This is a genomic window from Kitasatospora albolonga (genome assembly GCA_002082585.1).
Classification (GTDB): domain Bacteria; phylum Actinomycetota; class Actinomycetes; order Streptomycetales; family Streptomycetaceae; genus Streptomyces; species Streptomyces stephensoniae.
The window spans coordinates 6368135-6425805 of the sequence record CP020563.1; the positions used below are offsets into that span (position 1 = coordinate 6368135).

General features: G+C 72.3%; 45 protein-coding genes and 1 pseudogene (2 of these 46 running past the window's edge). 27 read left to right on the forward strand and 19 right to left on the reverse strand.

The annotated features are described in order from the left end of the window. The 3 genes from B7C62_28310 to B7C62_28320 form a co-directional block, all read right to left on the reverse strand. Positions 1-885 carry the 5' portion of a short-chain dehydrogenase gene (locus B7C62_28310; GenBank protein ARF75726.1) on the reverse strand. 57 nt of this gene lie to the left of the window's left edge, so 885 of the gene's 942 nt are visible here — the first part of the coding sequence; it begins with the start codon at positions 883-885; the stop codon falls past the left edge of the window. Between the two features lie 132 nt (positions 886-1017). Continuing rightward, positions 1018-3852: a LuxR family transcriptional regulator gene (locus tag B7C62_28315; GenBank protein ARF77408.1), complete on the reverse strand. Its 2835-nt coding sequence runs from the start codon at positions 3850-3852 to the stop codon at positions 1018-1020. A gap of 546 nt (positions 3853-4398) precedes the next feature. Further along, the gene (locus tag B7C62_28320) at positions 4399-5991 is read right to left on the reverse strand and encodes a serine protease (GenBank protein ID ARF75727.1); all 1593 of its coding nucleotides are present in this window, start codon (positions 5989-5991) and stop codon (positions 4399-4401) included. Between the two features lie 459 nt (positions 5992-6450). Here B7C62_28320 and B7C62_28325 point away from each other — a divergent pair, with 459 nt between their 5' ends. Both B7C62_28325 and B7C62_28330 read left to right on the forward strand, forming a co-directional pair. Beyond that, a complete protein-coding gene (locus B7C62_28325; protein ID ARF75728.1) occupies positions 6451-7581 on the forward strand; it encodes a recombinase RecA in 1131 nt (376 codons plus the stop codon). 3 nt (positions 7582-7584) lie between these two features. Then, positions 7585-8349 carry a recombination regulator RecX gene (locus tag B7C62_28330; protein ARF75729.1) on the forward strand — a complete coding sequence of 255 codons (765 nt, stop codon included), beginning with the start codon at positions 7585-7587 and terminating at the stop codon, positions 8347-8349. 90 nt (positions 8350-8439) lie between these two features. On the opposite strand, the gene B7C62_28335 is transcribed toward B7C62_28330, so the two are convergent. The 8 genes from B7C62_28335 to B7C62_28370 all read right to left on the reverse strand — a co-directional run bounded on the left by B7C62_28335 (position 8440) and on the right by B7C62_28370 (position 16198). Beyond that, positions 8440-9090, reverse strand: coding sequence for a hypothetical protein (locus B7C62_28335; GenBank protein ID ARF75730.1), 651 nt, complete (start codon positions 9088-9090; stop codon positions 8440-8442). Between the two features lie 201 nt (positions 9091-9291). Beyond that, positions 9292-9720, reverse strand: a complete 429-nt coding sequence (locus tag B7C62_28340) for a sulfurtransferase (protein ID ARF75731.1) — start codon at positions 9718-9720, stop codon at positions 9292-9294. Continuing rightward, positions 9717-10409 (reverse strand): cysteine dioxygenase, encoded by a 693-nt coding sequence (locus tag B7C62_28345; protein ARF75732.1) that lies wholly within the window; start codon positions 10407-10409, stop codon positions 9717-9719. The genes B7C62_28340 and B7C62_28345 overlap by 4 nt, the downstream gene beginning before the upstream one ends. Before the next feature lie 192 nt (positions 10410-10601). Then, positions 10602-12470, reverse strand: coding sequence for a monooxygenase (locus B7C62_28350; protein ARF75733.1), 1869 nt, complete (start codon positions 12468-12470; stop codon positions 10602-10604). 166 nt (positions 12471-12636) lie between these two features. Then, entirely contained in the window at positions 12637-13590 is a 954-nt protein-coding gene (locus B7C62_28355; protein ARF75734.1) for an amino acid ABC transporter permease, read from the reverse strand. Beyond that, positions 13587-14234, reverse strand: a complete 648-nt coding sequence (locus tag B7C62_28360; protein ID ARF75735.1) for an amino acid ABC transporter permease — start codon at positions 14232-14234, stop codon at positions 13587-13589. Before B7C62_28360 ends, B7C62_28355 begins: the two co-directional genes overlap by 4 nt. Positions 14235-14386: 152 nt before the next feature. Then, positions 14387-15307 (reverse strand): ABC transporter substrate-binding protein, encoded by a 921-nt coding sequence (locus B7C62_28365; protein ID ARF75736.1) that lies wholly within the window; start codon positions 15305-15307, stop codon positions 14387-14389. Positions 15308-15412: 105 nt separating this feature from the next. Beyond that, entirely contained in the window at positions 15413-16198 is a 786-nt protein-coding gene (locus B7C62_28370) for a glutamate ABC transporter ATP-binding protein (GenBank protein ARF75737.1), read from the reverse strand. A 407-nt stretch (positions 16199-16605) separates the two neighbouring features. On the opposite strand from B7C62_28370, the gene B7C62_28375 reads away from it, so the two are divergent. Together B7C62_28375 and B7C62_28380 are read left to right on the forward strand one after the other, a co-directional pair. Continuing rightward, positions 16606-17298 carry a DNA-binding response regulator gene (locus B7C62_28375; protein ARF75738.1) on the forward strand — a complete coding sequence of 231 codons (693 nt, stop codon included), beginning with the start codon at positions 16606-16608 and terminating at the stop codon, positions 17296-17298. Positions 17299-17316: 18 nt separating this feature from the next. Next, entirely contained in the window at positions 17317-18714 is a 1398-nt protein-coding gene (locus B7C62_28380; protein ID ARF75739.1) for a histidine kinase, read from the forward strand. Between the two features lie 68 nt (positions 18715-18782). Here B7C62_28380 and B7C62_28385 read toward each other — a convergent pair whose 3' ends face one another. Then, a complete protein-coding gene (locus B7C62_28385; protein ARF75740.1) occupies positions 18783-19781 on the reverse strand; it encodes a hypothetical protein in 999 nt (332 codons plus the stop codon). A gap of 101 nt (positions 19782-19882) precedes the next feature. Between B7C62_28385 and B7C62_28390 the strand changes: the two genes are divergently transcribed. Beyond that, complete coding sequence (locus tag B7C62_28390; protein ID ARF75741.1) at positions 19883-21403, forward strand: tRNA (N6-isopentenyl adenosine(37)-C2)-methylthiotransferase MiaB; 1521 nt, start codon at positions 19883-19885, stop codon at positions 21401-21403. A 266-nt stretch (positions 21404-21669) separates the two neighbouring features. Then, positions 21670-22395, forward strand: coding sequence for a hypothetical protein (locus B7C62_28395; protein ID ARF75742.1), 726 nt, complete (start codon positions 21670-21672; stop codon positions 22393-22395). Positions 22396-22464: 69 nt separating this feature from the next. Here the strand turns inward: B7C62_28395 and B7C62_28400 are convergent, their stop codons facing one another. Beyond that, positions 22465-22731: a hypothetical protein gene (locus tag B7C62_28400; GenBank protein ID ARF75743.1), complete on the reverse strand. Its 267-nt coding sequence runs from the start codon at positions 22729-22731 to the stop codon at positions 22465-22467. Positions 22732-22869: 138 nt separating this feature from the next. Between B7C62_28400 and B7C62_28405 the strand changes: the two genes are divergently transcribed. The 6 genes from B7C62_28405 to B7C62_28430 all read left to right on the forward strand — a co-directional run bounded on the left by B7C62_28405 (position 22870) and on the right by B7C62_28430 (position 30942). Continuing rightward, positions 22870-23808 (forward strand): tRNA (adenosine(37)-N6)-dimethylallyltransferase MiaA, encoded by a 939-nt coding sequence (locus B7C62_28405; protein ID ARF75744.1) that lies wholly within the window; start codon positions 22870-22872, stop codon positions 23806-23808. A gap of 107 nt (positions 23809-23915) precedes the next feature. Further along, a complete protein-coding gene (locus B7C62_28410; GenBank protein ID ARF75745.1) occupies positions 23916-24356 on the forward strand; it encodes a hypothetical protein in 441 nt (146 codons plus the stop codon). A gap of 68 nt (positions 24357-24424) precedes the next feature. After that, positions 24425-25297, forward strand: a complete 873-nt coding sequence (locus tag B7C62_28415) for a diaminopimelate epimerase (GenBank protein ID ARF75746.1) — start codon at positions 24425-24427, stop codon at positions 25295-25297. 251 nt (positions 25298-25548) lie between these two features. Next, positions 25549-27702, forward strand: coding sequence for a bifunctional (p)ppGpp synthetase/guanosine-3',5'-bis(diphosphate) 3'-pyrophosphohydrolase (locus B7C62_28420; protein ID ARF75747.1), 2154 nt, complete (start codon positions 25549-25551; stop codon positions 27700-27702). Between the two features lie 92 nt (positions 27703-27794). After that, the gene (locus tag B7C62_28425) at positions 27795-29252 is read left to right on the forward strand and encodes a zinc metalloprotease (protein ARF75748.1); all 1458 of its coding nucleotides are present in this window, start codon (positions 27795-27797) and stop codon (positions 29250-29252) included. A 169-nt stretch (positions 29253-29421) separates the two neighbouring features. Further along, positions 29422-30942, forward strand: a complete 1521-nt coding sequence (locus B7C62_28430; GenBank protein ARF75749.1) for a GTPase HflX — start codon at positions 29422-29424, stop codon at positions 30940-30942. A gap of 69 nt (positions 30943-31011) precedes the next feature. Here the strand turns inward: B7C62_28430 and B7C62_28435 are convergent, their stop codons facing one another. After that, complete coding sequence (locus B7C62_28435; GenBank protein ID ARF75750.1) at positions 31012-31551, reverse strand: ATP-binding protein; 540 nt, start codon at positions 31549-31551, stop codon at positions 31012-31014. A 165-nt stretch (positions 31552-31716) separates the two neighbouring features. Between B7C62_28435 and B7C62_28440 the strand changes: the two genes are divergently transcribed. Then, a complete protein-coding gene (locus B7C62_28440) occupies positions 31717-32070 on the forward strand; it encodes a hypothetical protein (GenBank protein ARF75751.1) in 354 nt (117 codons plus the stop codon). A gap of 180 nt (positions 32071-32250) precedes the next feature. Here B7C62_28440 and B7C62_28445 read toward each other — a convergent pair whose 3' ends face one another. Further along, positions 32251-33423, reverse strand: coding sequence for a hypothetical protein (locus B7C62_28445; GenBank protein ID ARF77409.1), 1173 nt, complete (start codon positions 33421-33423; stop codon positions 32251-32253). 357 nt (positions 33424-33780) lie between these two features. Here B7C62_28445 and B7C62_28450 point away from each other — a divergent pair, with 357 nt between their 5' ends. From B7C62_28450 to B7C62_28470, 5 genes and pseudogenes are all read left to right on the forward strand, one after another. Beyond that, positions 33781-35184 carry an aspartate aminotransferase family protein gene (locus B7C62_28450; protein ID ARF75752.1) on the forward strand — a complete coding sequence of 468 codons (1404 nt, stop codon included), beginning with the start codon at positions 33781-33783 and terminating at the stop codon, positions 35182-35184. Positions 35185-35212: 28 nt separating this feature from the next. After that, entirely contained in the window at positions 35213-37198 is a 1986-nt protein-coding gene (locus tag B7C62_28455; GenBank protein ID ARF75753.1) for an iron transporter, read from the forward strand. Between the two features lie 110 nt (positions 37199-37308). After that, positions 37309-38076 (forward strand): N-acetyltransferase, encoded by a 768-nt coding sequence (locus B7C62_28460; protein ARF77410.1) that lies wholly within the window; start codon positions 37309-37311, stop codon positions 38074-38076. Positions 38077-38688: 612 nt separating this feature from the next. Continuing rightward, positions 38689-40242: pseudogene (locus B7C62_28465) on the forward strand (IucA/IucC family protein). A gap of 38 nt (positions 40243-40280) precedes the next feature. Continuing rightward, positions 40281-42251, forward strand: coding sequence for an ATP-dependent helicase (locus B7C62_28470; protein ID ARF75754.1), 1971 nt, complete (start codon positions 40281-40283; stop codon positions 42249-42251). 96 nt (positions 42252-42347) lie between these two features. Here the strand turns inward: B7C62_28470 and B7C62_28475 are convergent, their stop codons facing one another. Beyond that, positions 42348-43145 carry a repressor LexA gene (locus B7C62_28475; protein ARF75755.1) on the reverse strand — a complete coding sequence of 266 codons (798 nt, stop codon included), beginning with the start codon at positions 43143-43145 and terminating at the stop codon, positions 42348-42350. Positions 43146-43670: 525 nt separating this feature from the next. Between B7C62_28475 and B7C62_28480 the strand changes: the two genes are divergently transcribed. The 3 genes from B7C62_28480 (at position 43671) to B7C62_28490 (ending at position 47960) form a co-directional block, all read left to right on the forward strand. Continuing rightward, complete coding sequence (locus B7C62_28480; GenBank protein ID ARF75756.1) at positions 43671-44183, forward strand: transcriptional regulator NrdR; 513 nt, start codon at positions 43671-43673, stop codon at positions 44181-44183. Positions 44184-44347: 164 nt separating this feature from the next. Further along, positions 44348-47239, forward strand: coding sequence for a ribonucleoside-diphosphate reductase, adenosylcobalamin-dependent (locus B7C62_28485; GenBank protein ID ARF77411.1), 2892 nt, complete (start codon positions 44348-44350; stop codon positions 47237-47239). Between the two features lie 139 nt (positions 47240-47378). Continuing rightward, the gene (locus B7C62_28490; protein ID ARF75757.1) at positions 47379-47960 is read left to right on the forward strand and encodes a hypothetical protein; all 582 of its coding nucleotides are present in this window, start codon (positions 47379-47381) and stop codon (positions 47958-47960) included. 133 nt (positions 47961-48093) lie between these two features. Here the strand turns inward: B7C62_28490 and B7C62_28495 are convergent, their stop codons facing one another. Next, positions 48094-48630, reverse strand: coding sequence for a TerD-family protein (locus tag B7C62_28495; GenBank protein ID ARF75758.1), 537 nt, complete (start codon positions 48628-48630; stop codon positions 48094-48096). A 280-nt stretch (positions 48631-48910) separates the two neighbouring features. Here B7C62_28495 and B7C62_28500 point away from each other — a divergent pair, with 280 nt between their 5' ends. The 6 genes from B7C62_28500 to B7C62_28525 all read left to right on the forward strand — a co-directional run bounded on the left by B7C62_28500 (position 48911) and on the right by B7C62_28525 (position 55043). After that, a complete protein-coding gene (locus B7C62_28500) occupies positions 48911-49516 on the forward strand; it encodes a DUF4937 domain-containing protein (GenBank protein ARF75759.1) in 606 nt (201 codons plus the stop codon). Positions 49517-49572: 56 nt separating this feature from the next. Next, the gene (locus B7C62_28505; protein ARF75760.1) at positions 49573-50232 is read left to right on the forward strand and encodes a histidine phosphatase family protein; all 660 of its coding nucleotides are present in this window, start codon (positions 49573-49575) and stop codon (positions 50230-50232) included. Positions 50233-50244: 12 nt separating this feature from the next. Continuing rightward, the gene (locus B7C62_28510) at positions 50245-51153 is read left to right on the forward strand and encodes a hypothetical protein (GenBank protein ARF75761.1); all 909 of its coding nucleotides are present in this window, start codon (positions 50245-50247) and stop codon (positions 51151-51153) included. 367 nt (positions 51154-51520) lie between these two features. Then, complete coding sequence (locus tag B7C62_28515; GenBank protein ID ARF75762.1) at positions 51521-53425, forward strand: hypothetical protein; 1905 nt, start codon at positions 51521-51523, stop codon at positions 53423-53425. A 205-nt stretch (positions 53426-53630) separates the two neighbouring features. Continuing rightward, entirely contained in the window at positions 53631-54341 is a 711-nt protein-coding gene (locus tag B7C62_28520; protein ID ARF75763.1) for a ribonuclease HII, read from the forward strand. A gap of 90 nt (positions 54342-54431) precedes the next feature. Further along, positions 54432-55043 carry a hypothetical protein gene (locus tag B7C62_28525; GenBank protein ID ARF75764.1) on the forward strand — a complete coding sequence of 204 codons (612 nt, stop codon included), beginning with the start codon at positions 54432-54434 and terminating at the stop codon, positions 55041-55043. A gap of 240 nt (positions 55044-55283) precedes the next feature. Here B7C62_28525 and B7C62_28530 read toward each other — a convergent pair whose 3' ends face one another. Together B7C62_28530 and B7C62_28535 are read right to left on the reverse strand one after the other, a co-directional pair. After that, on the reverse strand, positions 55284-55934 hold the full coding sequence (locus tag B7C62_28530) for a hypothetical protein (GenBank protein ARF75765.1): 651 nt from the start codon (positions 55932-55934) through the stop codon (positions 55284-55286). 216 nt (positions 55935-56150) lie between these two features. After that, positions 56151-57671, reverse strand: the 3' portion of a protein-coding gene (locus B7C62_28535; protein ID ARF75766.1) for a recombinase RecQ. Its footprint extends 651 nt past the window's final position; only the last 1521 of its 2172 coding nucleotides appear in the window; its start codon lies off the right edge, out of view; its stop codon occupies positions 56151-56153.

A 57671-nucleotide genomic window follows, 5' to 3' on the forward strand; every position in this document is an offset into this window, starting at 1 on the left:
CCGCCAGGCATCGGGCCTGCTTCCGTCCACATCGGTGAAGCCGTACACCCGGGCGAGCTGCCCGCTGGAGAGCGACTGCCCGTTCCAGCGCGCCACCTCCGGGTCACGGGCGAGAGCGGCGACCGCCCGGCCCACATAGGCGGGGGACTCCGAGATCGCGAAGTGGGGCGCGTGCGCGATCGCGTCACGCCAGGTTGCCTCGGTGACACCGTGGGCCTGGAGCATCGCCTCGGAGCGCAGCCAGCCGGGGGTGAGCGCCACGGCGGTCGCGTCGTGCGGCGCGAGCTCATGGGCGAGCGCGAAAGCCATCCGGTTCACGGCGGCCTTCGCCAGGTCGTAAAAGAAGGACACGCGGTAGTTGGCCGCGTTGTACTCGTCGGTCCCGTCGGTCATCTCGACGACCAGCCCGCCGGGGGTCTCGATCAGCAGCGGCAGCGCGAAGTGGCTGGTGATGGCATGGGTGTCGACGGCCAGCCGCAGCGTGCGCAGCCCGGTGTCGAGCGAGGACTCCCACACCGTCCTGTTCCACTCGATCTCGGCGCCCCAGATGTCGTTCACCAGGATGTGCAGGGCTCCCTGCTCACCCGAGATACGGGCCACGAGCGCGCTGACCTGGTCGGGGACCAGATGGTCGACCCGCACGGCGATCCCCCGGCCGCCCGCCGCGTCGACCAGGGCCGCCGTCTCCCCGATCGTCTCGGGCCGGTCCATCTCGGAGCGCTCGGAGCCGCTCGTACGGCCCGTGACGTACACGGTCGCCCCGGCGGCGCCGAGCTGGACGGCGATCCCGCGCCCTGCCCCACGGGTGCCTCCCGCGACGAGCGCCACCCGCCCGGCGAGGTCGGAGCCCGCACCGGGCTCACTGCCGGGCGCTTCCGGTGTCATAGAGGGTCCCATATCGCCAAATGTAGGACGGTACTTCCGCGTGCGCAGACCGTCGCTCCGCTGTGACCGCGAAGCTGTCGTCTTCTTGTAGCCGTCTTCTTCTTGTGACAGGGCACAGGAGCACGCGTTCCGTCAGAGTCCGTGCTGCGAGCCGATCTCGGTACGGGACGACACCCCCAGCTTCCGCAGCGCCCGCGCCACATGGTGCTCGACCGTCCGGTGCGAGAGGACCAGCTCGCGGGCTATCTCACGGTTCGACAGGCCGAGCGCGGCCAGCCGGGCCACCGCCCGCTCCCGGGGCGAGAGATGGTCGCCGTACCCCAGCGCCCCGGGCCTGCGGGCGGTGACCAGGCCGTGTTCCCGCAGCCCGCGCTGACACCGCAGCACATCCCATACGGCGTCGATGTCCTGGTAGGCCGCGATCGCCTCGTGCAGTACGGCGCGGCCGTCCGCCGCTCCGGCGGCCAGCAGCCGGAAACCCCGCGCTTCTTTTACGTACGCGGCTTCATAGGGCCGCTCCAGGGCCGACCAGGCGTCCGTCGCGGCCGCGTACAGCGGATCGGTGCCCTCGGCCCCGGACTCCGGCGCGGCCACGGGGGTGAGCAGCGCCCGGCAGGTCAGCAGGGCGGCCCGGGCGGCCGGTGCGTCCCGGGCGGTGGTGCCCTCGTCCAGCTCCGTGACGAGGCGGTGGGCCTCCTCGGGGCGGCCGTACCGGAGCAGCGCCTCCACGGCCGGTGGCGCGAGGGCCGTCGCCCACACCCACGCCCCGGTACGGCGGAGGTGGCGCAGGGCCCCCTCCATCGCCTGGACGGCCTGTGCGGGCCGGTCGGCGGCCAGGTGGACCCGTACGGCGGCGGCCGCCGCGGAGGTCAGCACGATGCCAGTGTCCAGGGCGGTCGTACGGACGGCCTGCTCCAGGAGGCGGCGCGCCACATCCGTCTGCCCCTTGGCGTGCAGGCGCAGCAGCCCGCAGATCAGGAGGGCCTCCGCGTGGAAGTCGGGGACGTCCCGGTACTGCTCCTCGGCGCGCTCGGCCCGCTCCAGCAGCCCCGCCCACCGGCCGGCCGTGAAGGCCGCGAGCATGTCTGTGGTCTCGACGAACGCCTCCAGGTACGGGGCGTGGTTCGTCCGGACCGCCCGCCACGCACGGTCCTGGAAGGCGCGGGCCCGCTCCGGGTGGCCCAGGGCGGTCGCGGCACCCGCCAGATTGGCGTGCACCCGTGCCGCCGCCTCGACGGTGAGGGCGTCGGGCAGATCGTCCACCGCTTCCCGGGCCGAGGGGTCGCCCATCAGGGCCAGGGCGGTGGCGCGGTTGGCCAGCACGGCCGAACGCAGGTCCGCCTCGTCCACCCGGGGCAGCAGCCGCTCCGCCTCGGCCAGCAGACGCCGGTGCTCGCCGACCGGCCAGCCCTTGAGGGAGGGGATCGCGATGATCGCCAGCGCCCGGGCGGCCTGCCCCGTCGACACGGCGAGGAGATCGGGCACGGCACGCGCTATCTCCTCCAGCGCCTCCAGCCCGGAACCCGACTGGTTGCGCAGCAGCAGGCCCAGGAGCAGGCGGATCTCGCCGCTCGGCCCGGGGCCCAGGGAGCGCTGGTCGAGCACCTGCCGCAGGGCCGCGGGCACCTGCGGTCCGGGCCGGGCGTTCAGCGCGACACGGGCCAGCTTCAGCGCGATCCGGTCGCGGACGACGGCCGGGGGGCCGCCGCGCAGGGCGTCCAGGTAGTGGGCGGTGGCCGTACCGGCGTCCCCGCCCCCGGCCGCCCGGTCCGCGGCCGCCTCCAGATACCGCACCGCCTGCGTACGGCGCCCGGCGCGCCGGTAGTGCTCGGCGATCCGCACCAGGGGCAGGGGGCTGGTCCGCCGGGCCATGACCCGCGCCGCACGCAGGTGCAGTACGGGCCGTTCCGGTTCGGCGACCGCCTCGTACGCCGCCCGGAGCGCCAAGCCGTAAGGGAAGACGTAGGTGCCGTCCGCCGCCCGGACGACGCCTTCTTTCAGCGCCGCGGTGAGCGCACGACGGGCCTCCCGCTCGTCCAGCCCCGCGACGGCCCCCAGCAGGGGTACGGAGGCGGGGCCGTCGAGAACCGCTGCGGCGGCCACCACGCGCCGCGCGTCCGAAGGAAGGCGACGCAGCCGCTCCATGACCCCCCGGCGCACGGCCGCGGGCAGAGGCGGCTCCGGCATTCCCGCCGCCCCCGCCCCGGAGCCGGGCCACTCGCGCAGCACCTCCTCGACCACGTACGGCAGGCCGCCCGTCCACCGGTGCAGCCGGTCGGCGAACTCCTCCGGTACCGCCTCCGTGCCCAGCAGGTGGGCCGCCAGCGTGCCGGTCTCCGTCACCGACAGCGGTACGAGGTGCCGCTCGGCCCACGACACATGGGTTGGTGGGCACAGCGCGAAGGGGAGACCGCCGCCGCCCTCCACGTCGGTATGGGGCGCTGTGGGGCTGCGCGCGGTGAGCACGAGCCCGAGGTGCGGCGGCGGGTCGGCGATGACGGTACGGAGGAAGGCGCAGGTGGACGCGTCGGCCCACTGAAGGTCCTCCACGGCCAGAACGACCCTCCCCAGGGCGGCCGTCAACGCGCACAGGGCCCGCAGGACACGGTGGTGTTCGGCGCGCGGATCGTCCAAAGAAGGCGGTGCGGGCGGGAGAAGGTCCGCGAGTTCCGGCAGCAGCCCGCGCAGGGCCCCGGTGACCGGCGTCAGGTCCGCCGGGAGGGGGCGGCAGCGGCTCAGTGCCTCGACGATCGGTGCGAACGGGGCCGGGTCGTCCGACTCCCGGCAGCGGGCGAGCAGGGTGACGGTGCGTGTGGAATCCACGGCGGCCCCGGAATCCACGGCCGCTGCGGAAGCCGGTGGGCCGGTGGAGGCAAAGGGCCCCGGAGCGGCCAGTGGTCCCGGTGGAGCGAGGGGCCCCGGAGCAGCCGGTGGTCCTGGTGGAGCGGGAGGTCCCGAGGCGGCCAGTGGCCCTGGGGAAGCCAGTGTCCCTGGGGCGTCCGGTGACGGTGTCCGGCGGAGGAGTTCACGTACCAGACGGCTCTTCCCCACCCCCGCCTCCCCGGTGATCACCACGACGGCGGGCCGGTGGTCGAGCTTCGGGCGCAGGTCGTCCAGGAGCGCGGAGCGTCCGATCAGGACGCCCGGGGTCGAGGTCGGCGGGTCGGCGATCACGGCTTCCTTCCGCACCCGTGGGCAGCGTCGGCAGCACGGGCGGGCCGCTCGGCCGGACCGCCCGGCGGCCTCATGATGGCTCCTCGCGACGGCCGTGGAAAGAGGAGTGACGCCTGCGGCGCGTGTGCGGGCGCCGCAGACGCCCCCCGTCCGGCCGGTGAGGTTCGCGGAGAGGTCCCACCGGCCGGTTGTGCCGGTGATCCACCAGGGTTCGTCCGGGACGTGGATCACCGGCAGTTCGGTGGGGTGTTCCGGGAGTCCGGAGGGGCGCTCCCAGGGGTTCCCAGGAGCAAGCCGGTACTTCCCGGCACTTCGGGAGCGCTCCCGGCCCGGCCCCCGTCAGAACTTCAGCGACCAGGAGTTCAGCGTGCCGGTGTCGTTGACCCAGTTGTCGCTCACCCGCAGCTTCCAGGTGCCGTTGGCGGGTTTGGCGGAGGCGTTCACGGTGAAGGTCCCGCGCACGTCGTCGGCGCTGTCGTTGGCGTTGTAGTCCTTGAGCCGGAAGACACCGCCGTCGGGGGCGACGAGGTCGACCCGCAGGTCACCGCGGAAGGTGTGCCGGATGTCGACCGTGACGGAGAGCGTCGCGGGCGCGTTGCCCGTGATGCCGCTCACGGCGATGGGCGACTCGACGGTCGCGTTGTCGCGGATCGGGTAGCCGGTGGTGTTCTCGAAGGTCCTGCCCGAGGGCGGCGGCGTGGTGTCGCCGTCGTTCGGGACGTACAGCAGGCGGTTGGGCGAACCGGTCCTCGCGTCCGTCACCTTGTTCGGGGTGGCGTCGGCGATCAGCCGGTCGTGGACCTGCTTGGGCGTCCAGGACGGGTTGGCGGAGAGCAGCAGGGCCGCGGCGCCCGCCACGTGCGGGGCGGCCATCGAGGTGCCGCCGTCGGAGCGGGAGCCGGTGTCGTTGAGGTGGGAGGCGGAGACGACGTCGGAGCCGGGGCCGAACAGGTCCAGGCAGGTGCCGTGGTTGGAGGACTTGCCGCTCGGCCAGATCGACCGGGCGTCACGGCTGTCGGTGGCGCCGACCGTCACCGCGCTCGGCACGGCCGCCGGAGAGGTGTTGCAGGCGTTGGCCCCGTCGTTCCCGGCGGCGACGACGTAAGTGACGCCGGAGGCGATCGACTTGGCCAGCGCGTCGTCCACCGAGGACGTCCGTCCGCCGCCGATGCTCATGTTCGCGACCGCGGGCTTCACCGCGTTCTTCGTCACCCAGTCGATACCGGCCAGCACCGGGGCCCAGGTGGAGCCGGAGGTGCCCTGGCAGTTCAGGACCCGTACGCCCACCAGCTTCACGGCCTTGGCCACGCCGTAGGTCGCGCCGCCGACCGTGCCCGCCACATGTGTGCCGTGCCCGTTGCAGTCCTGGGCGACGGAATCGTTGTCTATGAAGTCGTAGCCGCTGACCGCCCGGCCGCCGAAGTCCCGGTGCGAGGTGCGTATCCCGGTGTCGAGCACATAGGCCGTCACATCGGAGGCCGTGTTGGGGTACGTGAACTTCCGGTCGCCCGGCAGGTCGCGCTGGTCGATGCGGTCCAGGCCCCAGGTCGGGTCGTTCTGGGTGCCCAGGGCGTACGCGACCCCGTCGGCCTCCACGCGGGCTATGGATGGGTCGGCGGCCAGCCGCCTGGCCTGCTCCTCGTCCAGCTTCACGGAGAACCCGCGCAGCGCGGCGGTGTAGGTGTGGCCGATCTTCCCGCCGTGCCGTCCGGCCAGGGACTTCGCCACCTTGCCGACATCCGCCCGCGCCACCGAGTCCTTGAAGGTGACGATGTACGAGCCCGCCACCGCGCCCGCGCGGTCGGCGCCCAGGATGCGGCCTTCGGCGGGCGGGGGCGTGGGCGCCGCCCCGGCCGTACCGGCACCGGCGATCAGTGCGCCGACGGCACACGCGGCAGCGGCGACACGCCACACCGCAGCTTGAGACACCATGCGATTCCTCCTGAGGGGTTGGCCGGACCGGCTCGGGTCCGGCGGGGCCCGCGCACGGCGGACACCAGGCGCGGGCGAAGGAAGGAGCACGGCGGAGGCTCCGGACGATGGGGTGTCGACCTCGTACGGCGGATGCCGATCGTTGGGGGGCCGGCAGATGCACGAGGGCGGAGCCACCGCCGCCTCAGGAAGAATCGAGGCAGGGGGTCGGGTCGAACAATGCGTAGGTGTACCCAACCGTTCCGGCCCGGCCGGACCCAGGGTCGTCCGACCGCTCCGCCCCGCGTGGTGCGCTTGACACCAAAATCGAACATCCATTCTCATGGATTTCGGCCGGGTTTTTCCGGGCCCGACCGTGGAGTTGTCCACAGGCCGGGAGGACGTCGAGGCCCATTGTCAGTGGCAGGGGTTAGCGTCTTTGACGTGAAGCGATCGACTCAAGCAAATCGGGTGGAACCCATGGCAGGAACCGACCGCGAGAAGGCGTTGGACGCCGCACTCGCACAGATTGAACGACAGTTCGGCAAGGGCGCGGTGATGCGCCTCGGCGAGCGGCCCAACGAGCCCGTCGAGGTCATCCCCACGGGATCGACCGCCCTCGATGTCGCCCTCGGCGTCGGCGGCCTGCCGCGCGGCCGTGTGGTGGAGGTGTACGGGCCGGAGTCCTCCGGCAAGACGACGCTGACGCTGCACGCCGTGGCGAACGCGCAGAAGGCCGGCGGCTCGGTGGCGTTCATCGACGCCGAGCACGCCCTCGACCCCGAGTACGCCAAGAAGCTCGGCGTCGACATCGAGAACCTCATCCTGTCCCAGCCGGACAACGGTGAGCAGGCGCTCGAGATCACCGACATGCTGGTCCGCTCCGGCGCCCTGGACCTGATCGTCATCGACTCCGTCGCGGCCTTGGTGCCCCGTGCGGAGATCGAGGGCGAGATGGGCGACTCGCACGTGGGTCTCCAGGCCCGTCTGATGAGCCAGGCCCTCCGCAAGATCACCAGCGCGCTCAACCAGTCCAAGACCACGGCCATCTTCATCAACCAGCTCCGCGAGAAGATCGGCGTGATGTTCGGCTCCCCGGAGACCACGACCGGTGGCCGGGCGCTGAAGTTCTACGCCTCGGTGCGCCTGGACATCCGCCGGATCGAGACGCTCAAGGACGGCACCGACGCCGTCGGCAACCGCACCCGCGTCAAGGTCGTCAAGAACAAGGTCGCCCCGCCCTTCAAGCAGGCCGAGTTCGACATCCTCTACGGCCAGGGCATCAGCCGCGAGGGCGGGCTGATCGACATGGGCGTGGAGCACGGCTTCGTCCGCAAGGCCGGCGCCTGGTACACGTACGAGGGCGACCAGCTCGGCCAGGGCAAGGAGAACGCCCGCAACTTCCTCAAGGACAACCCCGATCTCGCCAACGAGATCGAGAAGAAGATCCTGGAGAAGCTGGGTGTCGGCGTCCGGCCGGACGCCGAGTCCGCCGAGCCGGGCGCGGAAGGAGCGGCGGCCGCCGGAGCGACGGCGGACGGTGCGGCGAAGCCGGTGACCGCCACGGCCACCAAGGCGAAGTCGGCCAAGACCGCGGCGGCCAAGAGCTAGGCCGTGACGCGTCGTACGGAGTGGCCGGACGGCCCCATGGAGCCCGGCGCCGGCCCCGAATCCGACGGCGGGCCCCCCGAAGGGTCCGCCTCCGGGCCGGGGGCCGGTCGCGGGGCACGGCCCGGACGCCGCTCGTACGGGGGCACGGGCGCCGGGTTCGGCGAAGGGGCGGGCCGCCGTGCCCGCTCCGGCACCAGGAGCAGCGGTTCCCCCTCCTCGTCGAGGGCCGAGCGGGGGGAGCCGCGTGACCAGCGGGACCAGGGGGAGTCCCGCGACCCGGTCGAGCAGGCGCGCAACATCTGTCTGCGCCTGCTCACCGGGACACCGAGAACGCGCAAGCAGCTCGCGGACGCCCTGCGCAAGCGGGAGATCCCGGACGAGGCCGCCGAGGAAGTCCTCGCGCGCTTCGAGGATGTCGGACTGATCGATGACGCGGCCTTCGCCGGGGCATGGGTGGAGTCCCGGCACCACGGCCGGGGGCTCGCCCGCCGCGCCCTCGCCCGTGAGCTGCGTACGAAGGGCGTCGACCCGTCCGTGATCGACGACGCGGTCGGCCGGCTCGACGCCGACCGGGAGGAGGAGACGGCCCGGGAGCTGGTGGCCCGCAAGCTCCGCTCCACCCGGGGCCTGGACCGCGACAAGCGGCTGCGCCGTCTGGCCGGGATGCTCGCCCGCAAGGGGTACGGGGAGGGCATGGCCCTGCGGGTGGTGCGCCAGGCGCTGGAGGAGGAGGGCGAGGACACGGAGGGTCTGGACGAGCCGTTCTGAGGGGGCGTTCCAGGGGGCTTCTCCTGGGGGGAGCCTTTCCGAGGAGGAAGGCGGTGCGGTGCGGCGGGGGAGCGGCCGGGGCTCCGCCGGTCAGTGTCCGGCCAGGGCGGCGCGGCGGGCGGCGCGGTCGACGAGGGCCAGCGCGTCCGCGGCGGTGCGGCCCGGGAGGCGGTTCCAGGGGCCGATCAATCCTGGCCACCCCTGGGCGCGGAGCTCGGTGATCAGCCAGGCACCGGCCCGGTCCACGGTGGCGGGGGAGCCGTAGCCGAGCCGGTGCGCCGTGAGCAGGGCGCCACAGACGCAGCGGGCGCCACGGGCGTTGCGCAGCCGGTACGGGGTGTTCTGCCAGCCCCACTCCACCAGAATCCGCCGTGCGTAGCCTAGGTGGACGGAGGGCCTCACATCGGCCTGTCCGACCCGCCGCCAGGCATGGACACGGTCGGGCAGTACGGCCCCCAGCCGGCCGGGGAGCGGGCGCTCGGCCGGAGGAGCCGCAGGCAGCGCCCGCAGCGAGTCGTCGATGAGCCGGTCGACCGGGACGGACAGCAGGCTCCGCCAGTCGGCAGGGCCGTCCGGTGCCGACGCCGGGAGCTGCGCGGGAGCCGCCTCCGTGCGTACCGCCGCGGAGGGTTCGGGGGCGCTGCTTTCCCACCCCGAGACGATCTGCTGCCACGCCTGTGTGTCGTGCAGCCGGGACGCCTGGGCGTCGAGCTGGTCGGGGGTGAGGGCAGTGATCGCCATAAGTGCGTCATCTCCGTACATTTCGACCTCGGTATGAGGCGAATGTCGGTCGCGCACGGCGATGGCTCTACTGGAATGCGGCGTTCGGGTGTGTCTCGCTCAGAAATGGACCTGAGGAAGGAACTTCAGAGGTGAGCGGGGAGTGAGGGAGGGGGCGGCCACGTCACGCCCGTGGCCGCCCCCTCCCTCGCCAGCCGGGCATCAGCTGTCGGCCTCGGCGGCCGGGAGTACCGGGAGTCCCGCCGAGCGCCAAGCCTGGAAGCCGCCGATCAGATCGGTGGACCGGTGCAGTCCGAGTTGGCGCAGCGATGCCACCGCGAGGCTGGAGGCGTACCCCTCGTTGCAGATGACGACCACCGGCAGATCGTGGCTCACCGCCTCGGCGGCACGGTGGCTGCCCTGCGGATCGAGCCGCCACTCCAGTTCGTTGCGCTCCACGACGAGCGCGCCGGGGATGAGCCCGTCCCGGTCCCGGAGGGCCGCGTAGCGGATGTCCACCAGCAGCGCCCCCTCCGTCGCGGCCTCGGCGGCCTCGTGCGGGCCGATCCGGTCGTAACCGGCCCGGACCCGCTCCAGCAGCTCGTCGATCCCCACGCGTTCGCCCCCGCCCTCGCCCCTGTGACCGCTCACTGCCAGTCCTCCGGGCGTTCGGTCTGCTCCAGGCGGAGCACCGCACCGGTACGGCTGAACCTGCGGATCAGCGGCAGCGGCGGGTAGTACGCGTGGACGGAGACGGCGTGCACGCTGTCGGACTCGTTCAGGACCTCGTGCACGTGGTTCTGCCCGAAGGCCCGCCCCTGACCGGCCGCCAGCTCCCGTGACCGGTCCACCCCGTCGTTCAGCTCCAGGGTCTTCCAGCCGTCGGTGGGCAGCCGCACCGCCAGTGAGTGCTCCTTGAGGGTGCCCGCCGCAGTGGTGAAGGCGCCGACCGAGTCGGCGTGGTCGTGCCAGCCCGTCCCGGACCCCGGAGGCCAGCCGATCAGCCATGCCTCGCTGCCGCCGGGCCCCTCGAGCCGGACCCAGGTGCGGCCCTCCGGATCGAGGGGGAGGGAGGCGATGAGGTCGAGGTCCTCCGCGGTGCGGCGTACGAAGTCGAGCAGCTCCGCGACCGTCGGACCGGAGGCGGCGGCACGGGCGGAGCCGACCCGCGCGGAAACAACGGGACCGGACACAGCCGAAGCACCGGACGCGGCTGAAGTAGCTGAAGTACCGGACGCAGCCGGAACGCCACCGGGCGCAACCGGGGCGCCCGCCCCGGCCGGAGCAGTGGGCGAGGGTACGGGGGCAGCCGTGGGTACGGCGGGGGAGGGGGAAGACACAGGGACCGTCCTGAGGGTTCGCGCGAGATCCCGGCCGTGCGGAGAACAGCACGGACCGGCAGAAGAGGGCGATTCAGCAGGACGGACGACACACGCAGCCCGCGTAACGGACGAGGTCCATATGGACCCTCCGCCACAGGCGCACATCGGTGTCGGTCATGATCTGGAGTACACCATGTGCGCCCGTGACGGTCAATTGATCCCGGCGGTCCGGTCGGCGTGAACCCGGTCGCGCGGCTCCTGTGCGCGCGCCGCCCCCCGCCCGCCTCCGCGCCCCTTCCCGTCGCCGCGCTTCTTCCCGGACCCGCTCCCCGCCCCGCTCCCCGCGCCGTCCGGAGCCGTACCCTTCGGATCGGCGGCCCCCGGAGCCGTACCGTCCGGAGCCGTGTCCTCCGCCGTCGCCCCCCGGTGGCCCCCGCCCAGGGCCGCCCGCGCCGCCGTGAGCAGCTCCGCGGGCCGTACGCCCGCGAAGGCGGCCACCAGGTGCCCGTCGGGCCGTACCAGCAGGACGGTGTGGGCCGACGCGCCCGGGTAGCTCTCCGTGACCAGCAGTTCCGCCGTGACCGGCAGCGCCTCCACGGCGTCCACCAGGCGCGGCATGATGCCGGCGGTCAGCCAGTGCCGCCGGTCCCACACCCCGGTCCCGGGCGCCACCAGGATCACCAGCGGATGCCCCTGCCCGAGCCGCTCCCGGAGCCGTACCGCCGTGCCGTCCGGTGCCGTCACCCGTACATCGGCGACCGGCGCACCGGGGGGCGTACCCACCGTCGTGTGCGCCTCGGTGTGCGGTGGTGCGAGGGGGGAGTGCGAGTACGAAGGGGGCGCACCCAGGGCGCCGCGGCCCAGGTGGCCGTCGGCGAGCAGGGTGTCATGGCCCCGGACGGCGCCCGGGACCAGCGTCCGCAGCCCTCCGCCGCCCCGCAGTATCGGCAGGGACTGGTCGGCGGCGCGCAGCCGGGCGGCCACCGCTGCCCGGCGTTCGGCCTGGTAGCTGTCGAGCAGCAGGTCGGCGCCGCCGTGGTGCCAGGCGTGGGCGAGCTTCCAGGCCAGGTTCTCGGCGTCCCGGATGCCCTCGTCCAGGCCCTGGGTGCCGAGCGCCCCCAGCAGATGCGCCGCGTCGCCCGCCAGGAAGGCCCGCCGCACCCGCCAGCGCCGGGCGAGGCGGTGGTGCAGCGTGTGGACGCCGGTGTCGAGGAGCTCGTACGGCGGGGTCTCGCCGCACCAGCCGGCCAGGGTGTCCCGGACCCGGGTGATCAGGGCGTCCGGGGTGACCAGCTCACCGCGCGGCGGGAGCAGCCAGTCCAGCCGCCAGACCCCGTCCGGCAGCGGCCGGGCCCCGACCTCGGCGCCCCCGGTGCGCCACGGCGGCTGCCGGTGCAGCACGGCCTCGCCCGGCCAGGGCAGTTCGGCCCGCAGCGCGGCGACGGCGTGCCGCTCCACCGCCGTACGGCCGGGGAACCTGATGTCCAGCAGCTTGCGCACGGTCGACCGGGCACCGTCGCAGCCGACCAGGTAGCTGCCCCGCCACCAGGTCGAACGGGGCTCCTTGGTGTGGACCGTGACGCCGTCGGGGTCCTGCTCCAGGGTGTCGACGCGGCTGAGCGGGACCAGCTTCACCAGCGGCGCCGCCGCGACCGCCGCGCGCAGGGCCTCCGCCAGCGAGTGCTGCGGGATGTGGAGGGGCGCCGGGAGGAGCGGGGCGTCGTCGTCACCGAAACCGCCGGAGTCACTGAACCCACGGGAGCCACCGAAGCCACCGGCGTCCCCGGAACCGTCACCGAAGCCCCCGGACCCCGTCCCCAGCGGCACGTCACGGACCAGCTGCTTCCGGCGCATCGAGCGCCAGCCGCTCCACCGCAGCCCGTCCTTCTCCAGGGGGGCGGCGCCGAGGCGCGCCACGAGGTCGGCGGTGTCCTCACGCAGCACGACCGTGCGGGCGAGACGTGCTTCCTCCGTCCCGGGCCCCTCGTCGAGGAGCACGCTCGGGACGCCCTGGGCGGCCAGGGCCAGCGACAGCGTCAGACCGACGGGTCCGGCGCCGACGACGATCACCGGGTCCACGGCGCGTCTCCTCCGGCCCGTACGGTCAAGCGGAACGTGGCAGTCGAAGCCGGGTGCGTGATCACAGAACGTATGCAACCCATTGGGGGTGCTTGCGTCAAGTGACCGAGGCAGCGACGCGTGCGCCGCTGCCTCGAATGCTTCCGCCGGGAGAGACCGGTGAGGGTCAGTCCTTCGCCACTCCGGCCCCACCGGCACCGTCGGTCGCGGCGCCTGCGCCCCCTGCGCCCCCCGCACCGTCGGCGTTCGTGCCGAACGTGCCGGCCGTCGCGTCGATGGTCCCGGGGGCCTGGACGGCCGGCGCTACCGCGATGCCGGTCTTGGCGCGGCGGCCGCGCTTCTCGATCCAGGTGGCCAGCGACGAGAGCAGCAGACAGAGCACGATGTAGATCGTGCCGATGACGGCGATCGTCGAGACGTACGGGTACTGGCCGTTCACCTGCGTGTTGGAGGCGATCAGCCGCGCGGTCTGGAGCAGCTCCGGGTACAGGATGATGAAGCCGAGCGAGGTGTCCTTGAGGGTCACCACGAGCTGGCTGATGATCGTCGGCAGCATCGACCGGATGGCCTGCGGCATCAGGACGGTGACCATGACCTGCGTCTTGCTCATGCCGAGCGCGTACGCGGCCTCGCTCTGGCCCCGGGGAACGGCGTTGACGCCGGCGCGCAGCACCTCGGCCTGGACACAGCCGTTGTAGACGGAGAGACCCGCGGCCAGCGCCCACATCGAGTGGTCGGTGAGGAAGCCGACCCAGATCGCGTAGATCGTGATGAGCAGCGGGAGCGAGCGGAACAGCTCGATGAAGGTGGTCGCCGCCCAGCGGACCGGCTTGTGGTCGGAGAGGCGGCCCACCGCGAGCACCACACCGAGGACGAGCGAGCCGATCGCGGCCAGACCGAACGCCTTGAGGGTGGCGACGAGGGCGTCGGCGATGTTCTGCCGGATGCCCGCGTAGTTGAAGATGTCCCACATCTCGGGGGCCAGATGGCCCTTGTCGGCCAGCCGCAGCACGCTGACGCCGATCAGGGCCGCGATGACGAGGGTGCCGACGACGGCGTAGATCCGGTTGCGGACGACGGCCTTGGGACCCGGGGCGTCGTAGAGAACGCTGGCGCTCATCGGGCGACCTCCATGCGACGCTCCAGCAGCCGGAAGAGGCCGCTGATGGTAAACGTGACGACCAGGTAGCCGAGGGCCACCCAGATGAAGACGGGGATGATCGCGTACCCCTGGTCGCTCATCAGCTTCTGCCAGCCGAAGAGTTCGGTGTTGCTGAAGGCGCCGGCGATCGCGGAGTTCTTGGTGAGCGCGATGAAGATGCTGCTCATCGGCGGGATGACGGTCCGGGTCGCCTGGGGGAACACCACGATGCGCAGGGTCTGGGCGAACGTCATACCGATCGAGCGGGCGGCCTCGGCCTGCCCCAGCGGCACGGTGTTGATGCCGGAGCGGACCGCCTCGCAGACGAACGAGGAGGTGTAGAAGCCGAGGGCCAGCGAGCCGAGGACGAACGGGCTCATCCCCGGGAAGAGGATCTCCGGCACGACGAAGAAGAAGATGAGGAAGAGCAGCGTCAGGGGGGTGTTGCGCATCAGCGTCACCCAGGCCGTGCCGAAGTACCGCAGCGGCGGCACCGGCGAGACCCGGAAACCGGCGATGACGACACCGAGTACCAGGGCGATAACCGAGCTGACGGCGGTGATCGACACGGTTCCTATGAAGCCGTCGCGGAACTCTGGGAAATTGTCGAGCAGTACGTTCATGAGGTCTCCGCGTCGGCGGTCAGCGGCATCAGGGCAGGGGAAGGGGCGCCCCGTACGTCCGCCGTGCCCATGGGGCGGGCGGCGGCGTACGGGACGCCTGAGTCACACGGGGTGCGTCGGTGACGGATATCGGCCGTGGCGGGCCGACGGTGTCAGTAGCGCTCGAGGGCCGGCGGGTCGATGTAGTCCGCGCCGGACAGGCCCAGAGTGGCCTCGTAGATCTTCTTGTACGTGCCGTCCTTGACGCGGTTCTCCAGCGAGGTGTTGATGGCCTCGCGCAGCACCTTGTCGTCCTTGTCCAGGCCGACACCGTAGGGCTCCTCGGTGAACGGCTTGCCGACGACCTTGAGCTTGCCGGAGTTGGCGGCGGCGTAACCCTTGAGGATCGAGTCGTCCGTGGTGACGGCGTCGATCTGCTTGGTCAGCAGCTGCTGCACGCAGTCGGAGTACTTGGCCAGCTCGACGACGCTCGCGCCGTACTCGGGCTTCTTGATCTCCTGGAGCGGCGTGGAACCGACGATCGAGCAGACCTTCTTGCCCTTCACCGAGTCCTTGCCGGTGATCGAGTCGTCGTCCTTGCGCACCAGGAGGTCCGCGCCGGCCTTGTAGTACGGACCGGCGAAGCCGACCTGCTTCTTGCGCTCGTCGTTGATCGTGTACGTGCCGACGTAGTAGTCGACCTGGGCCTTGGAGATGGCCGTCTCACGGACGCCGGAGTCGACGGTCTTCCACTCGATCTGCTTGTCCGTGAAACCGAGGTCCGCCGCGATCATCTTGGCGATCTCGATGTCGAAGCCGGAGCGCTCCCTGGTCGACTGGTCCTCGAAGCCGAGGTAGGGCTGGTCGGCCTTGGCGCCGATGATCAGCTTGCCGCGCTGCTTCGCATTCTTGAAGACCGGCGAGTCCAGGGTGACGTCCTTGGCGGCGGTGTACGTGGGCAGCGCGGGGGCCTCGGCGCCGTCCTTGCCGCCGCCCGGTTTGTCACCGGCGGACCCCTCCTTGCCACCACACGCGGTCGCGGTCAGGGCGAGGACGGCGATGGCCGCGACGGCGGCCGACTTGCGGAGCTTCATGTGAGTTTCCTTATGCCGTGGGTCGTTGTCGTCAGTCGTCGGACGTCGGTGGTGCCGCCGGATGCCGGTGGTGAAGGCATCGACGCCAGGGGTGAAAGGCCGACGTCAGTGGTGAAGGATCTTCGACAGGAAGTCCTTGGCCCGGTCGCTGCGCGGATTGCTGAAGAACTGCTCGGGCGTGGCCTCTTCGACGATCTTTCCGTCCGCCATGAACACCACGCGGTTGGCGGCCGAACGGGCGAAGCCCATCTCGTGGGTGACGACGATCATCGTCATCCCGTCCCGGGCCAGCTGCTGCATGACCTCGAGAACCTCGTTGATCATCTCCGGGTCGAGAGCCGACGTGGGCTCGTCGAAGAGCATGACCTTCGGGTCCATCGCCAACGCCCGCGCGATCGCGACGCGTTGCTGCTGGCCCCCGGAGAGCTGTGCCGGGTACTTCTCGGCCTGCGCCCCGACGCCCACACGGTCGAGCAGGGCCCGGGCCTTCTCCTCCGCGGCCTTCTTGTCCGTCTTGCGGACCTTGACCTGGCCCAGCATGACGTTCTCCAGCACCGTCTTGTGTGCGAAGAGATTGAACGACTGGAAGACCATGCCCACGTCGGCGCGCAGCCGGGCCAGCTCCTTGCCCTCCTGGGGCAGGGGCTTGCCGTCGATCGAGATCGCGCCCGAATCGATCGTCTCCAAGCGGTTGATCGTGCGGCACAGCGTGGACTTCCCGGACCCGGAGGGCCCGATGACAACCACGACCTCGCCACGGGCGATGGTCAGGTCGATGTCCTGGAGCACATGCAGCGCGCCGAAGTGCTTGTTGACGTTGCTCAGTACGACAAGGTCGTCTCCCGCGGGCGCGGCGTCCTCGGCGGCCTTGGTCACTGAAACTCCGCTCATCGGCTTCTTGCTCCGTCCTCCTCGGGTTCCAAGGACACTAATGACGCGGTGCGACCAGCGTCATTACATCTGAGCGGAAATTGAGCATAACGATCCGGCGGCAACCGGACACTCCGCGTGAAGGGGACGCCACGAACGGCGCCGGGGCGTACCGGGTGCATAACGGAAACCCCGCTGTAACCGGCAGCCCCTTGACTGGCATACCGGTCATCGGCGTGGATGCCCTGTGCGGGAAATGAACATGAAGCACCGCTGAACGGAAAGTCTCCCCGGGGACCTTCCACAAGAAGCGGCGCGGAACATCGGATACCGCTCCGTGACGCCGTGCGACGGCGTCATGAACGAGACCGGTTACGTCAATGGGTCCGGGCGGTACCCCACGGCCCGGGGAGACGGAGAGGAGGGCCATGAGACTGCTGCTCGTCGAGGACGACGACCATGTCGCGGCGGCCCTGTCCGCCGTGCTCGCCCGGCACGGGTTCAAGGTCGTGCACGCCCGCAACGGCGAGGAGGCCCTGCGCGCCCTCCTGCCCGCCGAGAAGGAGCCCTTCGGGGTGATCCTCCTCGACCTCGGCCTGCCCGACCAGGACGGCTACGAGGTCTGCGGCAAGATCCGCAAGCGCACCGCGACCCCGGTCATCATGGTGACCGCCCGCGCCGACGTGCGCTCGCGCATCCACGGCCTCAACCTCGGCGCCGACGACTACGTCGTGAAGCCCTACGACACCGGCGAACTGCTCGCCCGCATCCACGCCGTCGCCCGGCGCACCACCAGCGGCGAGGACACCGCCCCGACCCCCGTCGCCGCCCTGCGCCTGGGGCCCGTACGGATCGAGCTGCCCACCCGGCGCGTCAGCGTCGACGACACCGAAGTCCAGCTCACCCGCAAGGAGTTCGACCTCCTGGCGCTCCTCGCGCAACGCCCCGGCGTGGTCTTCCGCCGGGAACAGATCATCAGCGAGGTCTGGCGCACCAGCTGGGAGGGGACCGGGCGCACGCTGGAGGTGCACGTCGCCTCCCTGCGCTCCAAGCTGCGGCTGCCCGCCCTCATCGAGACCGTGCGGGGCGTCGGCTACCGGCTCGTCCCGCCGTCCGCGTAACGGGCGGGTACGTCCCCGGTGCGCGCCCGTCTCCTTCCGCTGCTCATCACGCTGATGGCGGCCGTCCTGCTCACCCTCGGCCTCCCGCTCGCCGTGAGCGTGGCCGCCGCCGAGCAGCAGCGCCTGGTCATCGACCGGATCGACGACACCGCCCGCTTCGCTGCCCTCGCCCAGTCCATCACCGACACCGTCCCGGCCAACGACGAGCGCCGTCAGACGCTCGCCACCGACCTGGAGGTCTACGCCGCGGTCTACGGCATCCGGGCCGGTATCTTCCACCGCAACGACCAGGCCCTGGCGAAGGCGCCGCAGACCTGGACGCTGCCCGAGACGGGGGCGGGGCGCACCGCCTTCAACGAGGCGCTGCTCGGCCGCCGTTCGCACGACCCCCCGCAGGTCTGGCCCTGGCAGCGGGGCCGCGTCGTCGTCGCCTCGCCCGTCGTGCGGGACGGCGACGTCGTCGCCGTGGTCGTCATCGACTCGCCCACCGACGAGATGCGCTCCCGCATCCTCCGGACCTGGCTGCTGATCGCCCTCGGCGAGGCCCTCGCCATGCTGGTCGCGGTCGGTGCCGCCGTCCGGCTCACCGGCTGGGTGCTGCTGCCGGTACGGGTCCTGGACGCGGCCACCCACGACATCGCCGTCGGCCGGATGCGCTCCCGGGTCGCCGCCGCCGGGGGGCCGCCCGAGCTGAGACGTCTGGCCCGGTCCTTCAACGAGATGGCCGACAACGTCGAGGACGTGCTGGAGCAGCAGCGCGCCTTCGTCGCCGACGCCTCCCACCAGCTGCGCAACCCGCTCGCCGCGCTGCTGCTGCGTATCGAGCTCCTCGCCCTGGAGCTGCCCGAGGGCAACGAGGAGATCGCCGCCGTACGCACCGAGGGCAAGCGGCTGGCCCGGGTCCTGGACGACCTCCTCGACCTGGCGCTGGCCGAGCACGCCGAGGCGGACCTCCAGCTGATCGACATCGTCCCGCTGACCGCCGAGCGCGTCGCCTCCTGGCGCCCGATGGCGGACGGCAAGGGCGTGCGCCTGGTCCAGGACGGGGCCCCGGCCGCCACCGCCTGGGCCGACCCCGTCGCCCTCTCCAGCGCGCTGGACGCGGTCATCGACAACGCCCTGAAGTTCACGCCGGCCGGAGAGGACGTACGGGTCACGGTCACCCCGGGAGCCGCCGCGACGACCGTGGTGGTCGCCGACCGGGGGCCCGGCCTCACCGAACAGGAGCTGGAACGCGTCGGGGACCGCTTCTGGCGCTCCACCCGCCACCAGAACGTGAGCGGGTCGGGGCTGGGGCTCTCCATCTCCCGCGTGCTGCTCGCGGCGGGCGGCGGCTCGATCACGTACGAACAGCACGAGCCGCACGGCCTGCGGGTCACCGTCTCGGTGCCGCGCGACCTGCCACCCGTCCCGTGAGGCCCGGGGCGGCGGCCCCGGGGGAGAACAACCGGCTCAGGGCGTGACCGGGCGGCGGTGGTGCCCGGTCAGGGCTTGACCGAGCGGTAGTAGTTCCTCGCGCCCTCGTGCACGTCCAGCGGGTCCGTGTAGATCGCCGTGCGCAGGTCCACCAGCTGCGCCGCGTGCACCTCGCGCCCGATCCGGTCCCGGCTGTTGATCACGGTCCGGGTGAAAGCCTCGGTCATGGCCGGATCGGTACGGTCCGTGGTGATGAGCAGATTGGCGACGGCCACCGTGGGCACCGCCTGGCCCTGCTGGGCGTGGCGGTAGGCGTCGGCGGGCATCAGGGCCGACCGGTAGTAGCGGGCGGAGCCGCCCTGGGACTGGAGCTTCCTGATCAGACCGGCCTCCAGCGGGATCAGCCGCACCGGATAGCGCTCCGACAGCATCTGCACCGCCCCGGTCGGCAGCCCGCCGGACCAGAAGAAGGCGTCGAGCTCCCTGTCGACCAGCCGGTCCGGCATGGTGTCGATCCCCGCCGACACCGCGGTCACATCCCGCGCCGGGTCGATGCCCGCGGCCTTCATGAGCCGGTCCGCGACCAGCCGGACCCCGGAGCCCTCCTGGCCGACGCCGACCCGCTTGCCCCGCAGATCGGCGACCCTGTCGATGTCGGAGCCGCGCGGGACGACCAGCTGGACGTAGTCGTCGTACAGCCGCACCATGCCCCGCAGCCGGTGGGCTCCGGGCTTGCCGTCCCGCAGATAGGTGGCCACGGCGTCGGCGGTGGCGATGGTGAAGTCCGCCTCCCCCGCCGCCACCCGCGCGAGGTTCTGCTGGGACCCCTCGCTGTTGCGGAGCCTTATCGAGACCTCCGGCATGTCCTTGGCAAGGGCGCCTTCCAGCCGTTCCCCGTACCGCTGGTAGACCCCGCTCGGCACCCCCGTGGAGAAGGTCAGCGTCCCGCTCGGGGTCTGTTCGCCCAGAGGAAGGAGCCACCACGCGAGCAGCCCGAGCACGACCGTGAGCGCGGCGCCCGTCTGGAGGGCGAGGCGTCGGCCGGATCGGGAGGGGGCGCGGAGCATGCGCGCGATCCTGCCAGCTCACCGCCGCCCTGACCAGGCCCGGCCGCGAGGGCGGACCGGGCCGGGGGAGGGTGTGCCCGGCAACCGCCTACCCTGGTCACATGAGCAGCGGCAACCGGAGCGAAGCAGTGGACGTCCAGAAGAGCTACGAGGTGCGCACCTACGGGTGCCAGATGAACGTCCACGACTCCGAACGGCTGTCGGGCCTCCTGGAGGACGCCGGTTACGTACGGGCCCCCGAAGGGGCCGACGGCGACGCCGACGTCGTCGTCTTCAACACCTGCGCGGTGCGGGAGAACGCCGACAACAAGCTCTACGGCAACCTCGGCCGCCTCGCCCCGATGAAGACCAGGCGCCCCGGGATGCAGATCGCCGTCGGCGGCTGCCTCGCCCAGAAGGACCGCGACACCATCGTCAAACGCGCCCCCTGGGTGGACGTCGTCTTCGGTACGCACAACATCGGCAAGCTGCCCGTGCTGCTGGAGCGCGCCCGTATCCAGGAGGAGGCGCAGATCGAGATCGCCGAATCCCTGGAGGCGTTCCCCTCCACGCTGCCGACCCGCCGCGAGTCCGCCTACGCCGCGTGGGTCTCCATCTCCGTCGGCTGCAACAACACCTGCACCTTCTGCATCGTCCCGGCGCTGCGCGGCAAGGAGAAGGACCGCCGCACCGGCGACATCCTGGCCGAGATCGAGGCCCTGGTCGCCGAGGGCGTGTCCGAGATCACCCTGCTCGGCCAGAACGTCAACGCGTACGGCTCCGACATCGGCGACCGTGAGGCGTTCTCCAAGCTGCTGCGCGCCTGCGGGAAGATCGAGGGCCTGGAGCGCGTCCGCTTTACCTCGCCGCACCCCCGCGACTTCACCGACGACGTCATCGCCGCCATGGCCGAGACGCCCAATGTGATGCCGCAGCTCCACATGCCGATGCAGTCCGGTTCCGACCGCGTACTGAAGGCGATGCGTCGCTCCTACCGCCAGGAGCGCTTCCTCGGCATCATCGAGAAGGTGCGCGCCGCGATGCCCGACGCCGCCATCTCCACCGACATCATCGTGGGCTTCCCCGGCGAGACCGAGGAGGACTTCGAGCAGACGATGCACGCGGTCCGCGAGGCCCGTTTCGCCAACGCGTTCACCTTCCAGTACTCCAAGCGCCCCGGGACCCCGGCCGCCGACATGGACGGGCAGATCCCCAAGGAGGTCGTGCAGGAGCGGTACATGCGGCTGTCCGCCCTCCAGGAGCAGATCTCCTGGGACGAGAACAAGAAGCAGGTCGGCCGCACCCTGGAGGTCATGGTCGCCGAGGGCGAGGGCCGCAAGGACGGCGCCACCCAGCGCCTCTCCGGCCGGGCCCCCGACAACCGCCTGGTCCACTTCACCCAGCCCGAGCAGCCCGTGCGCCCCGGTGACGTGGTGACCGTCGAGATCACCTACGCCGCCCCGCACCACCTGCTCGCCGAGGGCACCCCGCTCGCGGTACGGGCCACCCGCGCGGGCGACGCCTGGGAGAAGCGCACCACGGCAGCCGCCGCCAAGCCGTCCGGAGTGATGCTCGGCCTCCCCACGATCGGCGCCCCGGCCCCGCTCCCGGCCGCCGCGGCACCGGCCTGCGGGATCGGCTGACCGTACGGGGGCGGCGGGCCGCCGGGCGGGCGGGGGTGGCCGGGTGCGAGGAACGCCGGGCCGGGTGACCGTGAGCGATGGATCGCCAGCCGGGCAGGGTGCCCGAGGGTGACGGACCGCCGGGCCGGGTGACCGGGGGCGATGGATCGCCAGCCGGGTCGGAGTGATCGTGGGCGGCGGGCCGTCGGCCGGGCCGGGGTGGCGCGAGCTGCCCTCGCCGTACGGGGGCGCGGTGGGCTGTCCCCCTGCCCAGTACGCTGACCGGCATGCTTGTCGCCGCCGCCGTGTGCCCCTGTCCGCCGCTCCTGGTGCCCGAGGTCGCCGCCGGGGCCGCGCCCGAACTCGACCCGGCACGCGCCGCGTGCCTGGACGCGGTGGGGGTGCTCGCTGCCTCCCGCCCCGATCTGCTCGTGGTCGTCGGGCCGGGGGACGGCCGGACCGCGGGGAGCTACCCGGCGGGCGCGCACGGCTCGTTCCGGGGCTTCGGCGTCGGCCTCGACGTCACCCTGGGCCCGGAGGCGGCCCAGGCCGCCACGGAACCACCCCTGCCCGGTTCCCTCGCCGTCGGCGCGTGGCTGCTGGACCGGGCCCGCTGGGCGGGCACCCCGGGCGCGGCGGTCGAGGGGCTCGCCGTCGACGAACGCAGCCCCGCCGCCGCGTGCGCGCGGGCCGGACAGGAGCTGGCCGCCCGCGCCGACCGCGTCGCGCTCCTGGTCATGGGCGACGGCAGCGCCTGCCGCACCCTCAAGGCGCCCGGCTACCTGGACGAGCGGGCCGAGACCTTCGACGCCCGGGCCACCGAGGCGCTGGGTACGGCGGACCTCGCCGCACTCGACGCCCTGGACGAGACCCTCGCGTACGAACTGAAGGCGGCCGGCCGGGCCCCCTGGCAGCTGCTCAGCGGCGCCGCACGGGGCGCGGGCCTCGGCGGACGGCTCCTGTACGAGGACGCGCCCTACGGGGTCGGCTACACCGTCGCCGCCTGGTCCTGAACCGAACAGGCCGACGGCGGCCCCGGAGAGTTCCGGGGCCGCCGTCGGCCAAGCCCTGCCGCCGCCGGGTCAGGAAGCGGGCGGCGGAGGGGGAGGCGTGGTGCCGGGAGTGCCAGGAGTGCCGTCGTCCTTCTGGCCCAGCTTGTCGACGGCTTCCTTTGCCTTGCGCGTACCGGAATCGATCTTGTCGCTGTACTTGCCCTTGGTCTTCTCGTCGACCGTGCGCGCGGCCTTGTCGAGCCCCTGCCCGATCTTGTCCCCGTGCTGCTGCGCGAGGTCGCCGACCTTTTCCTTGGCCGGTCCCAGCTTGGCCTTCAGGTTGTCCAGGAACCCCATTGGGTCACCTTCCGTGCAGTGAGGACGGTCTGCGGGAGCGTTCTCCCGCCTCCCATTGTCCGTCACCTGTCGCGTCCTGCCGACTTCACTCGCCGTACGGCGTACGGTCGCCGTCCTGAGGTTTGGGAGACTGTCCCGGTGACACCTCCCGCTTCCGCCCCCCGCGTCATCACCGTCGTCGGCCCCACCGCGGCCGGCAAATCCGATCTGGGGGTCTTCCTCGCCCGGAAACTCGGCGGTGAGGTGGTCAACGCCGACTCCATGCAGCTCTACCGGGGCATGGACATCGGTACGGCGAAGATGACACCCGCCGAGCGCGCGGGCGTCCCGCACCACCTGCTGGACATCTGGGACGTCACCCAGGCCGCCAGCGTCGCCGAGTACCAGCGCCTCGCCCGGCTGGAGATCGACCGGCTGCTCGCCGAGGGCCGTACGCCGATCCTCGTCGGCGGCTCCGGGCTGTACGTGAAGGGCGCCATCGACGCCCTGGAGTTCCCCGGTACGGACCCGGGGGTGCGCGCCCGGCTCGAACAGGAGCTGGCCGAGGAGGGCTCCGGCTTCCTGCACCGGCGCCTGGCCACCGAGGACCCCGAGGCCGCCCGGTCCATCCTCGCGAGCAACGGCCGCCGCATCGTCCGCGCCCTCGAAGTCATCGAGATCACCGGCAAGCCCTTCACCGCCAACCTCCCCGGCGACGAGCCGGTCTACGAGGCCGTGCAGATCGGCGTCGACGTGGACCGCCCCGAGCTCGACGAGCGCATCGCCCTGCGCGTCGACCGGATGTGGGAGGCCGGCCTCGTGGACGAGGTGCGCGACCTGGAGGCCGCCGGGCTGCGCGACGGCCTGACCGCCTCACGGGCCCTCGGCTACCAGCAGGTCCTCGCGGCGCTCGCGGGGGAGTGCACGGAGGAGGAGGCGCGGGCCGAGACCGTACGCGCCACCAAGCGCTTCGCCCGTCGGCAGGACTCCTGGTTCCGCCGCGACCCGCGCGTCCGGTGGCTGGGTGGCGGACACCGTGACCGGGAGGAACTCCCGCACCGGGCGCTGACGTTGATCGAACGAGCGGTCACAGCCTGATCACGTGATGGCATCGGGACGCTCCGCCCGTCAATTCGGCGCCCGTGACCGTGCCATCATCGAGCATCGATCCACCAGTGCAGTCCGAGTTGGGAGGGCGCGTGGCGATGGAGGCCGGCCCTCGCGACACGGAGCAGCACGACGTACCGCCGCCGCGGCAGAGCGCGGGGCGGCTGAGCCCCGACGGGCCCGACGAGCAGGACGTGGCCCCCGAGGTCGAGGTCGAGCTCAGGCCCGCCCGCAGACTGCGGATCTGGCAGCTCGCGCCCATCGTCATGCTGGCCGCCGTCGGCTCCCTGATGTTCGCCTTCCCGCTCGCCTTCGAGTTCGGTGACGGCGGTGCCGTCGTCGCCATGCTCGGGCTCCTGATCAGCGGCTGCGCGGCAGGCTGGGGCATGATGGCCGCCCGCCGCGTCGGCCACACCTGGCCCGGCCTGCCTGCCCGGGGCTCGGGCGACCGCCCCGACTGGCGTGTGATCGCCCTCTACGTGACCATGGGCGCCGGGCTCGTCGCCCTCGCCGTCTGGCGCGTCGCCCGGCTGCGCTGACCCCCCACCCTCCTCGCGGTCCGGGTCCGGTTTCGCGGGCTGTCGGTGGCGGCTCGTACAGTTGCCCTGTGAGCACTTCGCAGATCGCCTTCCTCAAGGGTCACGGCACCGAGAACGACTTCGTGATCGTCCCCGACCCGGACAACGCCCTCACGCTGCCCGCCTCCGTCGTCGCGCAGATCTGCGACCGCCGGGCCGGTATCGGCGGGGACGGCCTGCTGCACGTCGTCCGCTCCGCCGCCCACCCCGAGGCCCGGGACATGGCCGCCGAGGCCGAGTGGTTCATGGACTACCGCAACGCGGACGGCTCCATCGCCGAGATGTGCGGCAACGGGGTGCGCGTCTTCGCCCACCACCTCCAGCGTGCGGGCCTGGTCGAGCAGGGCGGGCTCGCCGTCGCCACCCGGGGCGGCGTCAAGCAGGTCCACATCGCCAAGGACGGCGACATCACCGTCTCCATGGGGCGCGCCCTGCTGCCCGAGGAGAGCGGCACGGTCGCCGTCGGGGAGCGCAGCTGGCCCTCCCGCAACGTCAACATGGGCAACCCGCACGCCGTCGCCTTCGTCGAGGACCTCGCCCACGCCGGAGACCTCCTCTCGGCCCCTCCGGTCAGCCCCGCGACGGTCTACCCCGAGGGTGTCAACGTCGAGTTCGTGGTCGACCGGGGCCCGCGCCACGTCGCCATGCGCGTCCACGAGCGCGGCTCCGGCGAGACCCGCTCCTGCGGTACCGGCGCCTGCGCGGTGGCCGTCGCCGCCGCCCGCCGGGACGGCACGGACCCGGCGGTGACCGGCCTCCCCGTGACGTACCGGGTGGACCTCCCCGGCGGCACCCTGACCATCACCGAGCACCCGGACGGGGCGGTCGACATGACCGGCGCCGCCGTGATCGTCGCCGAGGGCACCATCGACCCGGCGTGGCTCGAAGCGGCGAGGGGCTGACCGCCGGGCGACGGACCGGCCGACCACCGAGCGGTCCGTGGCCCTGCGCTTGACCGGACCGTGACCGGCCGACCGCCGAGCGGCTCCCCGTTCGAAACCGTGGTCGGTCGGAGCTTCGCTCGAATGGGTGATCCGTTTCACGCTGGGCGAGAGCCGGACTGCGCCACGTGGTGGGGTCGATAGCATCAAGCACCGGCCCGGAGAAGCGTCCGCCTCTCCCCACCGCCGGTCGACGTCGCCGGAGGTGCCCCATGAGTGCAGAGGCCGCCGATCCCGCCGCCCCGCCCCGCAGGCGGAGCCGGCCCAGGATCGATCTGCGCAGACTGGGCCGGGTGGCGCTGCTCGGCCCCGTCCCCCGCGACCGGCTGCCCGATGCCATCGGCCATGTCGCCGATGCGCACCGCGCCCACCACCCCGACGCCGACCTGGGCATCCTCCACCGCGCCTACGTCCTCGCGGAGTCCTCGCACCGGGGCCAGATGCGCAAGAGCGGCGAGCCGTACATCACCCACCCGCTGGCCGTCACCCTGATCCTCGCCGAGCTCGGCGCCGAGACCACCACCCTGACCGCCTCCCTCCTCCACGACACCGTCGAGGACACCGAGGTGACGCTCGATCAGGTGCGGGAGCAGTTCGGCGAGGAGGTCTGCTATCTCGTCGACGGCGTCACCAAGCTGGAGAAGGTCGACTACGGCGCCGCCGCCGAGCCGGAGACCTTCCGCAAGATGCTCGTCGCCACCGGCAACGACGTCCGGGTCATGTCGATCAAACTGGCCGACCGGCTGCACAACATGCGCACCCTCACCGTGATGCGCCCCGAGAAACAGGCCCGGATCGCCAAGGTCACCCGGGACGTCCTCATCCCGCTGGCCGAACGGCTCGGCGTACAGGCGCTCAAGACCGAGCTGGAGGACCTGGTCTTCGCCATCCTGGACCCCGAGGGGTACGAGGAGACCCGCGCCCTCATCGCCGGTGCCACGGGCGGCGAGGACCCCCTGTCCGCCATCGCCGACAACGTACGTACCACCCTGCGGGAAGCGGGCATCGGCGCCGAAGTCCTCATCCGGCCGCGCCACTTCGTCTCCGTGCACCGGGTCCGCAGGAAACGCGGCGAGCTGCGCCCCACCGACTTCGGCCGGCTGCTCGTCCTGGTCGGCGAGGACGCCGACTGCTACGCCGTCCTCGGTGAGCTGCACACCTGCTTCACCCCGGTGGTCTCCGAGTTCAAGGACTTCATCGCCGCCCCCAAGTTCAACCTGTACCAGTCGCTGCACACCGCCGTCGTCGGCCCCGGGGGCGCCGTCGCCGAAGTCCTCATCCGTACGCACCGGATGCACAAGGTCGCCGAGGCGGGCGTCGTCGCCCTCGGCAACCCGTACGCCCACGACGCCACCGCCCCCCAGCAGGCCGAGCCCTCCGACGGCGAGCGCGCCGACCCGACCCGGCCCGGCTGGCTCTCCCGGCTGCTGGACTGGCAGGAGTCCGCCACCGACCCCGACACCTTCTGGACCACCCTGCGCGCCGACCTCGCCCAGGACCGCGAGATCACCGTGTTCCGCACCGACGGCAGGACGCTCGGCCTGCCCGCCGGGGCCAGCTGCGTCGACGCCGCCTACGCCCAGCACGGGGAGCGGGCGCACGCCTGCATCGGGGCCCGGGTCAACGGCCGCCTGGCCACCCTGAGCACCGTCCTCAGCGACGGGGACACCGTGCAGCTCCTGCTCGCCCAGGACACCGCGTCCGGCCCGTCCCCCGAGTGGCTGGACCACGCCCGCACCCCCGCCGCCCGGATCGCGATCACCGGCTGGCTCTCCGCCCACCCCGACGACCCCGGCCCGGAGGCCGGGGGAGCGAACGGCGGCGACGGCCGTACGGAACCGGCGGCCGACGGCCCGCAGTCCACCGCACCCGCCCGCACCAGGTCCGGGGGCCGCGCGGCCAACGTCGTCGTCGACGGCCCGGAGAGCCCGGCCCGGCTGGCGGGCTGCTGTACGCCGGTGCCCCCGGACGAGGTGGTCGGCTTCGTCGTCCGGGGCGGCGCCGTCACCGTGCACCGCCTGGAGTGCCCCGCCGTCGCCCGGATGCGGGAGATCGGCCGCGCCCCCGTCGCGGCCCGCTGGCGCGACGAGGACGGCGGGAGCGACGCCGCGGGCTGCCGGGTCACCCTCGTCGCGGAGTCCTTCGGACGGCCCCGGCTGCTGGCCGACCTCACCGAGGCCATCGCCACGGCCGACGCGGCCATCGTCTCCGCCACCGTCGAACCGCCCAGCGAACAGCGCGTCCGGCACACCTACACCCTCCAGCTCCCCGACGCCGCCGGGCTGCCCGCCCTGATGCGGGCCATGCGCGAGGTCGCCGGGGTCTACGACGTCAGCCGCGCCCAGCACCCGGCCGCCACCGGCTGACCGTCACCGGAGCGGCCCGGGGGCCCGCCCCGTTCGGGTGGTGCGGCGCGCGGCACCACCGGGAGGGCGCCCGGCGCTGATAGCGGTAGTCCATGCCGCTCCTCTCCCGCCGCCTGCGGGCCGCCCTCCTGGCCACCGCGTCGCTCTCCCTCGTCGCCGCCGCCGCCCTGCCCGACCCCGAGCCCCTCGGCATCGGTGACCGGCTCTTCCCCGAGCTGGGCAACCCCGGGTACGACGTCCTCACGTACGACATCGCCTTCACGTACCACGGCAGCAACACCAAGCCCCTGGACGCCGTCACCAAGATCACGGCCCGCACCACCGCCCCGCTGGACCGGATCAACCTCGACTTCGCCCGGGGCACCGTCCAGGGCGTCGAGGTCGACGGGGTGGCCGCCGACTTCGGCAGCAAGAACGAGGACCTGGTCATCCAGGCCCCCCGCCGCCTCCCCGCGGGCGTACCCCTGAACATCACCGTCCGGCACACCAGCGACCCGGCCGGAACCGCGGGCAACGGCGGCTGGATCCGCACCGCCGACGGGCTCGCCATGGCCAACCAGGCCGACGCCGCCCACCGGGTCTTCCCGGGCAACGACCACCCCTCGGACAAGGCGCACTTCACCTTCCGCATCACCGCCCCCAAGGACCTCACGGCCGTCGCCAACGGGCTGCCCGCCGGACACACCCGTAACGGCGCGACCACCACCTGGACGTACCGCACCGAGCACCCCATGGCCACCGAACTGGCCCAGGTCTCCATCGGCCGCTCCCACGTCCACCACCACACCGGCCCGCACGGACTGCCGCTGCGCGATGTCGTCCCGGCCGCCGACCGGGCCACGATGGAGCCCTGGCTGAAGAAGACCCCCGCCCAGCTGGAGTGGATGGAGCGGCGGGTCGGCCGCTACCCCTTCGAGACGTACGGAGTCCTCGTCGCCGACAGCCGCATCGGCTTCGCGCTGGAGACCCAGACGATCTCGCTGTTCGGCAAGTCCTTCTTCACCGAGCCCGCCTACCCCGAGTGGTACGTCGACTCCGTGATGATCCACGAGCTGGCCCACCAGTGGTTCGGCAACAGCGTCTCGCCCGCCACCTGGTCCGACCTCTGGCTCAACGAGGGGCACGCCACCTGGTACGAGGCCCTGCACGCCGAGGAGAACGGGGGCGTGACCCTGGAACGGCGGATGCGTGAGGCGTACAGGCTCTCCGACGGCTGGCGGGCGGACGGCGGCCCGCCGGCCCGCCCGGACAGCCCGGCCGAGGGCGAGAAACTGAGTCTCTTCCGCCCGGTCGTCTACGACGGCAGCGCCCTGATCCTCTACGCCCTGCGCCAGGAGATCGGCGAGGCCGCCTTCGACCGGCTCCAGCGCACCTGGGTCCGTGTCCACCGGAACGGTACGGCGACCACCGAGGACTTCACCCGGCTCGCCTCCGGCATCGCCGGACGGGACCTGACGGCCTTCTTCGAGGGGTGGCTGTACGGGGAGAAGACCCCGCCGATGCCCGGGCACCCCGACTGGCGCGCGGCCGAACCGGCTGCCACCCCGTGAGCGCGGGGGAAAACCCCAGTGACGGGGCCGGTGGGGCCGTGCCACTATCGAACGCGTCGGCACGGCGGACCGCACGGGACCGCCCGGCGGTGGTGACGGTGATCGGGAATCATCCGGAAAGATCACACGTTGTGACTGACGTAAAGACTTCTATCGACGTAAGGACCCAATGACCTCCTCTTCTTCCCTTCCCCAGGACGCGCAGGACGCGCGGAGCGCCACGGAGAACACCCCCGGGAGCCTCACCGAGAGCCTTCGGGCCGACGCCCTGATGGAAGAGGACGTCGCCTGGAGCCAGGAGATCGACGGAGCGCGCGACGGCGACCAGCTGGACCGCTCCGAGCGTGCCGCTCTGCGGCGCGTCGCCGGTCTCTCCACGGAGCTCGAGGACGTCACCGAGGTCGAGTACCGACAGCTGCGCCTGGAGCGCGTCGTGCTGGTCGGTGTCTGGACCTCGGGGACGGTACGCGACGCGGAGATCTCCCTCGCGGAGCTCGCCGCACTCGCCGAGACGGCGGGCGCACAGGTGCTGGACGCGGTGTACCAGCGGCGCGACAAGCCCGACCCGGCGACCTACATCGGTTCCGGCAAGGCGCTGGAGCTGCGCGACATCGTCCTCGAATCCGGTGCCGACACCGTCGTCTGCGACGGTGAGCTCAGCCCCGGCCAGCTGATCCACCTGGAAGACGTCGTCAAGGTGAAGGTGGTCGACCGGACCGCCCTCATCCTCGACATCTTCGCCCAGCACGCCAAGTCCCGTGAGGGCAAGGCGCAGGTCTCCCTCGCGCAGATGCAGTACATGCTGCCCCGGCTGCGCGGCTGGGGTCAGTCGCTCTCCCGCCAGATGGGCGGCGGCGGCTCCAGTGGCGGTGGCGGCATGGCCACGCGTGGTCCCGGTGAGACCAAGATCGAGACGGACCGGCGGCGGATTCGCGAGAAGATGGCGAAGATGCGCCGGGAGATCGCGGAGATGAAGACCGGCCGCGAGATCAAGCGGCAGGAGCGCAAGCGCAACAAGGTGCCCTCCGTCGCCATCGCCGGATACACCAACGCGGGCAAGTCCTCGCTGCTCAACCGTCTCACCGGAGCCGGTGTCCTGGTGGAGAACGCCCTGTTCGCCACCCTGGACCCGACCGTGCGCCGGGCCGAGACACCGAGCGGCCGTATCTACACCCTCGCCGACACCGTCGGGTTCGTACGGCATCTGCCGCACCACCTCGTCGAGGCGTTCCGCTCCACCATGGAGGAGGTCGGCGAGTCCGATCTCATCCTGCACGTGGTGGACGGCTCCCACCCGGTGCCGGAGGAGCAGCTCGCCGCGGTGCGCGAGGTGATCCGTGAGGTCGGCGCGGTGAACGTGCGCGAGATCGTCGTGATCAACAAGGCGGACGCGGCGGACCCGCTGGTCCTCCAGCGGCTGCTGCGCAACGAGAAGTACGCGATCGCGGTCTCGGCCCGGACCGGCGAGGGCATCGACGAGCTGCTCGCGCTCATCGACGCCGAGCTGCCGCGCCCGTCCGTCGAGATCGAGGTGCTCGTGCCGTACATCCAGGGGGCCCTGGTCTCCCGGGTGCACGCCGAGGGTGAGGTCCTCTCCGAGGAGCACACCGCCGAGGGCACCCTGCTCAAGGCCCAGGTCCACGAGGAGCTGGCGGCGGAGCTGGGGACGTTCGTCCCCGCCGCGCACTGATTCACCGTACGGCGCAGGCCGTGACGGAGACGCCCGACCAGGGAGATCCTGGGCCGGGCGTCTCCGCGTTCACGGACCCTCCGGCGTACCGGGACCGCCGCCCGGTGTACGGGGGGAACCTTCCGCGCCCTTGTCCCCGGGGAGTCCCTTGTCCCCCGGGAGCCCTTCGTCTCCCGGGAGTTCCTTGTCCTCCGGGAGTTCCTCGTACCCCGGAGGCACGAAGCAGGCGGTCACGGTCTTGCCGTCCCGCTGCGGATGGTGGTGCCAGCTGTCGGCCAGCGCGTCCACGATGGCCATGCCCCGGCCGCCGAGCGCGCCGGGTCCGGCGTCGCGCGGTACGGGCGGTTGCGGACTGGAGTCGTGGACGCTGACGTGCAGGCATGTGCTGTCCCAGGTCAGGACGAGCTGGGCGTCACTGCGGGCGTGCCGGTGCGCGTTGGTGATGAGCTCGGAGACGGCGATGAGCACCGAGTCCACGGTGTCGGGCGAGCGCTCGGCCCACTCCAGGGACGCGAGGTGCCCGCGCGCCCAGTGGCGTCCCGCTCGCACACCTTGGGAGACGGGGAAGGACTGTGCCCAGCCCACCGCCCTCATCGTGGAATCGGTCATCGCCCTGCCTCTCGGTCGGTCCGCGCGGGAATCCGGCGCTCGCTCGCCTTCCGTGTACCCGCCGGAACGCCGAACACCGTCCCGCCGGGGCGGGACGGTGTTCGCAACCGCGGGGCACGGGCGTGCGGGCGGGCGGTGTCCGAGTCCGTCGGGCACCATGGCCGGATGGACGCCGATCAGCCGGAGCGGACCCCCGACGGCCGGTACATCGTGGTGAACGGGCGGCGATGGCGGGCGACCGACCCGGAGATCCCCGAGGAGGTCGCCGCCGATCTGCGCCGCCACCTGATGGCGGCCCGGCGAGGAGTGGCGGCCGCGCGCCGGAACCAGGACCCGGCGGCCGAGAAAATGGCCCGGAGCCGGGTGCACACGGCCAAGGTGGCCCTCGGCGAACGCGGCACCCCGTGGTGGGAACAGCCCGTCGTCGAACGGCGCCGCCGCTGGGAGGACGGCGCCGCGGAACTCCGGGCCGCCGCCCCGCCGCCGGGCGGGTCCGGTGGCCGCCCGGCCGACGGGTGAGCCGACCGGGCGGATGAACCGGCGGCCGATGAGCCGGCCGACGGCTGGGCGGCCGGGACCGAAGAGCCGATGGGCCGGATGAGCCGGCCGAAGGACGAGCCGACCCGAGGACGAGTCGGCCGGCCGCCCGGCGGGTCCGCCCACCAGCCCACCCGCCCGGCCGGATGAGTCCGGGGCCTACTACTGGCCCGCGTACTTCTCGCTGACCGCGCGGTAGACGCCCTCGGCCTCCTTGCCGAGCCGGGGGCCGGCCAGCCAGCCCGCCGAGATCGGGCCGATCGAGGTGTTCGAGACCAGGGCGGGCTTGCCGTCCTGGCCCGCCGCGACCCAGCCGCCGCCGGAGGAGCCACCGGTCATGGTGCAGCCGATGCGGTACATCGTCGGCTCGTTCTGGCGGACCGACAGGCGGCCCGGCCTGTCCTTGCACTGGAGCAGCTTCTGGCCGTCGAACGGCGGCGCGGCCGGGTAGCCGGTGGCCGTCATGTCCGGGATCTGCGGTACGGCCGGAGCGTTGAAGTCGACCGGCAGCGCCGAACCGACCGTCTCCTCCAGCGACTTGCCCGTCGAACCCTTCTCCGGCGTCACATGCAGCACCGCGAAGTCGTACGGGGCACCCTGCCCGCCGGTCGCCGCGCCCTGGGCGATCCACTGCTCGGAGGTCTGGGCCCACCGGCCCCACCACACTCCGTACGGAGCGACCTTCTCCTTGGGCGCGGTCTCCAGCTCCGCCAGGGACAGGCCGTCGTTGTTGTAGGACGGGACGAAGGCGATGTTGCGGTACCAGCCGCCGTTCTTGCCCGCGTGCACACAGTGCCCGGCGGTCCACACCAGGTTGGACTTGCCGGGGTTGGCCGGGTCCTTCACCACGGTCGCGGAGCAGACCATCGGGCCCTTGGGGCCGTCGAAGAGCAGCTTCCCGGACTCCGGCGCGCTGCTGTGGTACGGCGTCGCGACACCGGCGGCCTGGACCGGCGCCGGGGTCGGGTCCGTCACACCGTCGTCACCGGAGATGTCGTTGTCGACCGGGTTCTCCGGGGGCTTGTCGGCCTCCCGCATCCGGTCCGGGTCCCAGAGCCCGTCGATGACCGGGTTGACGAAGTCCTTGGCCTCCCGCAGCCACTTGTCCTTGTCCCAGTTCTTCCACTCACCGTCCCGCCACTTGTCCAGGTCGATCCCGCGCTCCTTGAGCCGGTTCTTGAGATCGTCCGGAATCGTGATCGTGCCGTCGGCCGACGGGTCGGCCGAGGCGGTGGGCGTCGTACCGCCCGCGTTGTCCTCCTCCGGACCGCAGGCGGTGGCGGTGAGCGTCAGGACGGCGACGGCCGCCGTCGCGGCGAGCACGCCGGAGGGCATGCGCCGTACGCGCCTGCCGCGGCGTGCGGTGTCGGTCGGGCGAATGGGTCGCATCTGGTGATCCCCCTGGGACTTCGTCACTCGGTACTCCGTGCTGCTTCTCGGACGCTCCGGGGCCGCGGAGCAGGATCTGCGGCCCCCGGTGCGGCCCCCCACTATGCCGGTGCCGATGGGGACGGCACGCGGCAGGTCCACGGTTCCGCCGCCGCAAGGATGTTCCGATTTACCCGTGATCCCTTGCGACCGGCGTCGTTGGTACGTACGGGGGACACCAGGACAGCGTTCACCCCCGCACTCCGTCCGCGCGAAAACGTACCGACGTGCAACGCAACTGTTACCGCAGGAGGATCAAGAGCCGTGTCCGTGACCGAACCCGCTCCGGTGGCACCGCCTCCCGCGGCCCCCGCGCACGAGGGCATCCTCCGCCGCCAGTCGCTGCGCGAGTCGGCCGCCCGCACCTATGCGCGGTCCCTGCCGATCGTCCCGGTCAGGGCGCGCGGGCTCACCATCGAGGGCGCGGACGGACGGCGCTATCTGGACTGTCTGTCGGGCGCGGGCACCCTGGCGCTCGGCCACAACCACCCGGTCGTGCTCGAGGCCATCAGGAGGGTCATCGACTCCGGTGCGCCCCTGCACGTGCTCGACCTCGCCACCCCGGTCAAGGACGCCTTCACCACCGAGCTGTTCGCCACCCTGCCGCGCGAGTTCGCGGAGAACGCCCGTATCCAGTTCTGCGGCCCCGCCGGTACGGACGCCGTCGAGGCCGCGTTCAAGCTGGTCCGCGCCGCGACCGGGCGCGACGGCCTGCTGACCTTCACCGGCGCCTACCACGGCATGACCGCCGGAGCCCTGGAGGCATCCGGCGGCGCCCGGGACGTCCGGGTGACCCGGCTGCCCTTCCCGCAGGACTACCGCTGCCCGTTCGGGATCGGCGGCGAGCGCGGCGCGGCCCTCGCCGCGCGCTGGACGGAACACCTGCTGGACGACGAGAAGGGCGGGGTCCCGGCCCCGGCGGGGATGATCCTGGAGCCGGTCCAGGGCGAGGGCGGCGTCAACCCCGCCCCGGACGCCTGGCTGCGCAGGATGCGCGAGATCACCCGCGCCAGGGGCATCCCGCTGATCGCCGACGAGGTGCAGACCGGCGTCGGCAGGACCGGCGCCTTCTGGGCCGTCGAGCACAGCGGCATCGTGCCGGACGTCATGGTCCTCTCCAAGGCGATCGGGGGTTCCCTCCCGCTCGCGGTGATCGTCTACCGCTCTGAGCTGGACCTCTGGCAGCCGGGCGCCCACGCGGGTACGTTTCGTGGCAACCAGCTCGCCATGGCGGCGGGCGCGGCCACCCTCGCGTACGTCCGGGAGAACGGGCTGGCGGAGCGGGCGGCGGCCTTGGGCGCCCGAATGCTCGACAGCCTGCGGACGTTGCGGGCGGACCATCCGGGGATCGGCGACGTACGGGGGCGCGGACTGATGATCGGCCTGGAGCTGGTTGACCCCGAGGCCGCGCCCCTGCCCGCCGAGGCCGACGACCGGGCCCCCGCCCCGCCGCCCGACCCGGTCCTCGCCCGCGCCGTCCAGCAGGAGTGCCTGGACCGCGGTCTCATCGTCGAACTGGGCGGCCGGCACAGCGCCGTGGTCCGCCTCCTGCCCCCTCTCACCCTCACCGACGAGCAGGCGAGCGCCGTCATCGACCGGCTGGCCGACGCGCTGGCGGCCGCGGAGCGTTCGCCGCTCCGTCGCAGCGCCGCCGGGCTGACCACCTGATCCCCTGAACCACGCAAGGAAGACCGCCGTGAACCCCACCCCCGCGTCCGAGGCCGACGGCCCCGGCACCCCCCAGCACCGAGGGCAGGACGGACCGGCCGCCCCCGGCACGGTCGAGGCGACGACGACCGTGCCCCGTCAGAAAGCCGTGCACGAGGGCGACGTGGACGCCCCGGCGTACGCCCCCACGGACGAAACGACTCCGTGCGCCCCCGCCTCCACGAACACCTCCACGTCCACGTCCGCAACCACAGCGGACCGTGCGGACGAGCCCCGTGCCGCGGAAGTCCTCGACGGCCAGGACCCGTTGGACCACCCGGACCCGCTGAGGGCCGCCGACGCCGCCGGTACCGAGAGCCTCCTGCGGTGCTGGACCCGGGAGAACGACCTGCCCCGCCCCGACGGCGACACCCTGCGCATCGCCTTCCCCGCCACCGGCACCGCCCTGCTCGTCCCCGTGCACTACTGGTCCGCCACCGGAGCCCACCGCTTCGGCGCCCCCGTCCTGGAGGGCGCCCCCGAGAAGGCCCCGCCCGCCGACGCCGTCACCGTCGCCGTCCTCATCGGCCGCGAAGCCGACCGCAGCGGCTCCGCCGATCTGGTCGCCCGGGTCGCCGACTCCGTACGCCACACCGCGGGCTTCGTCGAACAGCGCCGCCGCCACCCCGCCGACCCCGCCGACACCGACCTCTTCCTCACCGCCGAGCAGTCCCTCCTGCTCGGCCACCCCCTCCACCCCACCCCCAAGAGCCGCGAAGGGCTCTCCGAAGCGGAGTCCCGGCGCTACTCCCCGGAGCTCCACGGCTCCTTCCCGCTCCACTGGTTCGCCGTCGACCGTACGCTGACCGCCACCGACTCCGCCTGGGCCGAGGGCGGCGCCGCGACGGCGGAGGAGCTCCTCGCCCCGCACCGCGAAGGGCTGCGCCTGCCGCCCGGCACCGCCGCCGTCCCGCTGCACCCCTGGCAGGCCGCCGACCTCCTGAGCCGCCCCCAGATCGCGGCCCTCCAGGCGACCGGCCTGCTGCACGACCTCGGCCCGCACGGCGAGCACTGGCACCCCACCTCGTCCATCCGCACCGTGCACCGCCCCGGCGCCCGCGTGATGCTCAAGCTCTCCCTCGGCGTACGCATCACCAACTCCCGCCGCGAGAACCTCCGCAAGGAGCTGCACCGGGGCGTCGAGGTCCACCGCCTCCTCTCCACCGGCCTTGCCGAGCACTGGCAGCGGGCCCACCCCGGCTTCGACATCGTCCGCGACCCCGCCTGGCTGGCCGTCGACGACCCCGAGGGCGCCCCCGTCACCGGCCTCGACGTGATGCTCCGGCAGAACCCTTTCGACCCGGGCGACGACGCCGTGTGCATCGCCGGGCTCACCGCACAGCGCCCCCGGCCGGGGCAGCCCCTGATGCGCTCCCGGCTCGCCGAGGCCGTCGCCGCCCTGGCCGCACGGACCGGCCGGCCGACGGCGGACATCTCCACCGAGTGGTTCCGGCGCTATCTGGACCGCGTCGTACGCCCCGTCCTCTGGCTCGACGCCCACGCCGGTGTCGCGCTCGAAGCCCACCAGCAGAACACCCTGGTGCTGCTCGACCCGGACGGCTGGCCGGTCGGCGGGCGCTACCGGGACAACCAGGGCTACTACTTCCGCGACTCCCGCCGCGACGAACTGGAACGCCGCCTTCCGGGCATCGGCACGGTCAGCGACACCTTCGTCTCGGACCCGGTCACCGACGAGCGGTTCGCCTACTACCTGGGCATCAACAACGTCCTCGGCCTCATCGGCGCGTTCGGCGCCCAGCGCCTCGCCGACGAGCACGACCTCCTCGCCGTCCTCCGCCAATTCCTCACGGAGAACGCGGAACTGGGCTCGCCCCTGCCCGCGTATCTCCTGGAGAACCGTCAACTGCGCTGCAAGGCCAACCTGCTGACCCGGCTGCACGGGCTCGACGAGCTGGTCGGGCCGGTCGACACCCAGTCCGTCTACGTCTCCATCGCCAACCCGCTGCACGCCTGAGCGGCCCGGCCGCGACCCGCCCGGCAACCCGCTCCAGAGAGGAGAGTGCCACCGTGCCACCCGCCGACGCGCCCGCGGAGTCCGACGCGGCGCCTCCGGAACCGGCCGATGTGCCCCCGGACCCGCCCCCCGGACCGCCCTCGGGCAGCGGCACGGAGGGCGCCACCGCCGTACCGTCCGGCGACTCCACCGCCGTACCGCACGGCAGCTCCACCGAGGACACCCTCGACCTCAAGCTCACCGAGGAGCTCCTCGCGCTGATCGCCGAGGACCGGGACAGGGCGGTGCCCCGCCGCGATGCCGCCCGCGAACTCCTCGGCGACCCGGCCACCTGGCCCGGTGCCACCACCGAGGCCGGGGTGTTCCACCTGGTCCCGGTGGTCCTGGAGCGCGATCTCGCCGTTCTCACCCGCTGGATGAACGACCCCGCTGTCGCCGCCTTCTGGGAGCTCGCCGGTCCCGAATCCGTCACCGCCGACCATCTGAGGCCGCAGCTCGAAGGGGACGGCCGCTCCCTCCCCTGCCTCGGCGTGCTCGACGGGACCCCCATGAGCTACTGGGAGATCTACCGCGCCGACCTGGACCCGCTGGCCCGCCACTACCCGGCCCGCCTCCACGACACCGGGGTCCACCTCCTCATCGGGGGCGTGAACAACCGGGGGAGGGGCGTGGGCACCACCCTGCTCCGCGCCGTCGCCGACCTCGTCCTGGACAACCTTCCGCAGTGCGGCCGGGTCGTCGCCGAGCCGGATCTGCGCAACACCCCGTCCGTATCGGCATTCCTGAGCGCAGGCTTCCGCTTCTCCGCCGAAGTGGACCTCCCCGACAAACGTGCCGCCCTCATGATCCGCGACCGAACGTACCGTGATCACCTGTGAACATCGCTCCGCACCGTCCACACCGCTCGAACCCCATCGGTTCCACCCGGAGGAGTCCCCGTGCCGACATATCCCGCGAGCCATGATTCAGCCGAGCCCCACCCCCTGATCAGCCCCCCGGAGCTGAACCGGCGGGTCTGGGACCGGGCCGCAGCGCGGCTGCTCGCCAAAATGCTCGGCGAGTTCGCGTACGAGGAGATCATCGAGCCCGAACGCCGACCCGGGAACGGCCACCTCCACTTCCTGTCGCTCGACGACGGGACGGAGCTCCGCTTCGCGGCCCGGCGGGGCGTCTACGGCAGCTGGCGCGTCGACCCCGACTCCATCGAGACGGCCCACCCGCCCGCGACGGCCCTCTCCAACGGCGCCACGCCACCGAGCGGCTCCGAGCCCTCCAGCGGCCTTTCCCCGTCCGGAGACTCTTCCGCACCGAACAGCCCCGCCTCACCCGACGGCCCGATCTCGCCCACCGGCCCGTCCTCCCTCAACGGCCCGTCGTCGCTGAACGGTTCGCCGCTCTCCAACGGCTCGTCCCCTTCCGGTAACGCGTCTTCTTTCAGCAACGAGTCCTCCTCCTCCGGCACCGCCTCCACCTCCGCCTCCGCCTCCGGAGGGACCCGGCCCTTCCGCGACCCGCTGCGGTTCCTCGTCCGCGCCCGAGGGCTCCTCGGCCTCGACGGCGCCACCCTCGGCCACCTCATCCGCGAGCTGACCCTCACGCTCTCCGCCGACGCCCGGCTCGACCACACCGCCCTCTCCGCGAGCGAGCTGGCCGCACTCGACTACGCCGAGCTCGAAGGGCACCAGACCGGCCACCCCTGGCTGGTGGCGAGCAAGGGACGGCTCGGCTTCTCCGCCGCCGACGCGGCCCGCTTCACCCCCGAGACCCGCAGCCCCCTCCAGCTGCCGTGGATCGCCGTGAGCACCCGCATCGCGCAGTACCGGGGCGTGGGCCGCCTCACCACCCCCGAGCACCTCTACGCCGAGGAGCTCGACCCCTCCGTACGCGCCTCGTTCGCCGCCGAACTGCACGCCCGGGGGCTCGACCCCGAGAGCTATCTCTACCTCCCCGTACACCCCTGGCAGTGGGACGAATGGATCGTCCCCCTCTTCGCCCCCGCCATCGCCGACGGGGACATCGTGGCGCTGCACACCGACGGCGACACGCGCCTGGCGCAGCAGTCCGTCCGCACCTTCGCCAATGTGCGGCGCCCCGACCGGCACACGGTGAAGCTGCCGCTCTCCATCCTCAACACCCTGGTCTGGCGCGGCCTGCCCACCGAACGCACCCTCGCCGCCCCGGCCGTCACCGCCTGGGTCCAGGGGCTGTGCGAGAACGACCCGTTCCTGCGTGACACCTGCCGGGTCGTCCTCCTCGGCGAGGTCGCCTCCGTCGCCGTGGAACACCCGCTCTACGACCACCTCCCCGAAGCCCCGTACCAGTACAAGGAAATCCTCGGCGCGATCTGGCGGGAGCCCCTGCCGCCCCGCCTCGCCCCGGGCGAACGCGCCCGTACGCTCGCCTCCCTCCTCCATACGGACCCGGAGGGCCGTGCGTTCACCGCCGAACTCGTCGAGCGCTCCGGGCTCGCCCCGGCCGCCTGGCTCACCCGCCTCTTCGCCGCGCTGCTGCCGCCCCTGCTGCACTTCCTCTACCGCTACGGGACGGTCTTCTCCCCGCACGGCGAGAACGCGATCGTCGTCTTCGACGAGAACGACGTGCCCGTACGGCTCGCGATCAAGGACTTCGTCGACGACGTCAACATCAGCGCCCACCCGCTGCCGGAGCACGACAGCATGCCCGAGGAGGTGCGCGAGGTCCTGCTCACCGAGGAGCCGTCCTTCCTCACCCAGTTCATCCACTCCGGCCTCTTCGTCGGCGTCTTCCGCTATCTCTCGCCGCTCTGCGAGGAGCAGTTGGGCGTGAGCGAGGACGAGTTCTGGTCACTCGTCCGGGCGGAGATCGTCCGCCACCACGCCCGGTTCCCGGAGCTGAAGGAGCGGTTCGAGCTGTTCGACATGGTCACCCCCGAGATCGAACGGCTCTGTCTCAACCGCAACCGGCTGCATGTGGACGGTTACCGCGACCGCTCCAGCCGCCCGCACGCGGCGGTCCACGGCACGGTTCCCAACCCGCTGCATCCCGCCGCCCGGATCAGGGAGTGACCGCCGTTGTCAGTGGTGCGCCGTAGGGTGGTCGGGCTATGACGAAGCCATCCCTCCCCGAGCTCCTGCACGCCGCCGTCACCGCTGTCGGCGGTACGGAACGGCCCGGCCAGGCCGCCATGGCCGAGGCCGTCGCCGAGGCGGTCGACGACCAATCCCACCTCCTCGTCCAGGCCGGTACCGGCACGGGCAAGTCCCTCGGCTACCTGGTGCCGGCGCTGGCGCACGGGGAGCGGGTCGTCGTGGCCACGGCCACCCTCGCCCTCCAGCGCCAGCTGGTGGAGCGGGACCTGCCGCGCACGGTGGAGGCCCTGCACCCCCTGCTGCGGCGGCGCCCGCAGTACGCGATGCTCAAGGGCCGGTCGAACTACCTCTGCCTCCACCGGCTCCACGAAGGGGTTCCGCAGGACGAGGAGGAGGGGCTGTTCGACCAGTTCGAGGCGGCGGCACCCTCCAGCAAGCTGGGCCAGGACCTGCTGCGGCTGCGGGACTGGTCGGACGATACGGAGACGGGGGACCGGGACGACCTGACGCCAGGCGTCTCGGACCGGGCCTGGGCGCAGGTCTCGGTCTCCTCGCGCGAGTGCCTCGGTGCCACGAAGTGCGCGTACGGCCCCGAGTGCTTCGCCGAGGCGGCCCGGGAGCGCGCCAAGCTGGCGGACGTCGTGGTCACCAACCACGCCCTGCTCGCGATCGACGCCATCGAGGGCGCCCCGGTGCTGCCCTCGCACGAGGTGCTGATCGTGGACGAGGCCCATGAGCTGGTCTCCCGGGTCACCGGGGTCGCCACCGGCGAGCTGACCCCGGCCCAGGTCAACCGGGCGGTCCGGCGGGCGGCGAAGCTCGTCAACGAGAAGGCCGCCGACGCGCTCCAGAGCGCCGCCGAGGGGTTCGAGCGCGTGATGGAGCTGGCGCTCCCGGGACGCCTGGAGGAGCTGCCCGAGGATCTCGCGTACGCCCTGATGGCGCTGCGCGACGCGGCCCGTACGGTGATCTCCGCGATCGGGGCCACCCGGGACAAGTCGGTCGAGGACGAGAACGCGGTCCGCAAGCAGGCCCTGGCCTCGGTCGAGTCGATCCACGGGGTGGCCGAGCGCATCGCCCAGGGCTCGGAGTACGACGTCGTCTGGTACGAGCAGCACGACCGGTTCGGCGCCTCCGTGCGGGTGGCCCCGCTCTCCGTCTCCGGGCTGCTGCGCGAGAAGCTCTTCGCCGAGCGCTCCGTGGTCCTGACCTCGGCCACACTGAAGCTCGGCGGGGACTTCAACGGGGTGGGGGCGTCCCTGGGCCTCGCCCCCGAGGGCACCGCGGGCGACGACCTCCCGCAGTGGAAGGGGCTGGACGTCGGCTCCCCGTTCGACTACCCGAAGCAGGGCATCCTCTATGTCGCCCGGCATCTGAACACCCCGGGGCGCGAAGGCGCGCGTACGGACATGCTGGACGAGCTGGCGGAGCTGGTGGAGGCGGCGGGCGGCCGCACCCTGGGGCTGTTCTCCTCCATGCGGGGGGCCAAGGCGGCGGCCGAGGAGCTGCGGGGGCGGCTGGACAAGCCGATCCTGCTCCAGGGCGAGGAGACCCTCGGCGAGCTGATCAAGAACTTCGCGGCCGATCCGGAGACCTGCCTCTTCGGCACGCTCTCGCTCTGGCAGGGCGTCGATGTGCCGGGGCCGAGCTGTCAGCTGGTGGTGATGGACCGGATTCCGTTCCCCCGGCCCGACGACCCGCTGATGAGCGCACGCCAGAAGGCGGTCGAGGAGGCGGGCGGCAACGGCTTCATGGCGGTGGCCGCGACACACTCCGCGCTGCTGATGGCGCAGGGCGCGGGCCGCCTCGTCCGGGCCACGGGCGACAAGGGCGTCGTCGCCGTACTGGACCCGCGGCTCGCCAAGGCGAGGTACGGCAGCTATCTGCGCGCCTCCCTGCCCGACTTCTGGTACACGACGGACCCCAACCAGGCGCGCCGCTCACTCGCCGCGATCGACGCCCTGGCGAAGGCGGACGGCAAGTAGCCCACCACGACGGAGCCCCGGGGTAGCCGTAAGGCGTCCCGGGGCTCCGTCGCGTACGTGACGTGGGGCTGACCGTGTCCGTGCGGCCGACGCTCCTCACACCCGTCGCAGCACCGCCACCACCTTGCCGAGGATCGTCGCCTCGTCGCCCGGGATCGGCTGGTACGCGGCGTTGTGCGGCAGCAGCCACACATGACCGTCCTCGCGGCGGAAGCGCTTGACCGTCGCCTCGCCGTCCAGCATCGCGGCCACGATGTCCCCGTTCTCCGCGACGGGCTGGCGGCGCACGGTGACCCAGTCGCCGTCGCAGATCGCCGCTTCGATCATCGAGTCACCGACGACCTTCAGGACGAACAGCTCACCGTCACCGACGAGCTGGCGCGGCAGCGGGAAGACGTCCTCGACGGACTCCTCGGCCAGGATCGGCCCACCGGCGGCGATCCGGCCCACCAGGGGAACGTAGGACGCGGCGGGCTTCCCCGTCGTGTCGGTCGGCTGGGTGCTGGGCTGGTCGGAGCCGCGCACCTCGTAGGCGCGGGGCCGGTGCGGGTCGCGCCGCAGGAAGCCCTTGCGCTCCAGGGCCATCAGCTGGTGGGCGACGGACGAGGTGCTGGACAGGCCCACCGCCTGACCGATCTCCCGCATGGAGGGCGGGTACCCCCGGCGCTGCACGGAGTCGCGGATGACCTCGATGACCCGCCGCTGCCGGTCCGTGAGCCCCGAGCTGTCCGCCCTGATCCCGGGGGGCCTGCCGGGCAAGGAGCGCCCGGGTCGGGTGGGCTCGGGCCCATCGGTGTTCGTGACTGAGTCATTCATGGCATGCACCGGCTCAAGTCGGCTCTGGGAGCGGTGGTCCCGGGCGGTGATGGTGGCACTGTCTGCGGTGGTGGTCACGTCGGCCCCTCTCGAATGTTCTCCCTAGCTGGACAACGGTAGTAGCTTTCGAAAGGTTGCGCCAAACACACGTTCGAGTGAAAAACGAATAAAGGGCTGCCGCGATGTATCCCGCAGGTGTATGGGCATGGGGTGGCGGGCTGTACGGGCGCGGGGCGGCGGGCGCGTACGGGGTGTGGCGGGTGTGCAAGGGGGTGTGCGGAGCCCTTCGCTGCGGCCGTACCCCCAGTCTTCCACCCGGTCCCGCCCCCGGGAGCCCCGGCGACTCGCGGGCCGCGCGTTTCCCGTACCCTCTTTCCTGCGCCCGCGCTCCCCTCCGGTAGTACCGGAGACGCGACACGCGGTAGGGCCGAAATCGTGAACCAACCCTAGATCTAGTGGTTGGATCGTCCCGGCCACCCAGAAGTTGTGGTCCCGGGTTCGTTCGGCCCAGGCCATCGCCTATGCTGGGGACTGCCTCCCAGGGGCCCGCGAGGGCTGGCCGGAGAGGCTATTCAGTCGTGCTGTGAAGGAGGGTTGGGAGCCATGCACTGCCCCTTCTGCAGGCACCCCGACAGCAGGGTCGTCGACAGTCGCACCACCGACGACGGGACGTCGATCCGCCGCCGCCGTCAGTGCCCCGACTGCTCCCGCCGCTTCACCACGGTGGAGACCTGCTCGCTGATGGTCGTCAAACGCAGTGGCGTGACCGAACCCTTCAGCCGTACCAAGGTCATCTCCGGCGTCCGCAAGGCATGCCAGGGACGGCCCGTCACCGAGGACGCCCTCGCCAAACTCGGCCAGCGGGTCGAGGAGGCGGTGCGCGCCACCGGGAGCGCCGAGCTGACCACCCATGACGTGGGTCTGGCCATACTCGGCCCGTTGCAGGAGCTCGACCTCGTCGCGTACCTGCGCTTCGCGTCCGTCTACCGGGCGTTCAATTCTTTGGAAGACTTCGAGGCCGCCATCGTGGAGCTGCGCGAGCAGCGGCCCTCCGCGGAGGACTGCGGGAGCGGAGAGACCCTGGAGGTCCCCGCCCCTGCCATTGCCGCCGACTGAGCGGTACCGGCCCGTCACCGTCCGGAGCACGTCCGCCGGCCGGTGACCGGGCGAACCATGACCTGTTCCCGTGGCCGAGCGCGGCCGACGGGACAACGGACACACACTGTGCCTGGGAAGAACTGGGCACTTCAGGGCGTTTTTGCCCACATATGGGAGGCGGCATGACAGAGACGGCGAGCGGCCCGCGAGGTTCCCGCACCAAGGGCGCCAAGGCGAGCAAGGGTCTGCGTATCGAGCGCATCCACACCACCCCCGGCGTGCATCCGTACGACGAGGTGGCGTGGGAGCTTCGTGACGTCGTCATGACCAACTGGCGCGACGGCTCGGTCAACTTCGAGCAGCGTGGCGTCGAGTTCCCCGACTTCTGGTCGGTGAACGCGGTCAACATCGTCACCAGCAAGTACTTCCGCGGGGCCGTCGGCACCCCGCAGCGCGAGACCGGCCTCAAGCAGCTGATCGACCGGATCGTGAAGACGTACCGGAAGGCCGGCGAGGACCACGGCTACTTCGCCTCTCCCGCGGACGCCGAGATCTTCGAGCACGAGCTGGCGTACGCCCTCCTGCACCAGGTCTTCAGCTTCAACTCGCCGGTCTGGTTCAACGTCGGCACGCCCCAGCCGCAGCAGGTCTCCGCCTGCTTCATCCTGGCCGTCGACGACTCCATGGAGTCAATCCTCGACTGGTACAAGGAAGAGGGCATGATCTTCAAGGGCGGCTCCGGCGCCGGCCTGAACCTCTCCCGTATCCGCTCCTCCAAGGAGCTCCTCTCCTCCGGCGGCAACGCCTCCGGCCCGGTCTCCTTCATGCGCGGCGCCGACGCGTCCGCCGGGACCATCAAGTCCGGCGGTGCCACCCGCCGTGCGGCCAAGATGGTCATCCTCGACGTCGACCACCCCGACATCGAAGCCTTCATCGAGACCAAGGTGAAGGAGGAGGAGAAGATCCGCGCCCTGCGTGACGCGGGCTTCGACATGGACCTGGGCGGCGACGACATCACGTCCGTCCAGTACCAGAACGCCAACAACTCGGTCCGCGTCAACGACGAGTTCATGAAGGCCGTCGAGACGGGCTCCAGGTTCGGGCTGCGCTCCCGGATGACCGGCGACGTCATCGAAGAGGTCGAGGCCAAGTCCCTCTTCCGCAAGATGGCCGAGGCCGCCTGGGCCTGCGCCGACCCCGGCATCCAGTACGACGACACCATCAACGCCTGGCACACCTGCCCGGAGTCCGGCCGGATCAACGGCTCGAACCCGTGCAGCGAGTACATGCACCTGGACAACACCTCGTGCAACCTCGCCTCGCTCAACCTGATGAAGTTCCTCAAGGACGACGGCCTGGGCAACCAGTCCTTCGAGTCCGAGCGCTTCTCCAAGGTCGTCGAGCTGGTCATCACCGCGATGGACATCTCGATCTGCTTCGCGGACTTCCCGACGCAGAAGATCGGCGAGAACACCCGCGCCTTCCGCCAGCTGGGCATCGGTTACGCCAACCTCGGCGCCCTCCTGATGGCGACCGGTCACGCGTACGACAGCGACGGCGGCCGGGCCCTGGCCGGTGCCATCACCTCGCTGATGACCGGCACCTCGTACAAGCGCTCCGCCGAACTGGCCGCGGTCGTCGGCCCGTACGACGGCTACGCCCGCAACGCCGAGCCGCACCAGCGCGTCATGAAGCAGCACGCCGACGCCAACGCCAAGGCGATCCACGTCGACGACCTGGACTCGCCGGTCTGGGCCGCCGCGACGGAGGCTTGGCAGGACGTGATCCGGCTCGGCGCGAAGAACGGTTTCCGCAACGCGCAGGCATCGGTCATCGCCCCCACCGGCACCATCGGTCTCGCGATGTCCTGCGACACCACCGGCCTGGAGCCCGACCTCGCCCTGGTCAAGTTCAAGAAGCTGGTCGGCGGCGGCTCGATGCAGATCGTCAACGGCACGGTCCCGCAGGCCCTGCGCCGCCTGGGCTACCAGCCGGAGCAGATCGAGGCGATCGTCGCCCACATCGCCGAGAACGGCAATGTGATCGACGCCCCGGGCCTGAAGACCGAGCACTACGAGGTCTTCGACTGCGCGATGGGCGAGCGCTCCATTTCCGCGATGGGCCACGTCCGGATGATGGCGGCCATCCAGCCGTGGATCTCCGGCGCGCTCTCCAAGACGGTCAACCTCCCCGAGAGCGCCACCGTCGAGGACGTCGAAGAGGTCTACTTCGAGGCGTGGAAGATGGGCGTCAAGGCGCTCGCGATCTACCGCGACAACTGCAAGGTCGGCCAGCCTCTCTCCGCCAAGACCAAGGACAAGGAGAAGGAGGAGGTCGCGGCCAAGGCCGAGGAGACCATCCGTACGGCCGTCGAGAAGGTCGTCGAGTACCGCCCGGTCCGCAAGCGCCTCCCCAAGGGCCGCCCCGGCATCACCACCTCCTTCACGGTGGGCGGCGCCGAGGGGTACATGACCGCCAACTCCTACCCGGACGACGGTCTCGGCGAGGTCTTCCTGAAGATGTCCAAGCAGGGTTCCACCCTCGCGGGCATGATGGACGCCTTCTCCATCGCCGTCTCGGTCGGCCTCCAGTACGGCGTCCCGCTGGAGACGTACGTCTCGAAGTTCACGAACATGCGCTTCGAGCCGGCCGGTATGACGGACGACCCGGACGTGCGGATGGCGCAGTCGATCGTCGACTACATCTTCCGCCGCCTGGCGCTCGACTTCCTGCCCTTCGAGACCCGCTCCGCCCTCGGCATCCACTCCGCCGAGGAGCGCCAGCGCCACCTCGACACCGGCTCGTACGAGCAGTCCTTCGAGGCGGACGGCGTGGACACCGAGAGCCTCGCCCAGTCGGCCCCGGTGCAGCCCGGGCCCCTGAAGGCGGTGACGGCTCCCCGCGCGGCCGAGAAGCCGGCCCCGACGACGGCCCACACCTCGGCCGAACTGGTCGAGATGCAGCTCGGCATCAGCGCGGACGCCCCGCTCTGCTTCTCCTGCGGCACGAAGATGCAGCGCGCCGGTTCCTGCTACATCTGCGAGGGCTGCGGCTCGACCAGCGGTTGCAGCTGACACCGCCGACACCCGGCTGAGCGGCACGATCCGCTGAGCACGGACGGAGCGCACGGACGAACGAGGGGCGTCGGCCACGAGGCCGGCGCCCCTCCGCCGATGGTCCTGCCGGTGGCAGCGTGTGCTTAGCTACGGGGCTATGAGGATATGGCGGCGCAGGCGCAAGACGGACGGTACCGGGCAGCTTCCGCAGGACGGCCCTTCGTGCGCCTGCTGCAATGGTTCCCTGGACGCCTCCGACCCCCGGTTCAACCTTTCGCTGCCGCAGCCGGTCTTGGCTCTGGGCGAGGCCGAACTCCAGCGGTACGTCAGGGTGATCAGCGACGCGTTCGTCATGACCAGAGACTTCGGCGAGTTCGCCCGGGCCTTGCTGCCCATCGGCCTCGACGACGGCCGCACGGCAACCATCGGGGTCTGGGTCTCCGTCGAGAAAGAAGTCTTCGGCCACCTCAAGAAGGTCGCCACCGGCGAGCTCGACTTCGACCAGATGCAGTTCACCGGGCGGCTGGCCAACGAGCTCGACCCGTGGGGCGAGGAGATTCTCGGCAGGCCCGTCTCGGCCGGCGTCGACGTCCCGACGCACGGACGCCGCCGCATGCCCCACATCAGGTCGAGCCCCGATGAGCTCCTGACGCGCGTACTGACGGAGCGCTGGCCGACGGCGGATGTCCTGACCGGCGCGAAGTCCTGGGCGCTGAACTACGACCGCGCCGGGCACTGAGACCACGGCCCCCGGGCTCTTGGCTCCTCGGCCCCCGGCAGGGGACCGGCACGAAGCCGGCCCCTTACGCAGGGTTGGCCGGAACTGATCGCTGCCGTTCAGGCCCCGCAGCTCCCGTTCGTGGCCCCGGGACTCAGGCCCCGTCGACGCGGTTCCCCATCACCGCGGCGAACGCGTCGGGGGCCGCGTCGAAGCCCCGTACGTCCGGGCGGAACACCCACTGTCCCGAGCCGGTACGGGAGAACTCCGCGACGACCGCCGCCGTCGACCCGGCGACGCTCGCGAAATCGTCCTCGATCAGGTTCGTGTAGCCCTCCCTGATCTGCACCCCGGTGCTCTCGACGTCGCCGAAGGTCCTGCGCGCCTCGCGCTGCTGGATGGCGACGCCGACCACCACCCGGCCGTACCGGTCGGCCAGCCGGTTCAGCTCGATCGTCATGACCTCGTCGTAGCCGAACCCCTGGCCGGTCCTGCTGTCCCGGTTCAGCGTGATGGTGCCGTCCGGTGAGCGGCTGTCGAAATGCACCAGGTACGCGGGGCTGCCGTACGGCTCGTCCGCCGGGTAGGTCGCCGCGATGATGTCCAGGTCGATGTCCGGTTCACCGTGCGGGCTGGGGTCCCATTTGATCCGTACTTCGACCTTCTCGATGTCCTTGTTCGGAGTGCTCACGGACTTCCCCTCCTGGCCTGCGGCCCGTGGACCGCTGTCATCACCCGATCATGTACGGAACGGGCCGCGCAGCCAACTGCCCCCGGGGCGTACGCCCGTGGCGGGCGTCGGAATCGGGCCATGTGCCGAGAGGGGTGTCCGGAGCGTGCGCGGTGTCCGGGCGATCGTGCGGCGCGGGGCCGCCGCGCGAGGGCGCGTTCGCGGAACGTCCCGGGGCCGGGTGGTCCACGTACGCGGACGACCGTGACCGGCGCCACGCTCCGCCCCGTACGATGGCGCGGTGCTGGTGAAGTGGATTCGCTGCTCCGTGGTGGACCGTCATGGTTTCGAGCGGGGACAGCGGGAGTGGGCGGGGCTGCTCGGCGAGCCGGGGTTCAGGGGGCAGAGCGGCGGGTGGAGCCGAACGCGCCCCGATGTCGCCCATGTCTTCGCGTTCTGGGACAACCGGGTCTTCTACGACTCCTTCATGGCGCGCGGAAACGACCGGCTCGCGGCCGGACAGGCGGGCACGTTCCGCGACATGCAGGTCATGCTCTTCGAGCGCCGGTTCGACGTGAAGACGGGTTTCGAGCCCGACTTCACGGAGGCGGACGTGGTCAGGGTGGCGCACAGCACCGTGCACGAGGACCGGGCCGAGCACTTCGTCCTGATGCAGAAGCAGGTGTGGAACCCGGCGATGGCCGGTTCCCCCGGCATGCTGCGCGGGGTCTTCGGAGAGGCGCCCGGCAACGAGTTCCTGGTGCTCTCCCTGTGGAAGTCGAGCGCCGAGCGGGGCAAGTACCGCGCCGGCGGGGCGGAGCGCCTGGCGGCCCGCGCGCAGACCGAGACGGATGTGGCCGCGCTGACGGGCGACGTCGTCGAACTGGAACCCTCCTGGACGGTCTGACACCGCTCCCCCCGGAGGAGCACGCGGAATCCCCGGGCACCGCCTAGGGTCGGTACATGGCACGACCGCAGCGCATTGTCCTCGTCCGGCACGGCGAGTCCGAGGGCAACGCCGACGACACGGTGTACGAGCGCGAGCCCGACCACGCGCTCCGGCTCACCGGGACCGGGCTGCGGCAGGCCAGGGAGACCGGGGCGCTCCTGCGCGAGCGGTTCGGCGAGGAGCGGGTGAGCGTCTACATCTCCCCCTACCGCCGCACCCACGAGACGTTCCGGGCCTTCGATCTCGACCCCGCCCGGGTCCGGGTCCGCGAAGAGCCCCGGCTGCGCGAGCAGGACTGGGGCAACTGGCAGGACCGGGACGACGTACGCCTCCAGAAGGCGTACCGGGACGCCTACGGGCACTTCTTCTACCGCTTCGCCCAGGGCGAGTCCGGCGCCGACGTCTACGACCGGGTGGGCGCCTTCCTGGAGAGCCTGCACCGCAGCTTCGAGGAGCCGGACCACCCCGAGAACGTCCTGCTCATCACCCACGGGCTGACGATGCGCCTCTTCTGCATGCGCTGGTTCCACTGGTCGGTGGCCGAGTTCGAATCGCTCTCCAACCCCGGCAACGGCGAGACGCGGACCCTGCTCCTCGGCGCGAACGGCCGCTACACCCTCGACCGCCCCTTCCAGCGCTGGCGCACCCCTGAGCCGTACGGCCGTACGGGATAGAGTGGCAGGGCGATGACCGTTGATTCTGCTTCCGAGCGGCGCTTCGAACGCGCCCTGGCCAGCCTGCGTGGCCTGTCCGTGGGAGACGCCCTGGGCTCCCAGTTCTTCGTCCCGGTCAACTACCCGCTGCTCAAGCAGCGCGTCCTGCCGCCCGGCCCCTGGCAGTGGACCGACGACACCGAGATGGCCTCCTCGGTCCTGGCCGTACTCGCCGCCCACGGCCGTATCGACCAGGACGCGCTCGCGACCTCCTTCGCCGAGCACCACGACTTCGACCGGGGCTACGGACCCGCCGTGAACCGGCTCCTCCGGCTGGTACGGGAGGGCGGCGACTGGCGCGAGCTGGCCTCGGCGCTCTTCAACGGGCAGGGGTCCTGGGGCAACGGCTCGGCCATGCGGATCGCCCCGCTCGGCGCCTGGTACGCGGACGACCCGGAGCAGGCCACCCACCAGGCCGAGATCTCCTCGTACCCCACGCATCAGCACCGTGAGGCCGTCGTCGGCGCGATGGCCGTCGCGGCGGCCGCCTCGCTCGCCGCGGCCCCGGACGGGCCGCCGACGCCCGAGGAACTGCTCGACGGCGTCATCGCGCTCGTGCCGCGCAGCGCGGTCGGCGCGGGGCTGCGCAGGGCCCGCGACATGCTGGACTACCAGGACGCCGGGACCGTCGCCGCGGTCCTCGGCAACGGCCGCCGGACCAGCGCCCACGACACCGTGCCGTTCGCCCTCTGGTCGGCGGCCAGGAGCCTCGGGGACTTCGAGGAGGCTTTCTGGCTGACGGCCCAGGCGGGCGGTGACGTCGACACGACCTGCGCCATCGTCGGTGGCGTCGTCGCCGCCGGTACGGCCGGGGCGCCGCCCGCCGACTGGCTGGCGCAGACGGAGGAACCTCCGGGCTGGCTGGTCCCGGCGCACCACTGAACGCCGGGCCGGGATCTTCGGCTCACGGCCGCGGCGGCCGGGACGACCCTCTGTCACGGTCCTGCCACAACCTCACTCTCAGTGTTCGCGAACACCGGTTCGGGATTACTGTTTCGGCCACGCCGCCCCTGTTGTTCGATCCTCTGCCGATCGGCCTCCGCGGGCGTGCGCCGAACGCTATGCCGGGACACCGCGCCGCCCGAGGCCGTGCGCGGATACCGGTGGGGGAGGGGGCCCAATGTCCGAACGACCGCCAGAGGTGTCCGAGCCGTCCGAGCCGTCCGACGCGTCGGAGCCGTCCAGCGTGTCCGGGCCCTCCGGGGCGTCGGGTGCGCCGGGCGGCGGCTCGTCGGCTGCTGAACCGCCGGTGACGGAGGCATCGGCTCCGGAACCGCTCGCTCCGAAAGCATCCGCTCCGGAACGACTTGCTCCGAAGGCTCCGGCTCCGGCGCCGACGGCACCGGAGGCAACGGATGCACCTGAGGTACCCGAGGCACCCGAGGCACCCGAGGCACCCGAGGCAACGGAAACACCGGCCAAGGCCCCGACCTCATCCACCTCACCAGCCCCATCGGCCACAGACACAGCGCCCAAGGCCGCCCCCCTGCCACCGGCCCCGCAGCCCGGCCCCCACGCGGCCCAGGGCGTCCAGCCACCGGCCGTACCCGCCTACCTCCACGCCCAGCGGCAGCCGCCCCGGGCAGGAGGGCAGTCGCCCTGGCAGCCCTGGCAGCCCCCGGCCAAACGCCCCGGTACGACGGCCCGGCTCCGTCCGGCCGCACCGTCCCTGATCCGGCCCGCCGTCCTCTGGGCGGTCCTGGCCACCGCCGTGCTCAGCGCGCTCCTGCTGGGCGACGGCCTCGGTGTGAACCTCCTGATCGTCGCGGTGCCTGCCGCGCTGGCCGCCGCCTTCGCGGCGCGGGCCGCAGGCCGCAGGCTGCGCCCCTGGACCGCCGCCTGGGCCGTCGGCGGCCTCGCCCTGCTCGCGGTACCGGCTCTCCTGGACGCGGGCTGGCCGACCTTCCTGGCCGTCGTGTCGGCCTTCGCGCTCGGTTCGCTCGCGCTGCACGGCAGCCGCAGCTGGCCGGGGGTGCTGGCCGGTTCCGTGGGCATCTTCGCCTCGGCCGTACCGGGCATCCGGTGGGGCTGGCGCGGAGTACGTGAACGGGCCGACGGCTCCCGGGGGCGCTGGGGCACCGCCCTGCGCACCACGGCGGTGGCCGTCGGGCTCCTCGTGGTGTTCGGGGCGCTCTTCGCCAGCGCCGACGCGGCCTTCGCCGACCTGCTGGGCCGGCTGACCCCCGATGTGTCGTTCGCCGAGGGGCCGTGGCGCCTCTTCCTCTTCCTCCTCGGGCTCACGGGCGCGCTGGCCGCCGCCCACACCGCCGCCGCCCCCGTCCGCTGGGACGGCCTCACCGTCAAGGCGGGCAAGCCCCGGGGACGTATGGAATGGGCGCTTCCGCTCATCGTCCTCAACCTGCTCTTCGCCGCGTTCATCGCCCTCCAGCTCGTTGTCCTCCTCGGCGGCTACGAGAGGGTGCGGGAGGCGACGGGGCTCGACCACGCCCAGTACGCCCGCCAGGGCTTCTGGCAGCTCCTCTGGGCCACCCTGCTCACCCTCCTCGTGATCGCCCTGGCCCTGCGCTGGGCGCCGCGCGGCGGCAGCAGGGACCGGACGCTGGTGCGCGCCGTGCTGGGCACCCTCTGCGTGCTCACCCTGGTGGTCGTCGCCTCGGCGCTGCGCCGCATGGACCTGTACGTCGAGGAGTACGGGCTGACCCGGCTCCGGATCTCCGTGGCCGCGATGGAACTCTGGCTCGGCGTCGTGTTCGTCCTGATCCTGGCCGCCGGGGTCTTCGGCGCCAGGTTCCTGCCCCGCGCCATCGCGGTCAGCGCCGGGGCCGCCGTACTGGCCTTCGGACTGATCTCGCCCGACGCGGTGGTCGCCGAGCAGAACGTCCAGCGCTTCGAGGCCCGCGGCACGATCGACATCGACTACGTCAAGGGCCTCTCCGCCGACGCCGTACCTGCTCTGGACAGACTGCCGGAACCGCAGCGCTCCTGTGCTCTCCGGGTCCTCCAGTACGAGCTGCGGTCCGCCGACTCGCCCTGGTACGCGACGAGCTGGGGCGAGGCACGGGCCGGGGAGATCCTCCGGAAGCGTCCCGTGACCGCCGACCGCAGCACCTGCTACGGGCTGGGCACGGACGGCGTACGGGAGGGCGGGCGCGGCGGCTCCGAGCAGGACCACGACGACTACGACCCGTACTGATCCCGTACGACCCGTACTGATCCCGTACGACCCGTACTGATCCCGCACCCGCCACGCGTACTGATTCCGGCCCGCCACCCGCCCGCGTTTCGCGCCCGCCGACCCGTACACGCCACTTCCGTTCCGCGTCCGTCGGCCGAATCTCGGTGTGCACGGTGCCCCGGGGTGTTGCTGCCGTTGCTCTCGGCGTACGCTGGCTGGCGCCATGCCGTACGAACCACCCACGCACACCGTCGAGCGCTCGCTCCGGGCCACCACAGGTGCCAGGACCGTTGCCGGTGTCGACGAAGTCGGACGCGGGGCGTGGGCCGGACCCGTCACCGTGTGTGCCGCGGTCACCGGTCTGCGCCGACCGCCCGAAGGACTCACCGATTCCAAGCTGTTGACGCCCCGGCGGCGTGCCGAGCTCGCCCCTGTGCTGGAGAGCTGGGTCACCGCCCACGCCCTGGGTCACGCCTCCCCGGAGGAGATCGACGACCTCGGCATGACCGCGGCACTCCGGCTCGCCGCCGTACGGGCCCTGGAGGGGCTGCCGGTCCGGCCCGACGCGGTGATACTCGACGGCAAGCACGACTATCTGGGCGCCCCCTGGAAGGTCCGTACGGTGATCAAGGGCGACCAGTCCTGCATCGCCGTGGCGGCCGCCTCGGTCATCGCCAAGGTGCACCGGGACCGGATGATGGCCGAACTGGGCGGGGCGTCCGGGGAGTACACGGACTTCGCCTTCGGCGCCAACGCCGGGTATCCCTCGCCCGTGCACCGGGCCGCGCTGGAGGAGCGGGGGCCCACGCCCCATCACCGCCTCTCCTGGTCGTACCTGGACGCGCTGCCCAGGTGGCAGCACCTGAAGAAGGTCCGGTTCTCCGCCGAGGCGGCCGCACTCGAAAGCGGGGGCCAGCTCGGCTTCGAATTCTGATCGCGCGCAGGCGCGCCTCCAGCGACGCCGACCGACCACGTCGGCCCACGACAGACCACCTTTCCTGCCTCTCATCCCGAGGAGCCTCAGATTCACGAGAGTGCCCAGGGTCCCCGCGTCACTCCGGCCGCCGGCCGTACCGCGCCGACCCCCCGTCCCGTACCAGGTCCGCGTTCCGCGGCCACGCCGCGCCCGGGCCGTCCGGTGCCCGGCCCCGCGCGCCCCACGCCTCCGGCGCAGCGCGCACACCCCGCTCCGGCACCCGCGCCCGTAACTCCCAAGGGTGTTCCGGGCCGTCCGGAGAATCGTTCCGAGCCGCAGCTCCAGCTGATCCCGGCCCCGGCCGGGGGAGCCCTCGACGCGGCCGAGGAGGCGGTCGACCTGCTGCTGGAGTCCGGCCGGGCACCGGGCGACATCCTGGTGCTCACCACCGGCGAGCAGCACCCGTGGGCCGCGCACGAGCTGTCGTTCGGCGAGGCCGCGTACTGGGCCCAGCAGGACGCGGGGGACGACGTCTTCTTCGCGGACGCCGCCGCGGTCGACCGGGCGAAGCCCCGGCCCGTGGTGGTCGTGGCGGTCAACGGCGACGCCGACTCCACCGTCGCCCGTGCGCTGCCCGTCGCGCGCGACCGGGCCGCCGGGCTGCTGATCGTCTGCGGTGATCCGGAGACGATCAACTCCGCACTCGGCGCGGGCGTCTGAACCGCCGCACCCGCCGAACCGAGGAGCCCCGGCCCGGACCGCTGAGCCCCGGCCGCCCGTGACGGCGGCCGGGGCTCAGCGCTCGCAGCGCTCTCCGGCCGCCGGACGACCCGGCTCTCCGGCCACCGAGGGGCCGAGCGGCCGAGGGGCTCACGGGGCGACTGAGCAACGGGCCGGCTCACCGGGGCGGCCCCAGCGGCTCACCGTGCGGCCGCGCGGCTCACTGAACGGCCGAGGGGCTCACCGTGCGGCCGAGCGGCGCAGTGCCTCCGCTGCCCCGCCGCCGGTCCGGGTCAGCACGGGCTGGTGTTCGGCGACGGTGTCGGCCAGCGCGGCCGGCTCCGACAGCGAACTGGGCCGCCGCCCGCCCCGTCCCTCGCCGAGCACCTGCCAGCCCCCACTGGTCAGCGTGATGTACGCACCGCACCGGAGCCCGTGCAGGGTGCAGGCGTCCCGCAGGCCCCACATCCACGCGCCGTCCTCCTCGGTCCACCGCTCGTCGCCGTCGCGGCAGTAGAGAAGTACGGCTGTACGCACCGGAGTACGGCGGCGCAGATCGTGCGGGATCACACGCCGCAGCTGGGCCAGCAGCGCGTTGCGGAAGTCCCAGCCGTCCGCCGCCACCGTGTCCCGGCGCGTGAACGAGGCGCTTGCCGTGAGGCGCTCCTCGGGATCGAGGACCGCGACCACGGCGGTGGCGGGCGTCGGCCGGTGCCGTGAGTGCAGCCCGCTGACGACCTCCCGGGGGCTGCGCAGCAGGGGTATGCCCGCCGAGGCCCACTCGGCGGGTTCGAGTATCCGGGCAAGGCGGTTGACGGAGTCCGCGGAACCCGGTGGGGTCGAGAACGCCGATATCGAAGTGGCGGGGGACGGGGCGAATCCGAAGGTCATGGTCCTCCCTTCGCTACGCGCCCACGGTGCGGGCTGGGGCGGGTGAGGGCGCGCCGCGGCACAGCCCTTCCGGGCCCGGCGGGAACTGTGCGGGGAGCAGTCCCAATTCTTCCTGGCGTATCGGCAGGCGGCAACGAGCAATTGGCGCCGCTGACGGGTATCGGCCGGAATGCTACTGATATCCCTGCCCAGGTACGGTCCGGACGACGCCTCCCGTCACCCCTGAACCGCGAGGACCAGCGGACACACCCCCTGAGCTCCGGCCCGCCGCAGCAGCCGCGCGGCGACGGCCAGCGTCCAGCCGGTGTCGGACAGGTCGTCCACGAGCAGGACCGGCCCGTCGGCCGACCTCAGCGCCTCCGCCAGCTCCGGCCCGACGGCCAGGGCCTCGTGCAGGGCCCGCACCCGCTGTGCGCTGTTGGTCTGCGACATCGTCAGATTCTCGGTCCCCGGCGCGTAGTTCACCGTCCCGAGCAGGGGCATCCGGCCGATCTCGGCGATGCGGTGGCCGAGCGACTGGACCAGCTGCGGCCTGCGGCGCGAGGCGACCGTGACCACACCCACCGGCCGGGCAGCGGCGTCCGGCGCGCCGGACGCCCAGCCGCCGGGGCCCCTGGCCCAGTCCGTGAGCACGGTGACCACGGCGTCCGTGACATCGTCCGGAACCGGTGCGTCCGGTGCCTGCGCCGCCAGCATGGGGCGCAGCCGGTTCCCCCAGCCGATGTCGGAGAGGCGGCCCAGCGCCCGGCCGGTGGAGGAGAGTTCACCGGCCGGGATGCGCCCCTTGAGGTCGACGCCCACCGCGGACAGGCCGGTGGGCCACATCTTGCGGGGTGCCACCTCCACTCCCGGGCGGCCCAGCTCGCTGCGGGCGCCGTCCAGGGCCGCGGTGGAGACCTTGTCGTCGAAGCGGGCGCCCGCGCAGTTGTCGCAGCGTCCGCAGGCGGTGGCCTCCTCGTCGTCGAGCCGCAGCCGGAGGAACTCCATCCGGCACCCCGTCGTGGTGGCGTAGTCCCGCATGGCCTGCTGCTCGGCGGACCGCTGCCGGGCGACCCAGGCGTAACGCTCGGAGTCGTAGACCCAGGGCTCCCCGGTGGAGATCCAGCCGCCCTTGACCCGCTTCACCGCGCCGTCGACGTCCAGCACCTTGAGCATGGTCTCCAGCCGGGTCCGCCGCAGATCGACCAGGGGCTCCAGCGCGGGCAGGGAGAGCGGCCGCTCCGCGCGGGCCAGGACATCCAGGGTGCGGCGCACCTGCTCCTCGGGCGGGAAGGCGACCGAGGCGAAGTACTGCCAGATCGCCTCGTCCTCCTTGCCGGGGAGCAGCAGCACCTCGGCGTGCTCGACCCCGCGCCCCGCACGCCCGACCTGCTGGTAGTACGCGATGGGGGAGGAGGGCGAGCCCAGGTGCACGACGAAGCCGAGGTCGGGCTTGTCGAAGCCCATGCCCAGCGCGGAGGTGGCGACCAGGGCCTTGACCCGGTTGGCCAGCAGGTCGTCCTCCGCCTGCTGGCGCTCCGCGTTCTCGGTCCGCCCGGTGTAGGACGCGACGGGATGGCCGTTCTGGCGGAGGTAGGCCGTGACCTCCTCGGCTGCCGCGACCGTCAGCGTGTAGATGATCCCGGAGCCGGGAAGCTCCCCCAGGTGGTCGCCCAGCCAGGCCAGCCGGTGCGCCGCGTTGGGGAGTTGCAGCACGCCGAGGCTCAGGCTCTCCCGGTCCAGCGGACCGCGCAGGAC

Excerpts from the sequence above, each read along its gene's own strand:
- B7C62_28390 (ARF75741.1), top strand. The coding sequence starts at position 19,883 with ATGAGCAGCGGCAACCGGAGCGAAGCAGTGGACGTCCAGAAGAGCTAC.
- B7C62_28370 (ARF75737.1), bottom strand. The coding sequence starts at position 16,198 with ATGAGCGGAGTTTCAGTGACCAAGGCCGCCGAGGACGCCGCGCCCGCG.
- B7C62_28365 (ARF75736.1), bottom strand. The coding sequence starts at position 15,307 with ATGAAGCTCCGCAAGTCGGCCGCCGTCGCGGCCATCGCCGTCCTCGCC.
- B7C62_28420 (ARF75747.1), top strand. The coding sequence starts at position 25,549 with ATGAGTGCAGAGGCCGCCGATCCCGCCGCCCCGCCCCGCAGGCGGAGC.
- B7C62_28485 (ARF77411.1), top strand. The coding sequence starts at position 44,348 with ATGACAGAGACGGCGAGCGGCCCGCGAGGTTCCCGCACCAAGGGCGCC.
- B7C62_28320 (ARF75727.1), bottom strand. The coding sequence starts at position 5,991 with ATGGTGTCTCAAGCTGCGGTGTGGCGTGTCGCCGCTGCCGCGTGTGCC.
- B7C62_28430 (ARF75749.1), top strand. The coding sequence starts at position 29,422 with ATGACCTCCTCTTCTTCCCTTCCCCAGGACGCGCAGGACGCGCGGAGC.
- B7C62_28325 (ARF75728.1), top strand. The coding sequence starts at position 6,451 with ATGGCAGGAACCGACCGCGAGAAGGCGTTGGACGCCGCACTCGCACAG.
- B7C62_28435 (ARF75750.1), bottom strand. The coding sequence starts at position 31,551 with ATGACCGATTCCACGATGAGGGCGGTGGGCTGGGCACAGTCCTTCCCC.
- B7C62_28395 (ARF75742.1), top strand. The coding sequence starts at position 21,670 with ATGCTTGTCGCCGCCGCCGTGTGCCCCTGTCCGCCGCTCCTGGTGCCC.
- B7C62_28355 (ARF75734.1), bottom strand. The coding sequence starts at position 13,590 with ATGAGCGCCAGCGTTCTCTACGACGCCCCGGGTCCCAAGGCCGTCGTC.
- B7C62_28480 (ARF75756.1), top strand. The coding sequence starts at position 43,671 with ATGCACTGCCCCTTCTGCAGGCACCCCGACAGCAGGGTCGTCGACAGT.
- B7C62_28530 (ARF75765.1), bottom strand. The coding sequence starts at position 55,934 with ATGACCTTCGGATTCGCCCCGTCCCCCGCCACTTCGATATCGGCGTTC.
- B7C62_28505 (ARF75760.1), top strand. The coding sequence starts at position 49,573 with ATGGCACGACCGCAGCGCATTGTCCTCGTCCGGCACGGCGAGTCCGAG.
- B7C62_28335 (ARF75730.1), bottom strand. The coding sequence starts at position 9,090 with ATGGCGATCACTGCCCTCACCCCCGACCAGCTCGACGCCCAGGCGTCC.
- B7C62_28410 (ARF75745.1), top strand. The coding sequence starts at position 23,916 with ATGGAGGCCGGCCCTCGCGACACGGAGCAGCACGACGTACCGCCGCCG.
- B7C62_28400 (ARF75743.1), bottom strand. The coding sequence starts at position 22,731 with ATGGGGTTCCTGGACAACCTGAAGGCCAAGCTGGGACCGGCCAAGGAA.
- B7C62_28470 (ARF75754.1), top strand. The coding sequence starts at position 40,281 with ATGACGAAGCCATCCCTCCCCGAGCTCCTGCACGCCGCCGTCACCGCT.
- B7C62_28385 (ARF75740.1), bottom strand. The coding sequence starts at position 19,781 with ATGCTCCGCGCCCCCTCCCGATCCGGCCGACGCCTCGCCCTCCAGACG.
- B7C62_28425 (ARF75748.1), top strand. The coding sequence starts at position 27,795 with ATGCCGCTCCTCTCCCGCCGCCTGCGGGCCGCCCTCCTGGCCACCGCG.
- B7C62_28375 (ARF75738.1), top strand. The coding sequence starts at position 16,606 with ATGAGACTGCTGCTCGTCGAGGACGACGACCATGTCGCGGCGGCCCTG.
- B7C62_28510 (ARF75761.1), top strand. The coding sequence starts at position 50,245 with ATGACCGTTGATTCTGCTTCCGAGCGGCGCTTCGAACGCGCCCTGGCC.
- B7C62_28360 (ARF75735.1), bottom strand. The coding sequence starts at position 14,234 with ATGAACGTACTGCTCGACAATTTCCCAGAGTTCCGCGACGGCTTCATA.
- B7C62_28445 (ARF77409.1), bottom strand. The coding sequence starts at position 33,423 with ATGCCCTCCGGCGTGCTCGCCGCGACGGCGGCCGTCGCCGTCCTGACG.
- B7C62_28520 (ARF75763.1), top strand. The coding sequence starts at position 53,631 with ATGCCGTACGAACCACCCACGCACACCGTCGAGCGCTCGCTCCGGGCC.
- B7C62_28490 (ARF75757.1), top strand. The coding sequence starts at position 47,379 with ATGAGGATATGGCGGCGCAGGCGCAAGACGGACGGTACCGGGCAGCTT.
- B7C62_28440 (ARF75751.1), top strand. The coding sequence starts at position 31,717 with ATGGACGCCGATCAGCCGGAGCGGACCCCCGACGGCCGGTACATCGTG.